Genomic DNA, 53,355 nt, shown 5'->3' on the forward strand with positions numbered 1-53,355 from the left:
GATCAGCCGAACGGCTGCACCGGATCGTTTTCTGCCTTTGGCCAACGGCCGCTTTGGGTCGATTTGTCCTTTCAGGGATAACCTACTGGTAGCGACCCATCGCGCCCCATAGTTATTTTGTTGGTCGCACAATTTCACCAACACGGCGATAAACCTTTTTCGTCATCTCCTGCGTTGAGTGGCCAAGCAGGCGGCTAGCATGACTAATGTCGTCAATTTCGCTGGCAGCTTTTGGTCGGATGTCGCGGAATTGGAACTGGCGGATCGCGGCGGCAAGCGTTGCATCACCTTCGGCTGCGGCCTTCGCGGCTGCTTTTTCTCGGGTTTCATCCCACCGATTTCTCAGCATTGCGTAACTCATTCGCAGGCCAGCCTGGTTGGTGATCAGGCTTGAACTTCTGATGCCGGCTATGGTTTTGCGCTCGAGCAGGGCATCGAGGAAGGTGCTGAGCCCTGATGCGTCTGTGCCGTCGTGTAGGCGGATGCGCAGGCGTTTCTCAGTCTTGCCCTGGCCTACCATCAGGAACCCGTTGTTCAAGTCGGCAGTTGATGCTTTGAGCACATCGGCGGGGCGCTGGCCGGTCAGGTAGGCTAGGTCCATTGCGTCTTTCAGCTCGGGCGGTGCCTCTGTGTAAACCGCATCCCAAACGATTTTGCCTGCGTAGAAGTCGCGGGGTGTTTCTTTGTTCCTGCGTAAGCGGGCGCAAGGGTTTGCCTTTTCAGTGAGCCCCCATTCGCGGGCAAAGGTGAATATGGTCGAGAGGAGGGCGATCTCGCGGTTGGCGCGCACCTTTGCTGTTCTAGCGTCGCGATACTGGGCGATCACTTGCGGGGTGACCGCGTCTACAGGGGCTGATTCGAACGCATTGCGTAGTTGTTTGAGGCCTTTCAAGTAGTCCTTTTGAGTGCCGGGCTTCAGCCCAGGGATGACCTTTCTTTCGTAGTCGTCGAAAAACCTGCCCATCAGGTGAGCAGGCTTGGGTGTGGCTTTGCGATCCAGACGTGCCCATTCGACTTTGGCTTCATCGAGGTCGCCACCGAGCGGAATTTCGACTCGGTTCCCTTCGGCGTCCCGCCCGTTGTAGTAGTAGCCCACCCATGTACTGCCATTCTTTCTTTTGCGGCTGCGGCGGATCATCCGTGGCGGCAAATCCCGATTTGCGGCTTTCTTCTGGCGCATCGTTAACCTACACGTGAAAGATCAAGGGACCATGTTTCAGCTACAGCATTGGTTGCTGATGGTTTCACCCCGGCTAGCTTCAGGCGGGCGTACACGCGACCTACAACGGGGCGTTGTGCGGCTGTGAGCACATGTTCCCAAGCATTGCGTTGCAGCCACTGACGTTGGCAGGACGGAATCTTGTAGCCTGTAATAGCGGCCAACTCGTCTTCTGTAAGCGTCTCACTCGGCAGCTGAAATGAGTTCTCTATGTTCATGCTGCCTCCTGAGCGATGGTGACAGCTTGAGCCTGCGTATACCCCACAACAGGCTGCGCGGGCGGGCGTTCCTGAGCGTTTAGCGTTGCATTAGCGAGCGCTGCCCCGCGCAGCTTTTCGTGGGGTATAAGTGCCTCGGCAGTGGCGCTGAGGGGGGCAATAATGCCTGCTGCTGCGCAGCAGAGGCTGTTTGTTTCTAGCGTGTTGACACCATTGGCAGTGCGGAGCAAAGCGGTCGATGCTTGGGTGGTGTGCTGGTCCTTCTTCATGCCGCTTTCCTCCGGTGTTCGATAGCGAGTTGGTCCATCAGGCGCTGGTGAAACGTGAGCCGTGCTTCGGTGGCGGTCCATGGGCGGATCGTTTCGGCCGTGGGTTCGATGCCGATCAGGCAATCCCAGATGGTCGGATCGGCGGGCATTAGGTCGCGGCGTTCGGTAGCCAGTGCAACAAGGTCGGCAAGGCGGACGGATGCCGGTAGTTCGGGGGCGAGGTTAAAACGGGTGCAGATGCGGTCCCAAATCCATTGCTCGACGTCTTGATAGGCATGCATCCATTGCTTCAGCGGTTGCACCATGTCGCCGATGTAGGCTTCGGGTGCGTCGTGAAGGAGTGCCGCCAACTTGTCTTCTTCTGGCACCAGGTCGGCGACCATGCACGAGTGTTGCGCCACGCTGTAGAACTCACGGGTGTGGCCGTTGAAGCGGCATAAATGCGCCAGCGCGTGGGTGATGTCGCGTGGGTCGATGAGGTCGGCGTCTGGTTCATGCAGATCAAAGCGCTTGCCGGTCACGGTCAGAATTTGGCTCATGCAGCCTCCTTGGCCAGGTCCGCCAGTAGCAGCGCGTTCTTGGTGTCCTTGTGAAGTTTGCGCAGGGCTTCGTTGCCGACCAGTGGGGCCAGTTGCCGGTCGAACTCTTTGCGAAAGCGCGTCAGGTCCATCAATTCGGTGGTGGCTTTGGTGTATTGATGTTGCAGAGCGCCGGCCGCTTCGGGTGTCAGGCGCAGCATCGGGGTAGGGCGATTCATGCTGCATCCTCCTGTGCTGTTTGCTCCAGGAGGATGGCCATGGCGAGCGCTTGATCGCGGAGGGCGAGTGAATCGCGTTCGAGTTTTTTCCCGGTTCGGAATGCGCTGAACGTCTCAGCCGCGATTCGCAGTTTTTCTGCAATTTCCAGAAGGGTTTGGCGCGCTGGTTCCCCCAGCTTCGAGGCGGCCAACGCGCGCTCGTAGTGGGAGTAAAGTTGCTTGTGATTATTACGTGCCTGGTCAAGCGAGAGCCGCAGGTTGTGGATCGCCTCCGAGTTGTCAGACTGCTGAATGTCTTTGCCTTCGTCGATCCCGTCGAGGCGGCCGTCGATAAGGCCGCCGCGATAGCCTGCCCAATAGGTAAGGCCGACGAGTAAGATCAGAACGATCAGTGTGTAGATTTGTATTGCGGTCATGTGGTGTGCTCCTGGTGGTTTCGCTTGGCTGGTGGTGGCAGCCGTTAGGTGGTTGTTATTCGTCGTCTGGATCGGGTGGGTCAATCAGTCCGCACATCAGCTTGGCCTGGTATTGCATGTAGCCTTCATCGCGCAATGCGTCGTAACGCCGGTAATCGACCGCAAAAAAACAGCACTCGCCGCAAAGGCGGTCGGGTGTTTCCTCGGCCGACAGAGCCGCTCGGCAATGCCTGCATTCGTTGAGAAGTGACATGTCACGCCTCCGGCTTGTCGTTTGACGGTCGCGGCATGTCTTCGTCTGCCTTGTAGGCGCGGATGTCGATCAACGCGGCAACGTGCCTGATATGCGCATACCTCAATGCCTTCACGCTTTCGTCAATGGTGGTCACCGGGAGTTGAATCCGCCCGCTGTTGATCGCTTCCGTGAACGTCTTTTCATTGAGGTTCTTGAAGTAGTGCACGCGCAGCTTTTCGAGGGGGATGAGCACGTCGCCGAAGAGGCGGTGCAGCATCTCGACGGTGGAGCTATCCGGCGCGGGAAGTAGTCGTAGCGGTGTTTGGTTTGCGTTATTCATGCGGCTGCTCAGCCTCCTTGCGTTTAAGTCGTGACGGGTGATTCCAGGCGTTCAGGCAGTGACGTTTGGTCAACTCCCGCAGATGGTCAGGCACTTCAAGGAGCGCGGCATTGCGTTCCTCGCGTGTTTGCATGGCGACGATCTGGCGGGCGTACTCTCTAGGCCACGTCACGGTTGTTTACCGGGATTTCTGGTAGGTTCAGCCCCAGTTGCTCGGCGAGCCAACGAATGCCGGTTTGCTTCACCCGGGTTGACTGGCTGTATTGCATGCCGAGCTTCTCGTGATACCAGTTACCGTTTTTGACTCCCAGATACTCACGATCCCGATTCGGATAAGCTGGAAGGTTCTGCAAGTTGAGCAGCGCCTTTTCTCTCATGAGGCTGATCAGCTTGGGACGGGTGATTCCCAGGTGTTTGGCGGTTTGGGCGAGAGTGCGATCCATAGTTCCTCCTTAGGCTGCATGCGCGGCGGGAGTCGCCACAGCAGCTAGGTGGTTGATGGATTCGGCAACCTTTTCGTAGATCTCTGCATCGGTACCGCACACGGTGAAGCACTTAGTGCGCGGGCGTTTCACGCCGATGCTCATGATGGTGGTGACGCCGGTGCGTGTTTGGGTTCGATGGATCGCGACATGAATCGGCAGTTCAAAACCCATGTCGAGGCTCACCACGCCACCGGTACGCACCAACTCGAACACGCGCTGTTTGTGCTCAGTATCGAACCGAGCATATTGGCGGCTTGCGTGCGGAGTGTTCTGCAGATCGGCTGTGCTGGTGGCGTCGAGCGGACCGTTGATGATCTCTTCAATGAAGTCTGCCAGCTTCAGGTGCATCTTTTTTTCATTGCGTAAGGTCAGCGTGTGGCGCTCGCTGCCTGGCTCGATGACGAAGAGAGTGTCCGATGCGTTGCGTTCAACCTTTAGGCGAAACGACACGGCTTCGCGCTTGGGGGCCGACCTGAGTACGTGGTTGAAGGTGCCACTTAGATTGACCTGGGCATTGAGCAATTGCAGGGTGCGATTGTCGAGCTTGAACTTGTTCATGCTGCCCGGCCTCCGTCGTTCGGGTTGAACGGAGCAGGCGTGGTACGAGCCTGGGTCTTTGATTTACTAGGGATAAACATGCAGCCGCAATTACGCGCGATGCGGCGAACTTCGAGGATGCGGAAGGGTTCATCAGCAGTTGGATGGACATGCAGAGTTGCTGTGGTGTGCACGGTATTGCCTCGCTCTGTGGTGGAAGAGTGAGGCGAATATCAACCATAGGTTAAATCATGTCAACAACTGCTAGGTGAATTTTGGTGTCTTTCTGTACAGCCTAGGGAAAAGGAAAAGGCTCATTCAGGGGTGAAAGTGCCGATGACTTTCCCGCAAATCTGCATTTCTTCAGTGAGTTCCATGATCGGATACTGTGGGTTTATAGGCTTCAGGTAGTGCTTCCCGGCGTCATGAACTAAGACTTTGAAGGTCGCCTCGTTGGTACTTGGTAATGTTGCTATGACCCGATCACCGTTGTTTACAGCAAGCTCCGGGTCTACAAAGATTACGGAGCCTGCCGGATAACTTCTGCCTGGGCCGTTGTTGGTCATGGAGTCACCAACAACGCGTAATGCATACCCGGATTTGCTGATATTGACCGGGCAGGGGAGCCAAAGCTCCGCATCGAAGGACTGGACACTAGCACCCATTTCGCACCATGAACCGGCTTGAACCCACGAGATCAGCGGAACCTTACCCATTTTGGTATCGGTGGTCTGCACATTGTCTATATTGCTGGCCACGCTTCTAGGTGGCGCTTCATCAGGGAAAACAGGCATTACGCCATGTTCAAGCCACTCTCTGCGTACACCTAACCAATCAGATATCGCAGTGAGGCTATCGACTTCCGGCATAGCTGCGCCATTGAGCCATTTGCTGACCGCTTGGGGCGTCTTGATGACGCCTTTTGATTTCAGTTGCTTGAGGACGTCAGCACCTCGCCCATGCTTGCGGACCTTATTAGCGTCTAGGGCGGCGTGGAGCCTTTCGGCGAACATGTGTCGTAAATTTTCTTTATCAATCATGGGTTGATGATCACATAGAAGTTGCTAATCCGTCAGTTGACCTTTACTATCAACCAACAGTTGAATAGAGGGCCAAAAAATTGAACCCGTCAGACTTTCCAAATGCCATCGCGTTTGCTTTTGAAGCCGTAGGGGGCATCGGTGCTGCCGCAAAGGTATGCAACCGGAGCTATCAGGCACTGAATAAATGGCGTCTGGCAGCCAGCCTGCCGCGAACCGATTACACCGGTGAAACTCAGTACGCCACGCTTTTGGCAATTGCTGCGGAGCAAAAGGGCAATGCTTTTGATGCGGCTTGGTTGCTTCATGCGTCGACCCCACAAAAAGCTGCAGCTTAGATAGAAAAAAGGCGACCCAAGGGCCGCCCAGTTCCTCCCGATACACACCACCACAGTGCTGTCGGGTCGCGATAAAGAAAGGCGGGCACACCACATGCAAACCGTCGATCTTTAGCGCGCAACACCAAGGCATGGATGCCTTGGTGTTGCTGCCTTTTCCACCACAGATTGGGCAGCTGTTGCGCCGGAGGTGAACGACGGATCGTTCGCCTCGGCACGGTGCCGGTGTCGATCCTGAGATCTCGCCGGCGTTTGGGCCTCTTCAAGCCACACGACAAATGTATCACCACTACATGTCGTGAGGCACTGGCAACTTTCAAGGATTAATGCCATGAGCCGAATCGCTCTGAGTTGTGTAGAACGGGCGCAGCGGGAAATCCTGCCGCTCGATCTAGCGCTTTACCATGCTGCTCGGGACTATCCCGGCGGCGCCGCTGCAATTGCCGCCACCACCGGCAGAAACGCCACCACGCTGCAGCATAAGTTGTCTCCCACCCATCCGAGCCACACGGTGAACATTCAGGAGTTCGGCGAGATCCTGGAGCTGACCAAGGACCGCCGCATTTTGGATGCGGTACACGCCATGGTAGGAGACACCACCTGGCAGGAGCTGGCTGAGGCATACACCAACGATATGCCCGAGACTTTGACAACCGGCATTGCCGCCTATTTCCGGCAAGTCGCGGACCTGGCTGATACCTGGGCCAAGAGCATTGGCGATGGCAAGGTCGATGACGGCGAACTGGCCGAGATCCGCTTTCAAGTGTTTCGCGGTATTCAAGGGCTGCTGGGAATGTTCAACCGCGCTACCTACGTCAATCAGACGACGCGGGGTATTGATCGTGGCTGACATTGCTGATTTTGCTAATGACCTGGTGCAGGAGCGTCTAGATCAGGCGCTGGCTGCACGGAACGCCGCCAAGCCTGCCTTGGCGGCGCATTCATTTTTGTTCTGTGAAGGCTGCGACGGACCTATTCCAGAGCCGCGTCGGTTGGCTCTGCCAGGTTGCACCCAGTGCGTCATCTGCCAGTCCATCGACGAAGCTCGGGAGGCCCGGCATGCTCGATGAGGTATTGAATCAATTCGCAGACTACGGCCTTGAGCCTGAACAGCCGCTGATCTATGGCAAGCTCACCAGGTGCAAGACCGCCCAGGACAAGGGCAAGGAGAAAAACGGCTGGTACGTCGTCCACGAGCATCACACTGAGAAGAACGAAACGCTGATCTTCGGTAGCTTCGGTGACTGGCGCTCGGGCGAGTCGCAAAAGATCAAGGTGAAGGCCGGGCGCATGAGTCCGGAAGAGCGCGAAGTCATGCGTGCTCGGCAGGAAGACGCCAAACGTAAGGCCGCAGAGGTATCTGCCAACGCGGCACGGCGAGCAGCCAACCGTGCAGCCGGCTTGTTCAAGCGCATGCCGGAAAAGGGCAAGAGCGCCTACCTGGATCGAAAGCATATCGTTGGGTTCAAGGTTCGTTATGCGCCACGTACCGGCGCATTTTTGGTGCCTATGTGCAACGTGCGGGATCAGATCGTCGGCCTGCAGGTGGTCTTCCCGGCAAAACAAGAAGACACCGGTCGCGACAAAGCCTACTGGCCCTACGGCATGTCGAAAGAGGGCGCTTTCCATTTGATCGGTCCGCACCCTGAACCGGGGGAGCCAGTACTCGTGTGTGAGGGGTACGCCACAGGCGCCAGTCTGCACATGGCGACCTCGCTGACGGTCGCCATTGCTTTCGATGCGGGCAACTTGCTACCTGTCTCTAAGGCCATGCGGGAGCGTTTTCCCGGTTGCCCGCTGATCCTCTGCCGGGATGATGACTGGAAGACGAAGCGTCCGAATGGCGAGCCATGGAACCCTGGTGAGGAAAAGGCCAACAACGCCGCGTTGATCGTCGGCGGCCAAGTGGTCGCGCCAGTCTTCTCTGGTGAGCGCGAAATCAAGTGGACTGACTTCAACGACCTGCATATTGCGGAAGGATTGGAGGCTGTACGCCGCCAGGTGTTGGCGGTGGTGAAGCCTCCTGCAGCTGGTGGTTGGAAGGATCAACTGGCTCGTACCGAAAACGGCTCTCTGATTGCGCACATGCAAAACGTCGAGCTGATCTTGGGCAATGACGAACGCTGGGCAGGTGTCATTGGTTACAGCGTGTTCAGCTCCAAGATCGTCAAGCTCCGCTCGGCGCCCTTTGGCGGCGGTGCCGGTGATTGGGCCGATATCGATGACATGCGGGTGATGAAGTGGCTCGCGCAGCAATACAACCTACGGGTCAAAGCGTCCCATGTGATCGAGGCAGTCAGTGTGGTTGCCCACGACCATTCTTTTCACCCGGTACGTGAGTATCTGGAGAAGCTTGAGTGGGACCGCGTCCCTCGGCTGGAAACCTGGCTGACGGACGTGCTTGGGGTCCATGCCAACGAATACTCAGCCAAAGTCGGTAAGCGCTGGCCGATCTCGGCGGTGGCTCGGGTGATGCGCCCTGGCTGCAAGGCCGACTCGGTGATGATCCTTGAAGGCGGGCAGGGTGAAGGTAAGTCCACAGCCATGGGCATTCTAGGTGGCGAGTGGTTCATGGATACCCCTTTTGCACTCGGCGACAAGGACAGCTTCCAGGCGATTCGCGGCAAGTGGATCGTCGAACTGGGGGAGCTGGACAGCTTCAACAAGGCTGAAAGCACCAAGGCCAAGCAGTTCTTCTCTGCATCTACTGATACCTACCGCGAAAGCTACGGCCGCAGAACGAACGATGTGCCACGACAGTGTGTGTTCGTGGGTACTACCAACCAAGAGGAATACCTCAAGGACGCCACCGGCAACCGACGTTACTGGCCGGTGTTCTGCAACAAGGTCGATCTGGAAACGCTACGTGAGATCCGCGACCAGTTGTGGGCTGAAGCGGTGTTCTGCTTCGAGGCTGGCGATATCTGGTGGGTGACGAAGGACGAGTCTTGGATGTTCGCTGAAGCCCAAGACGAGCGCTTTGTTGTCGACGAGTGGGAAGGGCCGATCCTGAGCTGGCTGGAGGAGTCGCAGATAGGCGAAACCGCCACCGGCAACGAGATCCTGACTCAGGCTCTCAAGTTGGACTATGGCCATTGGGGCAAGCCGGAGCAGATGCGGGTCGGTGCGATCATGCATCGCCTGGGTTGGCGAAAGAAGCGCATGCCGGCGTTGGCAAAGAGCGGCGTCCGGCAATGGGCCTATCAGAAGCCAGAGACCTGGGGGCGTGTGTCTGCGTTGCAGGCGCCCCTGGTAGAGGAGCCTTGCTTTGATTAAGCGAATTGATGAGATGCTGAAGCTCTGGGCGCAGGATCTGCATTCGCCGATGAACCCCGACTTTGCCGGATCTGGTGGCGGCAACATGATTGCGATGTTGATGGAGTGCAAGGGCGAGCTGATACGCGGAACTCGAGGCAGTCGGGTGCTGCTGGATGAATCGGCGGATATCGAGCTGATTGTTCACAAGCACTTGCCGCCCCGGCTAGCCTTGGTTGTGTTGGAGCACTATTGCAACCAGGAAAGCTTCCTTTCGCAGAAGCTACTGCACTGTGCATGCAGCTCTCGAACCTACTACATGCGGTTGCACGAAGCCCATGAGTTTATTCAGGGCATGCTGATGGGTAAGGCTGCATGAACCCTGGCATCACTCCGCGTGCCGCTGTCCTACTGTCCGGCCTTGTCCGACTGCCATTTAGTGCAGTCGGACAGGTGCAGGCCGCGTCGTTGCTGGGCTGTCCTACTGTCCAACCTCTGCCCGCCCCATGCACACGTAAGCATAGCGGACACGTAGTCTCGCCCATGGCGCGCACGCGTGCTTTTAGTTTTCTCTCTATACACAAGAAAAGAGTAAATAAAGTAGGACAGTAGGGCAGAGCCCCGAATTTAGGCGCCTGTAGCTGTCCTACTTCGACTCTGCATAGTGGGACAGGTAGGACAGGGAACCCAGAAGCGATAGCCGATTGAGTGCGTTGTACCCCTGTTGTACCTGCGTCACACCCACGTTGCACCCGTATTGCTCCATGGCATTAAAACTAGCTTGCTGCCAGTAAAATCCACCTGTAAAAAGTACCCATCTTCGATAGGTGCGACCGCAGAGAGCGGCAGGCACCACACACCAAACCCGGCCATTGCGCCGGGTTTTTGCGTTTATGGAGTAGGGCGATGACGAACGAGCAACAAGCGCTGGCAGAGATGCCGATTTGGTTAGTGATCGCCCTGGCTCTGGTTGGTGGCGTGTCGGGGGAGATGTGGCGAGCCGATAAGGACGGGGCGCGGGGCTGGGCATTGTTGCGGCGCTTGGCGTTGCGGTCCGGTGCCTGCGTTGGTTGCGGGCTGTCCACCATGATGTTGTTGCACGCCGCTGGGGTTTCGATCTGGACCGCATCAGCGATGGGCTGCCTGACCGCGATGGCGGGGGCCGATGTTGCCATCGGGTTGTACGAGCGCTGGGCTGCCAAGCGACTGGGCGTCTGCGAAGTGCCACCCGCAGGTGGCGAGCAGGGGTGACGCACCGTTTCGGGGCGCCGAAAACTGCCGGGGACCCTGGGGGCATTCCGGGGGTACGGGGTCGGAAACCCGCGGGAAGTTGTTAGCGGCAGGGTTGCCAGCTTACTGAAATTCAATCCATTGAAATCGAAAGGTTCCATTGAAAAGCCGTTGAAAAGGAGGGCTTATGACAGAACCAACGTACCTGTCAAAGAGCGCCTTCGCGGCTCGGATCGGCAGGGCGCCCAGCTACATCACCTGGTTGAAAAACAACAACCGCCTAGTGCTGAGCGCCGATGGTAAACAGGTCGATGTCACGGCCAGCGAAGCGTTGATTCGCGACACCGCTGACCCCAGTAAAACCGCCGTCGCTGACCGCCACCACCAGGATCGGCTTCAGCGTGACGTTTACAGCCAGCTATCCAGTCAGGCCGAGCCGACTTCAATGGCTGCGCCGCCGCTCGTGATCACCCCTGCGGGGCAGCTGCCTGACTTCCAGAAGGCCCGCGCATTGCGCGAGCACAACCTGGCACAGCTCGCCGAGATCGAGTTGCACAAGGCCAAGGGCTCTCTAGTGGCCATGGCGGCGGTTCGGACCGGCGCCTACAACGCCGGTCGCATGCTGCGCGATCAACTGTTAGGTATGCCTCCGCAACTGGCGCCCGAACTGGCGTCGATGACGGACCCTTGGGAAATCGAAAAGCACCTCACGGCGGCGATTCGCCGCTCGCTGGAAGACGCAGAGCGCATGTCTTCAGCAGACCTTGAACACGCACTGACCACGAGTTAAGCCGATGCCCATGGAAATTCCTGACGGTGCAGAGGTGTACCGCGAGGCGTATTTCCGTGGGCTACGGCCCGACCCGGACGTTTGGATCGATCAGTGGGCCGATGAGTACATGCGGATCCCGCGTGACACCGGCGCCGCTGAGCCGGGCCAGTACCGCACCTCGCGTACACCGTATGCCCGCGAGCCGATGCGTTGTTTGTCGCCGGCTCACCCCTGCAAGCGCGTGATCACCATGGTCGCCTCGCAGCTGATGAAAACCCAGATCGGGCTGAACTGGATCGGCGGCCTGATGCACATGGCGCCGTCGAATATCCTGGCGCTGCTACCAAGCCTGGGTTTGGCCAAACGGGTGTCCTCGCGGATCGGCAAAACGATCAAAGCGACACCGGTGCTGCGCGAACGTGTAGCCGCCAACCGCTCGCGGGATTCGCGCAACACCATGGACACCAAGGAGTTCGAGGGTGGCACGTTGTACGTCACCACCGCTGGCTCAGCCGCCAACTTATCGGAGCTGTCGGCGCGCTACGTTTACGGCGACGAGATTGACCGCTGGGAAGTCGACATCGGCGAGGAGGGCGACCCCATCGAGCTGGCGGAAACCCGGGGCAGTACCTTTGGCCGCAACGCCAAGTTCTACTTCTCCAGCTCGCCGACGATCAAGGGCGCCTCGCGGATCTCCGACCTGTTCGATGGCAGCGACCAGCGTCACTACTACGTGCCATGCCCGACGTGTGGGCACATGCAAATCCTTGAGTGGGAACGGCTGCACTACTCGATGGACTTCAGCGTGGTGCACTACCAGTGCGCCGGGCCTGAGTGTGACGTGCTGATCGACGAATACCACAAGGGCGAAATGCTCGCCAACGGCGAGTGGCGTGCCCATGCCGAAGGCGACGGCGAGACCGTTGGCTTCCACCTCAACGCGTTGTATTCGCCGCTTGGTTGGATGGACTGGAAGTCGCTGGCCAAGCAATTCGAGAAGGCCAAAAAGGCCCAGGCCAAAGGCGATCTGGAACCGATGCAGGTGTTCTACAACACCCGCCTGGCGAAAGTCTGGGACGCAGCCCAAGAGCAAACCAAAGCCGATGTACTGAGAAAACGGGCGCGGCTGGAAGGCTTCACCCTCGGCTCACTGCCGGCGGCGGTGCTGATGATTACCGGCTCCGTCGACGTCCAGGCGAACCGCTTGGAGTTCATGGCGATGGGTTGGGGCGCCGGCATGGAGCGCTGGGTCGTCGACTACCAGGTGGTCTCGGGTGATCCCGCAGACGAACGCACCTGGGCTGCCTTGGACGAATTGCTCAAGGCCAAATATCGCCATCCGTGCGGTGTCGGCCTCGGCATTCTCGCGGTGGCCGTCGACTCCGGCGGTCACCACACCGATGAGGTCTATCAGTTCTGCCGCGTACGCCGCTGGCGCAACGTGTTCGCCATCAAGGGGGCGAGCAAGCCCGGCAAGCCGGTCATTGCTCAACGCCCGTCGATGGTTGACGTGACCTGGAAAGGTCAGACCGAACGCAACGGCGCCGAGCTGTGGTTCGTCGGTACCGACACGGCCAAGGACTGGATCTACAACCGCTACCCGTTCGAATCCGGGCCGGGTGCGCTGCACTTTGCCAATGACCTGCCGGACGATTTCTTCGACCAGTGCGTCGCGGAGCGCAAGGTTGCGCGCTACATACGCGGCCACAAGCGCATTGAGTGGGTCAAGGGTAAGGCTGAGCGTAACGAAGCACTCGACTTGATGGTGTATTGCCTGGCCATGGCGCATTACTTGGGCCTCAACCGTTACAAGGAACACGACTGGGAGCGCGTGCGTCAGTCCCTGGCGCAGTCTGGTCTGTTCGACGACGCATTGGGCATCAAGCCTGTTCAAGGCGAACGTGTCACCGGACCAGCAACACCGGTTGCTGCACTGCAATCGGCTCCACAACCTACTGCTCCGATCGTGCCATTGCGATCGGCAGCACCGCCACCTCAACGCCGCAGCTCCACCAGCGGTTATCTGAAGAGACGCTGATATGTCCTTTACCCAAAAGCACCTCGACGCGGTTGAGGCGGCCATCGCACGCGGTGAAAAAGTCGTGCGCTACACCGACCGTACCGTGGAATACCGCACCATCGACGAACTGCTCAAGGCGCGCAATCAGATCCGCACTTCGCTGGTCAACTCAGCTGGCCCGCGCTCGCGCGTGGTCAGGCTGTACCACGGAGGCAAAGGACTCTAATGGCCCGTCACTATCCGACGCTGACCCGTAATGGATTCTTGCTGCCGTCGAACATCAAGGCCAGTTACGAAGGCGCCGGAGAGGGTCGCCGATCCACTGGCTGGGATGCTCCCGACAACGGGGTCAACAGCATCAACACTCCGGCACTGCGTAACTTGCGTTCGCGCTCCCGGGCTGCGGTTCGCAATGACCCGTATGCCTTCAACGTGATCGACAAACGCGTCAGTAATTTGATCGGTACCGGCATCACGCCGAGGCCGAAAACCGACGACGAAGTCCTGCGCAAATTGCTGCAGGAACTCTGGGAAGACTGGGTCGATGAGTCGGACGCCGATGAGCGTACCGACTTCTATGGACAGCAAGCGCTGGCGGCGCGCACGGTCGAAACCTCGGGCGAGTGTTTCATCCGGTTGCGGCCGCGGGGCCTGGACGAAGGTCTCGCGGTACCGTTACAGCTGCAGATACTGGCACCGGAGTTCGTGCCGCACGACAAATTCGAAACCACCAAAACCGGCAACATCATCCGCGCAGGGATCGAGTTCACGCCAGATGGCAAGCGGGTGGCGTATTGGATGTACCTGTCGCATCCGCGCGATGCCTCGTCGCTGAACGCGGGTTATAACCAGTTGGTGCGAGTACCGGCCGCCCAGGTGCTGCACATCTTTGAACCGGTCGAGCCTGGCCAGTTGCGTGGCGTACCGCGATTGTCACCGGTGCTGAAGCGCCTGCGCAGTCTCGACAACTACGACGACGCGGTGCTGTTTCGCCAAGAGGTGGCCAACCTGTTTGCCGGCTTCATTAGTCGACCTGCACCGGACTCAGGCCCCGTGCCAAGGGATCCAGTCACCGGCCAACCGCTGAGTTTGGATCGCGACGGCTTCACCCCGATGGTCGCTCTGGAGCCCGGCACCATGCAGGAGCTGGGGCCAGGTGAAGAGGTCGAGTTCTCCAAACCGCCCGACGCGGGCAACAACTACCCGGACTTCATGCGGCAGCAGCTGATGGCTGCCGCTGCCGGTACCGGGACACCGTACGAGATCCTCACCGGGGACATGCGCGAGGTCAATGACCGGGCGCTGCGCGTGGTGCTTAACGAGTTTCGGCGCCGGCTGGAACAACTGCAGTTCGGTGTCTACGTGCACCAACTTTGCCGCCCGGTGCGGGCGGCCTGGATGGACATGGCCGTGTTGTCAGGTGTCCTGGTGCTGAAGGATTACGCACAGCGTCGACGTGAATACCTGCGCACTCGTTGGGTGCCGCAAGGTTGGGCCTACATCCAGCCGGTTCAGGACGTACAGGCGCGGCGGATGGAAGTGCAAGCGGGCTTTGCCTCGCGTAGCGAGATGGTCCTGCGCACCGGCTACGACGCCGAAACGGTCGACGCGGAAAACGCCGCCGATCTGACCCGGGCCAAGCGTCTGGGCCTCAACTACACCACTCTCGAAACTGTCGTTTCCGTCGACGACAAGGAGCAACCATGAGCAAGAAAGCGCGACCGCGCATTTACAACCGCGCTGGTCAGCGGGTGCAGGTCAAAGACAAAACCTGGTACGCCGTGCATGCCAGCGGCGAAGCCACCGAGCGGGTGATTGAGGTCTTCGTCTACGGCGAAATCGGTGCCTGGGGTGTGACCGCCAATCAGTTCGTGCAGGATCTGCGCGCCATGGACGACGGCGTCTCGGAAGTAGTCGCAGCGTTTAACAGCGTCGGCGGTGATCTGTTCGACGGCTTGGCTATGCACAACGCTTTGAGGCGTTTGGGCGCGCGGTGTACCGGGCGGATTGATGCCTTGGCCGCCAGTGCCGCCAGCGTGGCGGTATGTGGCGCACACAAAGTCGTCATCGCCGAAAGCGCGATATTGATGATCCATAACCCCTGGACCTACGCGGCCGGCGATGCCGAAGACTTCCGCAAGGTGGCCGATGTCCTCGACCAGACGATGGAAGCCATCATCGCGGCCTACAAAGCGAAGGCGCCGAACATTGATGAGGTTGAATTGCGGCGGCTGGTCGCTGCTGAAACCTGGCTCACCGCGAATGAAGCCCTGGCCCTGGGCCTTGCCGATGAAATCGGCGATGGGATCAAGGTTAAGGCCTGTCTCGGTCAGGGTGGCGTGTTGCAGCGTTACCAGCATGCACCGGCTGAGCTGCTGGCCCAGCTCGACGAGCCACCCGAAGCGGACCCGGAACCGGAGGTTGAGAAACCACCGCTGGAACCGCCGGTGGTCGACTCGACCAAGTTGGCTCTGATGATCACTCAGCGTTGCACCGAGGCGGGGATCAGCAACCTGGTCGAGCCGCTGCTCAGTTCGACCAAGCTCGAAAGCGAAGAGATCGTCCTGGCCGGCCTGGCCCGTGCCAAGACGGTGAACGATCTTTGCGTGGCGGCCCGTTTGCCGGAGTTCAGTGCCGAGTACGTCGCGGCTGGATTGGACGCAGCGGCAGTGCGGGCGCGTCTGTTCGACAAGATTGTCACCAGCGGCAAAGGCTTCGAAATCGACAACAGCTTGCCGCTGGACAACGACCCGGCGCCGAAGGTGCTGGCCAAACAAACTGATCCCACATCGATCTGGGCCGCTCGACAAGCGGCTCACTCTGGCACTGCGCACGGCGCGAAAGGAACAAGACCATGACCATCAAAAAAGAACCGATCCATGCCGGGGAATTTCTACTGTCCGAAGGGGCAGGGAACATTTCGCGTGAGTCCATCAACGTCGCAGCCGGGCCGGCACTGTACCCGGGCCAGCTCCTCGGCCTGATCACGGCCACCAGCGAATTCGCACCGTACGCTCCGGCTGCCGAAGATGGCAGCGAGACGGCGGTGGCGATTCTCTTCGGTCCGCTGGGTGAGTCGGATGTGGTGCGCCGTGGTCGCGCCGTCGTGCGGCTGGCTGAAGTCAGCGAAGCGCACCTGACCGGACTCGACGCCGACGCCGAAAAAGACTTGGCCGCCCATTTCCTGATTGTCCGATAAGCCGATCAGCCAACTTTATGCACCCCGCCTTGAGCGGGGTTTTTCATTTTTGGAGAGTACCCATGGCCGATATCGCCATTTTTGACGACGAAGCGTTCACCGTTACCGCGCTCACCGCTGCACTCAATGAGCAACCGTACCTGCCGGGCCGCATCAGTGCGCTGGGTCTGTTTCGCGAGGAAGGGGTCACGACCCTGACCGTGCAGATTGAAAAGGACGGCGACACCCTGGCGCTGGTCCCTGCAGGTGAGCGAGGGAGTTCTGGCCTGGTGGTAGCGGCCAGCAAGCGTAACCTGATCCCGTTCAACACCGTGCACCTGCCGGAGCGTTTCACCATCAAGGCCGACGAGATCCAGGGCATTCGCGCCTTCGGAACTCGCACCGAGTTGCAGGCGGTGCAAGACGTGGTCAATGCCCGCTTGGCCAAAGCGCGTCGTCAGCTGGATGCGACGCACGAGTTCCAGCGCATGGGTGCCCTCAACGGCCTGATCCTCGATGCCGATGGCTCGACCGTCTTGCTGGACCTTTATGATCGCTTCGGTGTGCAGCGTCAGAAGCTGTCCATGGGCTTGGCGGATCCAAGCACCGAGCTGCGGGTTAAGTGCGGCGAAGCACTGGATATGCAGGAAGACGCGCTGGGCAGCGTGACCAGTACCGGCTCTCGCGCCTTCTGCGGTAAGAACTTCTGGAACAAGTTAATCGTTCACAAGGCGGTCAAGGAAACCTACCTCAACAGCCAGCAGGCGGCAGCGTTGCGCGGTGATGCCCGGGAGAGCTTCGAGTTCGGCGGCATTGTCTGGGAGCGTTACCGGGGCAAGGTGGCCGGTGTCTCGTTCGTCCACGACGACAAGGCGTTGCTGGTCCCTGAGGGGGTACCGGATCTGTACATCTCGGTGTTTGCCCCGGCGGACTACATGGAAACGGTCAACACTCAGGGCATTCCGTACTACAGCATGATCGAGCCGCTGCCGTTCAACAAAGGCATGGCCGGTGAAGCACAGTCCAACCCGTTGCACCTGTGCACTCGACCGCGTGCACAGATCCTCCTGGAACTCTGACCGTGGGCTTTCGCGATCTGATCGCCGAGGTTGACGCAGTGGTGTTCGAAACGCTGGGCGACACCGCGAGAATCGAGGGCCGTGATGAGCCAGTCCTCGGCATGTTCGCGGCGCCCTGGTTGCAGCCGAAGTTCGGCAAGCTCAACACCGGATTGCGTGAGCCTCGGTTCGAGATCCGGGTCAGCGACTCGCACAGTCTGGAGCAGGGGATGTTGGTCACCGTCGAACTGCCGGAGCTGGACGGCGGCGGCGACTACGATCTGCTGCAACTGGAACCCAGCGGTGACGGATTGGTCGCCCTTATCCTGAGGATGCGCGTATGAGCGTCGGTAGCTACTTCAAGCCGTCAGCCGGCGGTGGGATGCTCTCCATTCAATCCTCGGCTGCGGATCTAAAAGCCTTCGAGGAATTCGCCAAGGTAGTACCGAAAGCGGCAGCCGCGGCTCAGCGTCGAGCGATCAACAAAACGTTAGGTTGGCTGCGCACCCACATTGCCCGGGCCGTCAGCCGGCAAGAACGCATTGCCGTTGCGGCGGTTCGTCAGCGCTTGCGCAGCTACCCGGTCTCCGGCGGGGCCACCAGTGGCAAGTTGTGGTTCGGTCTCAACGCGATCGAGTCCAGCCGGATCGGCCGCGCACGACAGTCTGGCAGCGGTGTATCGGTTGCTGGGCGACGTTACCAGGGCGCCTTTCTGAAAAAGGTCTATGGCAACAAGCCTGATATCTGGATCCGTACGGCGAGTAAGCATTTCAACGCGGACGATTATCCCGATAGCACGGTGTCGGCCGGTGGCGGTGCCAGTTCGGGATGGGTCGCAGAAAACGGCGATCGCTTTCCGCTGGCCAAAGCCAAGGTGTCACTGGAGCAGGCGCGTCCGCACTTCGACAGTTGGGTCAAGCGTGCCGATGCGCGTTTGCTGGAAATCCTGCAGCAGGAGTTCAACTTTGAGCTGCAGAAGTATTTGAAGGGAACAGCCAATGTCTGACGAGCCTTTTAGTCTTGATCAGCTCTACCAGGCGATTGAACAGCACCTGCTGAGCAGTCTGTCGGGGATTAAAGCGGTGACGGTCTGGCCGAACATCAAGGATCGCATTGCACTGCCGGTGGTGTTTATTGAAATGGCCGAGATCGAACCGGGTATGGACATCGGTACTGGCGAGACCACCCTGATTTGCAAGTTCGAGGCACGGATCATTGTTGATCCAATTCGTCCAAAGCACTGCCAACAGGCCGCGCACCTGGCGGCGCAATTGGCCGTGTTGCTGCGCATGCAAACCTGGGGCGTTGCGGTCGAGCCTGCTGAGTTTGTCCAGGCCATGCAGGATTGGACCAAGCCGGAACTGGATGGTTACGTGGTCTGGTTGGTGGAATGGACGCACCAAATTTACCTGGGCGTTGAGGAATGGCCATGGCCGGACGAACCGCCGGGCTCGCTGGTGCTTGATGTTGAACCGGGGGACGGGCCTGTTTCACCGGAGGATCTGCCGTGAGCTACGCCAGTGCCGAGCATGACCGCATGATTGCAGCCATGTTGATGCCGTGCGTGGTGGTCGGGGTGGATCTGGAGGCACCGGCAGTGCGAGTGTCAAATGGCGAATGGACGAGCGCCTGGGTGCGCTGGCACAGCCTCGCGGCCGGTAAGGCGCGGCACTGGCGGGCACCAAGCCTGGGCGAGCAGGGCGTGTTGTTCAACCCCAGCGGGCAAGCCGGCATGGGCACCTTTATCCCGGGGTTGTACGGGGATGCCGGTGGCCAGCCGGATAACCGCGATCATGTGGAAGTCTGGCGTTTCGACGACGGCGGTTCGCTGGTCTATGACTGGCAGGCCAAGAGCTACACCATCACCCTGCCCACCGGTACGGTGACGATCAAGGTCGGCAGTGCTGAGGTGGTCGTTACGGATAACGCCGTGACGACCAAGGTCGGCGGCACTGAGGTGGCGCTGACGCCGGATTCGGCGACGATCAAATCAGCAGCCATCATCAAGCTGGTCGGGGTGGTGGTGATTGACGGCACGTTACACGTTACAAAAGACATCACGGGCGCCGCCTCGATCCTCGCTGCAGGATCCAGCGACAACCATCACACCCATTAATACGCCACTTATCGAGCCCGCCGCGTGCGGGTTTTTTCATGCCTGGAGAAAAACATGGCCAAGCCGAATGAAGTCCTCAGTACTGAGCAACCGCAACCGCAACCGCAACGGTCGACGGATCTGAAGCTGAAGTTTCGCGACAAGGTTTACACCTCGCGCACCCTGATTATTCCTGAGTCGGATCGCACGCTGCCGGTGGTCAAGGGCTGCGTCGAGGTGTCGGCATCCGACGAGCAAGCCGTTAGCTACCTGAAGGCCCACGCAGAATTCGAGCCGCAGGGGTGATTTAGATGATCGGAATGGACCGCCACACCGGCCAACCCATCTCCGGCATCGAGCATCTGCGGCAGTCTATCGCGGACATCTTGGGCACGCGCCTGGGTAGTCGCCGGCAGCGGCCGGAGTACGGCAGCAAAATCCCCTTGTACGTCGACATGCCGATTAACGAAGGCTGGAAAAGTTCGGTGCAAGCCGAGGCGGTCCGCGCGATCGGGCGGTGGGAGCCGCGCGTCAAGCTGGAGCGCGTCCGCGCTCTCTCGGTGCTGGGCGGGCAAATCAATCTGAGCATTGCCGGCGAGTACCTCGGCGACCGTTTTCTGTTTGAGGTGAGCGTATGAGCATCGTGGATCTGTCGGCGTTGCCGGCGCCGGACGTGCTGGAACCGTTGGACTTCGAAGTCACCTATGACGAAGCCTTGGGCACGTTTCGCGGCTACATGGGCGACAACTGGAGCGCGGCAATTGAGAGCGAGCCGGTGGTTAAGGTGCTGGAGGTTGGGGCCTATCAGAAGGTCGGTAACCGTGCCCGGGTCAATGACGCGGCCAAGGCGCTGTTACTGGCTCACGCGATCGGCCCGGACCTCGATCAGTTGGGTGCGAACTACAACCTGAAGCGCCTGGTGATCCAGGCGGCGGACCTGGCGGCGGTGCCACCGGTGCCTGAGGTCAAGGAGCTGGACGATCCGTTTCGCGAGCGCATCCAGTTGGCGTTTGAGGGGCTGACCACGGCGGGGCCACGTGCCAGCTACATTCTGCACGCCCGTAACGCCTCGGGGGTGGTGATGGACGCCACGGCGGAAAGCCCGGCGCCTTGCTGCGTTACGGTAACGGTGTTGAGTTCTGAGGGGCGCGGCGAAGCCAGTCCCGCGCTGCTGGCTGCCGTCAAGGCGGGCCTGAATGATGAAGACGTGCGCCCGCTGGGCGATCGGGTGACGGTGCAGGGCGCGCAGATTATCGACTATCGCATTAACGCCATTTTGCACATGAACGGTGCCGGGCCTGAGGGGGACGCCAGTTTGGCCGAAGCCATCAACCGCTTGGCGAAGTGGATCAATCCGCGCAAGCGCTTGGGCGTCGAAGTCGCCCGCTCGGCGGTGGATGCGCAATTGCACGTCGCCGGTGTGTCCCGGGTTGAGCTGATCGGCTGGGTGGACTTGGCGCCGAGCAAGGCTCAGGCGGCATGGTGTACCGGCTATGAGGTGAAGCTGGCGGGGGCGACATGAAAAGCCTGCTGCCGAGCAATAGCACGCAACTGGAGCGCGCTCTGGAGGCGGCTTTCTACGAGCGAACCATTGTCCCGCTGCGCACCCTGTACAACCCCGACACCTGTCCGGTCCATCTGCTGCCGCATTTGGCGTGGGCGTGGTCGGTCGATCGCTGGGACTATCGGTGGTCGGAGGCGACCAAGCGCGCGGCGATCAAGGCGTCGTATTACATCCATGCCCGCAAGGGCACCATCGGCGCGTTGCGCCGGGTGGTCGAGCCCCTGGGCTATCTGGTCGAAATCATCGAGTGGTTCAACACCGTCCCCGAAGGTCCGCCGGGCACCTTTGCACTGAAGGTCGGTGTGCAGGACACCGGGATCACCGAGGGCATGTATCAGGAGCTGGAGCGCCTGATCGACGACGCCAAGCCCGTGACCCGGCATTTGACCGGTCTCGATATCACGCTGGAAACCCGTTTGAACGCCTATGTCGGTATCGCTGTGTATGACGGCGACGAGATCGATGTTTACCCCTGGAACAATCCCGATATTGACGTGGTGATTCAGGGCTATCACGGCGTTAGCGAATACACCCTCGACGAATTGGACGTGTACCCCCATGGTTGATAAAAACTCTATATTCGGCGGCATGCTCACCATTCAAGGGGCCGCCAAGAAAACCAACTGCGATGCGCTGGGAATCCCTTGGGAGCCGCGTTACATGCTGATTGGCGATGCCAACGGCACCGACCCAGTGCCAAACCCTTCCCAGATAAAGCTGATCAACCAAGTCTATCGGGCTCAAATCAATCAACTGTACGTGTCTCCAACTGATGCCAATGTACTGATTGCCGAGCTGGTGTTGCCGCCCGACGTGGGCGGCTGGTGGGTTCGTGAACTGGCGCTAGAGGACAAGGACGGCGTGTTTTCCGCGGTCGCCAATGCTGCCCCGAGCTATAAGCCTCAGTTGGAACAAAATTCCGGGCGTAACCAGGTGGTGCGGATGCACATCATCACCAGCGGCACCGCAAACATTCAGTTGAAGATTGATCCAAGTGTGGTGCTGGCCACCCGAGCCTACGTCGATCAAAAGGTGTTGGAGGAGCTGGGCAAGCAGGACTTTAAGCACTCGGTACGGGCGGCGACCACCGCCCCTGTGGTGCTGAGCGGCCTTCAGACCATTGACGGGGTCGCCCTGGTTGCCGGTGATCGCGTGCTGGTGAAAAACCAGGCCGTAGCCAAAGACAACGGTCTTTACGTGGTGGCTGCGGCGGTTTGGGCGCGTAGCGCGGATGCCGATAGCAGTCTGGAAGTGACGCCCGGGCTGTTTGTGCATGTCGAGCGCGGCACCACCAACGGCGACAGCATTTGGCAGCTGGTGACGGATGCGCCGATTGTCCTGGGCGTGACGGATCTGTTGTTTGAAATGGCGGCCGGGCGCACCGGTGTCAATGCCGGCACATACCGCAGTGTGACCGTGGACAAATACGGTCGGGTGGTAGGCGGGACCAACCCGACCACGCTGGCCGGTTATGCGATCACCGACGCCTTCACCAAGACCGAAACAATCGACTTGATTAACGGCACGAGCCAAATCCCTTTGGTGGAGGTCAACACCTCAAGGCCCTTGGTGGCGAACGAGTTGGGGCTTGTCCTGATTGATGCCAGCGCGGGGGCGTTGACGGTTGAGCTGCCCGATGCCAACTCGGCGCTGGGTGTTCGTAGTGTGGTGGTGCGACGGGTCGATAACACCAGCAACCGGCTGACAATCAGGGCGGCCGGCAGCAACAAAATCAAGTTTCATACCCATCTGAATGCGGCCGGCTATCCATTCTTATACCTGATGGGGGCCGGGGATTATTGGCATTTTCGCAGTGATACCAAGGGCAGCTGGATACCGATTGCGCGCCTAGACGGTACGGCACTCGGGCGGCCCGTGTTTGAAACGACGACTGTATTGAATCCAGGGGGGCACGTCCCGTTGGGCAATGCCCCCTTTGTTCGTGCCGATTGGCCATGGTTGTGGGACCACGCTCAGCAGTCGGGAATGCTGACTACGGAAGCCGCTCGCGCGGGTATGGAGGGCGGCTGGACCTCGGGCTATGGCGCGACCACGTTCCGTAGTCCAGATCCGCGCGGTAAATTCTTACGACCCCTTGACGAGTCCGCCGGAGTCGACCCTGGTCGCGTAGCCGGTAGCTATAAACTCGATGAGTTAAAGACTCACGCCCACTATTCAGCTTCCACAGGCTACGGCACGCAGGCGATGGGCGGCGGGAGCATCACCTATGCCACCCCGACTGGTGGCAGCACTGGCGCTACGGGCGGCGCTGAGACGGTCCCGAAAAACATCGCCTATCCGGGCCGAATTAAAGTGATCTGAGGTTCTAATGAATATCTATTTATTTGACCCGCTCGGCATTCTGTCCGGGCCGTTTGAGTTGTCAGCGTTTCCGGAGGTCCCGGGGTTTGGCCAATATCTGCCGGGCAATACCGTCCAGCTGGAAAATCCTTTGGCCCAGCCCGAGGCTGGCCACGTATGGGCGCTGGTCGAGGGGAAGCCGCAACAATTGGCCGACTATCGCGGCATGGTTTACCACACGGATACCGGTGCCGAGGATGAGCATGTCGAGCTTGGCGATCTGCCCGAAGGACTGACCGCCAAACCCTGGCCGGGTCAGTTCTACGTGTGGGCTGGTGGTGACTGGGTTCTGGATGCGGTGGCGCAGATTGCAGCGGCGCAAGCGGGAGAGCGAGCGTGGCGCAATGCGCAAATTGCGAGCACCGATTATCTGGTCATGCCTGATTACCCGCTAAGCGCCGATCAACGCGCGGAGCTGTATGCCTATCGACAGGCTCTGCGCAACTGGCCGGAAGCCGGGCAGTTCCCGGATCAAAAAGACCGACCGGTGTCGCCGAGTTGGATCGCCGACCAACCCAAATAAACGCCCCGCACTGACGGGGCGTTTTCTTTTCCATTACGCGTAACACGAATATCCCTGACAGCCTCGCTTATGTGGGGCTTTTTCGTTTCTGGAGATTGAGCCTTATGAGTTTCTTTCACGGCGTCACCACTTCGTTGATCGACAACGGCGCACGGACTATTTCGCTGCCGTCGTCGTCGATCATCGGCCTGTGCGACACCTTCACCCCGGGCCTGCTCGGCGGCGGTACGGCCAAGGCCGGCGAGCTGGTGTTACTCACGTCCGAGCGCGAAGCCATTGCCGCGTTCGGCCCTGACTCGGCGATCACCAAGGCCGCCCAGGCGATCTACGTGCGCGCCAAAGCGGTGATCGTCGCGATCGGCGTGCCCAAGCTGGAAGACGCGGCGCTGCAAACGTCCGCCATTATTGGTGGGGTGCTGGCTGGTGGTCAGCGTACCGGCCTGCATGCGCTGCTGGACGGCAAGAGCAAGCACAACGCCCAGCCCAAGCTGTTGATCGCCCCGGGGCATTCGTCGACCCAGGCCGTGGCCACTGCCATGGATGCCCTGGCCGCCAAGTTGCGCGCGATGGCCATCCTCGACGGCCCGAACACCACCGATGAAGCGGCCCTGGCCTACGCCCTGGAGTTCGGCAGCAAGCGTCTGTACATGGTCGATCCCGGCGTCAAGTACTGGGACTCGGTATTGAGCGCAACCATCGACGCGCCGGGTTCGGCCTGGGTGGCGGGCCTGTTTGCCTGGACCGACGCCACATACGGCTACTGGGCATCGCCGTCGAACAAAGAATTTGTCGGCATCACCGGCACCACGCGTCCGATCGAGTACCTGGACGGCGACGAAACTTGCCGGGCCAACCTGCTGAATAACGCGAACATCGCGACGATCATTCGGGACGGCGGCTATCGCCTGTGGGGCAACCGCACGCTGTCCAGCGATCCGAAATGGGCGTTCGTCACCCGGGTGCGGACCTGCGACATCCTCATGGATGCGATCCAGGCCGGACACAAGTGGGCGGTCGATCGCTCGATCACCAAGACCTACGTACAGGACGTGACGACTGGGCTTCAGGCGTTTATGGCGGACCAGAAGAACGCCGGCGCGGTGATCAACTTCGAAGTCTACGCCGACACGGAGCGGAACACGGCCAGCCAAATCGAGCAGGGCAAAGTGTTCTGGCGCATCCGCTTCACCGACGTGCCGCCAGCCGAAAACCCGAATTTCCTCATTGAAGTCACCAACGAATGGTTGACCGAAGTTCTTGAAACCGCCTAAGGGGGCCGCTCAATGATTCCTCAAGTTCTCTCCAACATGAACGCGTTTGTCGACGGTGTGAGTTTCGCCGGCGACGTGCCCACCCTGTCGCTGCCCAAGCTGACGCAAAAGACCGACGACTATCAGGGCGGCGGCATGTCCGCACCGATCGAAATGGGCATGGGCCTGGAAAAACTGGAAGCGGCATTTACCACCAACGGCGTGCGCCGTGAGTCGCTGAAGTACTTCGGTCTGGCCGATCAGACCGCTTGCACCATCGTGTTTCGGGGCGCTTTCAAGGGCCTGAAAGGCGCGATCACGCCGGTGGTGGTCACCCTGCGCGGCGGCATCAAAGAGGTCGACATGGGCGACTGGAAACCGGGCGACAAGGCGGAAATCAAGCATGCGATCAAGGGCATTTATTACAAGCTCGAAATCGACGGGCGCGTGATGTACGAGATCGACCCGCTCAACATGATTCAGGTGGTCGACGGTGTCGATCAACTGGCGGCAGAACGCTCGGCCATCGGCCTCTAAGGACTACAGAACATGACTCAAGTAAGCCAAGACAGCACCGTCCCAGCTTTGCCGAAGTGGCTGAAGCTGGCCGATGAGGGCGTTACCGTAACGCTCAAATACAGCACCGTGATCAGCGGCGTCATGACCGATGCCCTGACCATTCGCGCGCCCAGCATGAAGGACTGGCGCGCCTCCAAGATCGCCAGCAACGGCGACTATGAAAAACAGGAACTGTCGTTGTTCAGCAGCCTGACCGGGCTGTCTGAGGAGGAGCTGCTGACCTTGAAATATAAGGACTACCAGCGCCTTTCGGCGGGCTATTTTCGCCTGGTCGACGAAGACGACGTTTAACGCCGTCACGCTCAGGGACACGGCCCAGCGCTTGGCAAAAGAGACGGGGTTCTCTGCTGCCGAGATCGAGGCTATGCCCTTTGATCAGATGCTGTGGTGGCTCACGGATTGAGCCGCCTTTGAACTCCCCGACGTATAGGGCACGCACATGGCGAATAAACTCGCGCTCGGCCTGGTCATTGGCGGGGCGGTCAGCTCCACGGTGGGCTCGGCGTTCAAGGATGTCACCAGCCGCATCAAGCGGCTGGAGGCGGAAGGCAAAAAAGCCCGGGTGCTGGAAAAGACCATTGGCGACACCATGCGGTTGCGCGATGAGTGGCGCAAGGCGCACATGGCGGGCGAGAAGGGTGCCAGCGCCCTGCTGAAACAGCTTGAGGGCAATATCAGCAGCCTGAAAAAGCAAGGTGTGGAAGTTCACAATCTGACCAAGGCTTACACGGCCATGGGGCAGGCGGCGAACAAGGCCGAGCGGAAGGCCAAGGGTCACCAGCAGCTCGACGAGGGCAAGCAGAAACTCAAAGGCAGCGTTGGCCAGGCGGTGGCCGCTACGGCGGCGATGGCGATTCCGACCAAGGTCAGCGCGGACTATGGCGCGATCATTCGTGACATTGCGATCAAGTCGAACATTGCCAACAAGCCCGAAGAGGCGCAGCTGTCGAGGAAGATTGTCGACACCTCGCGTGACACCGGCATGGCGCGCAATCAGGTGGCCGAGGTGGTCAACGCCCTGGTAGGGGCGGGCATGGAGCTGGACAAGGCCCTGCAATACGCCCCGACTGCCGCCAAGTTCGTCGTCGGGCAGGGCTCGGACGGTGGCGAAACGGCGCGCATGATCAACGCCCTGGGCCAGAACGCCAAAATCACCGATCCGGCGATCATGCAAAAGGCTCTGGAAGCGATCGCGTATCAGGGGCAGGCAGGCAGTTTTGAAGCGGCCGACATGGCCCGTTGGTTTCCCGAGCTATTGGCGAACATGGGCGCTCTGAAAATCACCGGGATGGATTCGGTCACACAACTGGGTTCGATGCTTCAGGTGCAGATGAAGACCGCTGGCGGCGCAGATGAAGCAGCCAACAACCTGAAAAACTGGATGGGCAAGATCGGTTCCGGCGACACGGTCGAGGCCTACAAAAAGGCCGGTATCGACTATCAGGCGTCGATGAATACCGGCCTGCAGAATGGCAAGTCCACGTTGGAATCCAGCTTTGAGCTGGCGCAAAAATACATCGCGGCGACCGACCCGAAGAAGGCCGCCGCGATGGCCGAGGCCACGGCCAACATCAGCCAGGAGACTGACCCGGAAAAGGCTAAGGCCATGATCACGGCGTTAGAGGAAGCCTTGCGCACCGGCGACTTGTTTGCCGACATGCAGGTCAAGGCGGCGTTGACTGCTTACATGCAGAACAAGGAGCTGTACGCCAATCTCAAAAAGGACTCGGCGAATGCCACCGGGATCTTGGATAAGAACCTGGAGGAGCGCCGGCAGTCGTCGGCGCAGAAATGGTCGGAAATGGCGCAAGGCACGGACGACGCCATGCGCGCGATCGGAGACGCGTTCCGCCCGGTTACGGACAAGGTGGCCGACGGGCTGACCTATGTCGCCAAAGGGCTGAGCAAGCTGTCGGACGAATCGCCTAGAGTGGTGACCGGCATCGGCGCGGCCGTGGCGGCGGTGATCGCCTTTCAGGGCGCCATGAGTACCTTCAAGATCGCCAAGGGCTTGCTGAACATCGGGCGCGGCTCGCTGATGGGTAATCCGAACATCCCGCAGAAGGTCATTGTGGTAGGTGGCGGTGGCGGTGGGCTGGATGCTGGCGACTTCGATGCCGAAGGCAGGAATGGCAAGCAAGGCAAGAAGGGTGGGCGGGGTGGTGGTCGAAGTGGCGGCGGTGGTCGAGGTCGCGGTGTCGGCTCGGCTGTCAAAGGCGCAGCGGTGGTCGCGGTGGTGGATGCCGGTTTTAAGGCCTACGACACTTATCAGAACGCCGAAACGCGAGACGAGAAGGCCGAAGGTTATGGCGCGGCCGCCGGTGGTTTGGCGGGAACGTTGTCCGGGGCTGCGGCTGGGGCCGCGCTCGGCACGATGCTTCTGCCGGTCATTGGTACCGCTGTTGGCGGCCTGATCGGCGGTGTTCTCGGCAATATGGGCGGTGACGCCTTGGGTGGCTACCTCGGTAAGTCGGCATTTGGTACGCCTGACGCGCTGAAGCGGATGCCGGCGGCCGGGCCGCTGATGATGGCTGCGGCCGGCAAGGACATCCCGCCGGTATTGGGCGGAATTTCCCGGTCATTCGCACCCTCGACCACCGGGCCGTTGATGCTGACCCATCCCGGCAAAGGCGCTGGGCCCGGGGCGAGCGTCGCGGCTACGGCGGCAGCGGCGGCGCCCGTCATGCCAGCGCCGCCGGTGTCGTATGACCCGCGCGACCTGGAGTCGAAAGACGCCATGTTGCTGCCGCACTTTGCCAACAAGGTGCGCTTTCCGGGTTCTGAGCTGCGTCGACCCAAGGTCATTAAGTCGGGTTTGGAAGATCCCGCCCCGCAACCGGGTGACGCCGCGAAAGCCATGATGTTGCCCCCGGCCAGTGCGGACGCGGCGGCCGGGGCACTGGTCAAGCCGATGGCGGCGAAAGCGGAGGCGGCCAAGGTCGAGTCGAACGTAGCGATTCAGGCGCCGTTCTCGCTGACGGTCAACGGCGACGTGAAGGATGGCAATCAGCTTTTTGCGCAGATCAAGCCGCAGCTCGATCAGTACTATCGCGACATGGCCAAGCAGGTGGGGAGCGCTCAACTGTTTGACGCGCCGCACGTTTAATCGGGAGGGCATATGTCTGATCAAAACAAGACCGCATTGCAGCGATTACAGTCGGGGCTGGGTTTCCTGGCCTCGGCCGGGGAAACCGGGCGGCGCAGCCTGGACGGCATGTTGGGGCCAGTGAATGGTGCGATCGGGGAAATCACCGGCGCCGCGTCCGAGCTGGAGGGGCTGCCCTTTGTCGGGCCGGCGGTCGGCGCCCAGCTTCAGCGCGTCATGCGTGGGGTGAATGCCGCTCAGGCCCAGGTCGGGAAAGTGGTGGCCATGTACGGCACGGCCACCCGGGCGCTGTCGCAAATTGATGAGCGCATGGGCGTGCTGAAGGAGCAGGCGGGCAAGGCGGCGACGGCGATCGGCAAGATCGCCGGCAAGGTCAGCCCGGCGCTGGCCAACATTGTGCCCACGGGGGCGTTTGCCACGGACCAGACGCCGGCACCGGAGGCGGTGAAACCGTTCCCGCACCTGCTGATCATCCAGCCGCAAGATCCCAAGGCGCAGCCGTACTTCTTCAACCTCGACACGGCGGCCTTTGACGAACTGCGGCGCTCGACCGAATTCCGCTGGGCCTCCCAGGAACGTCTGTCGCGGCGACCGGCGCAGCAAGGTGTAGGCATGGGGGACGAAAAGATCACGCTCAAGGGCGCGATTTTCCCCGGCTTCAAGGGCGGTCTGAAGCAGCTCGACACCCTGCGCGCACTCGGCGCCCAGCTCAAGCCGCTGACCCTGACCACGGGTTATGGCGACGTGCTGGGCACCTGGTGCCTGAAAAGCATCGAGGAAGAACAAAGCTCGCTGATGCAAGGCGGGATCCCGCGTAAACAAGGGTTCACTCTGGAGTTTGGGCACTATGGCGACGACATGCAGAACGTCTGATGGGGATCTGCTGGACACCATCTGCCATAACTTCTATGGCCACCTCAACGGCAGCGTGGAAGCGGTACTCGATGCCAATCAGGGGCTGGCCGAAGAGGCGCAGCCCTATCGCGACGGTGTGGTTATCGTGCTGCCGGATCTGGCGCCGCCGGCTCAGGAGCAGGTGACCTTGTGGGACTGATGCCGTCCGGAGTATTCGCCGGCGAATGATCGCGTTACGCGTAACGAACCGTGACTACCTTGAGCCCGCCTTGTGCGGGTTTTCTTTTGGAAGCAATCCATGACCCCTATGTTTCGTATCGTGGCCGATGGTGCCGATATAACCGGCCTGATCAACGATCGGCTGATACAGCTCAGCACCACCGACAAGCCGGGCATGGATTCGGACACGTTCGAATTGCGCATTGATGACCGTGATGGGCTGGTGACGTTACCCCGGCGCGGGATCGGCATTGAGATCTATCTGGGCTATGTCGAGACGGGACTGGCTCGCCTGGGCCGCTACGTGGTCGATGCGGTCACGGTGTCCGGTCCGCCGGATACGATCGTGATCAAGGGCAAGGCCAGCGACATGCGCGGCAGTGGCAAGACCGTGCGCAGCGGGAGCTGGGAGGACGTGCCGCTGTCGAAAATTGTCGGTGATATCGCCGCGCGCAACGAGTGGCAGGCGGTGTGCCCGGTGTCGACGAAGGTCGCCCGGGCGGACCAGCTCAGCGAATCGGATTTTAATTTCATCACGCGCCTGGCTAAACAGTACGACTGCACCGCCAAGGTCGCCGATGGCAAATTGTTGGTGATGCCGCGTCAGGGTGGGCAGACCGCCAGCGGCAAGGCCTTCGGTGCGATCACCCTGACGCGCCGCGACGTGAGCCGCTGGCAATTCAACCTTGAAGATCGCAACACGCACAAGTCGGTGGGGACCAAGCACCAAGACCCTAAAACCGGGAAGCTGGTGGTCGTGTCCCTGGAGAATGACGACCTGCCGGCCGGCCTGCCTTCGGTGCATACCGATCGGCATATCTACCACAACAAGACCGCCGCCGAGGCTGCTGCCAAGGCGCGCTTGGCCGCGTTTAACCGCTCGAGCGCCGGCGTGCGTTTCGAAATGGCCGGCCGCACGGATCTGTTCGCCGAACGCTCGATCATTGCCCAGGGCTTCAAGGTCGGCCTCGATGGCGAGTACCTGACCGACTCCGTTGAGCAGGTGTATACCCAGGCCGGCTGGTCGACCACGGTGGAGTGCAACGGCGGCAAGGCCGGCAAGGCGAAGGCCAAAGGTAAGAAACCGAAGAAGGTCGCGAAGCCGCTCAAGGTCGTGACCCTGTAAACGCGCCATTGCGCAATCCCTGACCGCCGCGAGCGGTTTTTTTATCCCTGGAGTTTGTATGTCCATCACGGAACAGCAATTGCTGCGAATCCTCCCGAACGCCCGCCGCCAAGCGGGCGTTTTTGTATCCGCCCTGAACACGGCGATGGCCCATCGGCAGATCAACACACCGACGCGGCAGGCTGCGTTCCTGGCCCAAGTCGGGCACGAATCTGGTCAACTGCAGTACGTCCGGGAGCTGGGTGGCGATCAGTACCTGAGCAAATACGACACCGGCAACCTGGCTGAAAAACTGGGCAATAGCCCGGAACCGGACGGAGATGGCCAGCGCTATCGCGGTCGCGGCCTGATCCAGGTGACCGGCCGCAACAATTACCTGCGCTGCAGCTTGGCACTGTTCGGTGACGAGCGATTGTTGCGCACCCCTGAGCTGCTCGAGCAGCCGCAATGGGCGGCCGAGTCGGCGGCGTGGTTCTGGTGGGTACGTGAGCTGAACACCCTGGCGGATCGGGATGAGTTCGAAGCGATCACCCGCAAGATCAACGGGGGGCTCAATGGCCTGGCCGATCGGCTGCAACTGTGGACCCGGGCGAGGGCAGTGTTATGTGTGTCGTCGACCTGATCCCCGCATCGTACCGGCTGTTAGCCATTGGCGTGCTGCTGACCGCATTGGCCGGCGGATCTGCCGCGTCGGCCTGGAAGGTTCAGGACTGGCGTTACGGCCAGCAACTCGCCGAACAGGCCGGCCTGCACAAGGACGATCTGATCGCCATCAGCAACGCCACCGCTGATCAACTGCGCACGGCACAGGACCATCGTCTGGCCCTGGAGCAGCGGCTGTCGGCCAGTGAACAAACCCACTACAAGGAACTGAGCGATGCTCAACACAACCAGGCTCGCCTGCGCGATCGCCTTGCCACTGCTGATCTGCGGTTGTCGGTCCTACTCGACGCCACCGCTGCAGCCAGTGGTGACACAGTGTCAGCCGCCACCCCAACCGGCGGCGTGGTTCATGGAGGAGCGCGTGCCCAACTTGACCCAGCGAATGCTCAACGAATTATCGGCATCACCGATGCCGGCGACCAAGGATTGATTGCCTTGGCGGCCTGTCAGGCCTACGCCAAAGAAGTCTCAACAGCGAAGTGAAAAAGAGCGACCGGAGTGGATGCGTCAACATCCAACCCGGTCGCCGTCCCTGCAGATTGCCCCTGCAAGTCCAGCCAAGGCTCTTACTCCGTGCACGAAGCGCGGCGAGCCTAGCACCTGTTTATCCATACAGTAAAGGCCTTGCTATCAATGTCTACACCCATCATCCCTTGGATGGGCGGCAAACGCCGCCTAGCCGACCGTCTCATCCCGCTCTTCCCGCCACACGAATGCTACGTCGAAGTCTTTGCCGGCGGTGCCGCACTCTACTTCATGCGACCCCAGGCAGCGCCGGTCGAAGTTCTCAACGACATCAACGGCGACCTGGTCACGCTGTACCGCGTCGTGCAAAACCACCTTGAAGAGTTTGTGCGCCAGTTCAAATGGGCGCTCAGCTCGCGCCAGGTGTTCGAGTGGCAGAAGATGACCCGTCCCGAAACCCTCACCGACATCCAGCGTGCCGCCCGATTCTTCTACCTGCAGCACCATGCCTTTGCCGGCAAGGTCACTGGGCAGACGTTCGGTACCGCTACAACCGGCCCGGCTATCAACCTGCTGCGGATCGAGGAAAACCTCTCGGCCGCCTGGCAGCGCCTGTCCGGCACTTACGTCGAAAACCTCCCTTGGCTTGAATGTGCTGAACGCTATGATCGTGCCCACACCTTCCACTACATGGACCCGCCTTACTGGCAGACCGCCGGCTATGGCGTCGAATTTCCGTTTGAGAACTACGAGCGCATGGCTGACTTCATGCGGCGCTGCAAGGGCAAGGTGATGGTCAGCATCAATGACCACCCTGATATCCGCCGGGTGTTTGAGGGCTTCCACTTCGAGACCTTGGACATCCGCTATTGCAACACCAATCAACGGCAGGGCAAGGCCGAGGTGAGTGGTGAACTGGTGATCATGAACTGGGAGCCGGCAGAGTTGGGAGGATTGTTCTGATCACCATGGAGCGTATCCCGGGCAACCGACACCCCAGAGCTGCAACAGCTCAGTAAGTTTTATCAAAAACTCAACGGTCGCCATAAGAAGAGTCAGCACATTCATTTTTTATTCTCGCAAAGAAATATGCCGCGCTTAATGGCGCGGTAGCTGAGAGGGAGGAAGTGAATCTGTTTTTAAACTAGTTGTTTAAAGCAGCGTTCGTCAATGGTTTATCGCAATTAATTGAACTTTAGGCGGCGAGCACGTCGGATACATTGCCCTAGGGCTATGGGTGTATATGGCGAGCGGGGATTAGGGGTATGGGTGTATATGACGAGCGAGGATTAGGGCTTTGGGTGTATATGGGGTGTTGGTTTTTCTCCGGCTGTTTATTACACGAAAAGTGGAAGTTACGTACGTACTTAAGTAAGTAACTGTCCCGCCATTTTCTGTAAGTATGGACGGAAGTAGTCGTTATTGCTGGGCTTGGCTAGTTGAAAGGGCTTACACATTAACGCTGTTAATTACACAAAAAGTGTAAATCATGTCGTAAACACTTCAACCGCATCGAGCTGATCAAAGCAGTAATGGGTCGGCCGGTGCAATAAGTGCTGCACCCTGATTGCGGACATTGCCTACTGCGCGATCAACCTTGAACCACTCGAATGCCTCGGTCGGCTCTCCCTGAAGCAGCACTATCTGTTCGGCGCGCTCCTTGGGCGTGCCCGGGTCCAGCCATTCGCGAGCGAGTTCCGGTGATAACGTCACTGGCCGCCGGTCGTGTATGTCCACCATGCCGCCGGCGCTGTCGGCGGTGATGATGACGAAGCCATCATGCTCGCCTGGTTCGTGCTCGCCGATGGGATATTGGCCAATCGCCGCGCAGAGGATTGGTGTCCGGTCGCGGTGGCGAATTAGGTAGGGCTGTTTCTTCGGCCCGCCTTCATCAACCCACTCAAACCAGTTGTCGATCGCGATGATCGCCCGGTGTGGCCAGATCGCTCTGAAGAATGGGCCATGGGCGACTTTCTCGACCCTAGCATTGATCGGTGCGGCGCGGTCTTTGGCCCAGTGCGGGCGCCAACCCCAGCGAACCATGTCTGCGCGCAGGTATTCTCCATCCCGGTGAAAGAGGGCGAGCTGCGTGGTCGGCGCGGCGTTATAGCGCTCGAAAGGCTGGTCGCCGGCATAGTTGATTAGGGCGTTTGGGATGCTGAGTGCCGCGACGAAGTCGTGAATGCCCCGGTACTGGGAAAGGCGTCCGCACATGATTGCACCCTCCGGCTGTGTATTCAGGGTAGACCAGCGGCCAAAGGCTTCGTTACAAACCCTCTGCCAGCGCATCTCGGGCAATCTTCACGCCGGTCAAAACGATCAAGGCAAGCGGGGCAGGTGCGGAACCTGGCTAGATCGAGACGCGGCCGCACTCTTTCGAAAGCACCTAGATCACAGCCCTCTTTGGCAACTTGGGCAGCATCCACCAATGCGCGGTAGAGGTCGGGATCCTCGATCGGCTCGTAGGTGACGCCCTCGACTGTTCTTCCCGTTTCTATGAGATCGTACTGCTGCCCATCCGGTAGGGTTAAGGTAAGCCCGGTAATTCTCGCAATTACCCCGGACGGGTTGAATACAAGGTTCGCTCCAGTGGCATCGCGGTAAATTTTCCCGTCATAGGAGGATCGCGCACCGTCGGCCAGCGTGCTCGTGGCATAGAAAATTGAACGCCCAATCTTGCCAAACAGCTCGGTGCTTCCGTGCCGCATGACGTCGTAGGCAGAGGCGCCGCAGTAGCGGCTCGGCGTGGTCTGCAATTCTTCCACGGCGTGCCAGTAGGCGGCGTTCGCCATCTCGTTCAGGTCGAACTGCTGGAGTTTATCGATCAACCCCTCGACGACCAGGGTCGCGCTCATTGAATGAAGGGTCTGTCGGTGGGCTTCAGGGTTCTGCATTCGAAAGTCGTGGTCGTCGAGGGTCGAGCGCCACTGCTGAAGCCTCAGCGCTTTAGCCTGGTCGAAATTCATGGGAACGAGCTCGTTGTACAAATACTGGTTGCATGTACAGTACTCGAGGCGTAACTATCGTGGCGAGGGTGAGGCGACGAGCAGCAGGATTTAAGCTAGATGAGAGGACCGCTATCGACCCATAGCGGACTGTGCTCATGGTTCACATCTGAATTTGCAGTCGACGGCGCAGCAAATTGTCCAACCACTCCTCTGCGCGGCGCGACTGGTTCTGCACGTGGTAAGGGAAGTGCTGCCGCATTCGACGGAGCTTGGGATCTAACGGTGCCTCGCTAGCACAGTACTTGCCCCCTAGGCAGATCCTCGGCAAATTGATGACCGCGCTACGTAGGCGGGGCGCTTCTCCCGACGTCGCCGAGTACCATTCTGGTTATAAATGGGGTGGCATCTGAGCGGCCATTGTACGCTCAGATGCTACTGCTTTTCTAATTATTGAACCCTGCTATGAAGTTCTCATAGGAACCCTGTGCTCCAGAAAGGTGAGCATTGAGGGTCTGCAATGGTCTCCCCAACTTAAAGCGTCGCTGTTGACCAGCCCCTCGGTTCTCGATTTCTTCGACGACTTTGGTGGAAATCAAATCAGGTAAGGTATAATCAATAAAGGTTTGACCCCGATCACCCAACTTAATCTTAATCACAGACTCGCTGATATGGGTGCTGCGCATAAAATAGCGAAATAACTTCTCAACACTTACGAGTCTTTCATCCATCGACAATGACTCAACATCCACTGCCTCCGCTACTTCTCCGCCATTCAAAAAAGTATTGTGCTTAGCTAGATAAGCCTTGATAGCATTTGGCTCCCAAATTTCCAGACTCGTTTCGTCGAACCGAATGGAATCAATAGTGCACGAGGTGAAAGTATTACGACCAATATTTGTCGAAGGAAAAAGCCTCAACTGCCCAAAAGTACACTCTACAAATTCACACGAAGCAATCTCCGTGGCTTCATAACTGCTATGCGAAAAATAACACTTGAAAAACAAGATTCCGCTTAACTTACAATCACGCATAGAATCTACGCCGAAGACCATACCTTCTAATTCAAGCCCATTAGAATCTATGTCGCTGATAATTTTTAGTACTAGGTTGCCACAATTCTCTTTTGTATAAGAGGCCTGCCCATCGAGCTTGCTAATTGAAGCAAGAAATTTAGCCACCTCAAGTTTTTTATCGTCGCTCTCTCTCCTTACAGCCCGAATAAATTCGAGCTGAGAATTTTCAGGCAGAATACCTCGACGCAGCACGCTCAGCGCTTCAGAAGCCGCGCTTTTGGTTAGCGGAAGAACGATGCGTGCTAGGCCGTCGCCTAAGAAGTACTGACGAAATTCATCATGATCAAACTCCACCGCAAGATTAATGTCAGGAGACGCAATAAGTAACGCATGCCCTCTAATCCGGTCGCGCACCTGCTGGGATTGCAATGAAGACTTACGCTTCAACTCACAGAAATACTCAGCTACAACGTCCAAATGATCTTGCTTCAAGTACTCAATACGACTTTCCCACATATTGATGGCAATTAAAGATAAAAGCTCACAATGTTCCTCCACCGTGATTAAGGTTGCCCCCATTTCGCCGGATCTATCAATCCACTTTTCGTTGGCTTCGCGCTCAATAATGCTACGAACAAAGACAGAAAAGAAATCCGAACCGGACGCATGAATTTTCTCAATGAATTCCTCGAGCGACACACTTTCTTGTGCGATGTCAACTAATCGTCGTACCAATACGGGTCGTGTTAATAGAGAATGATCCGAGCCTAAACGTTCCGCGACCCTCTGATAAATCTCTCTTGAATTTTTCAGCTTGCGATTATTGCAATACTGTAGGAATTGAGCTTCTTCCCATCTATTCAGTTCTAGCTTAGAGAAGCCCACTGAAAAACTGCTGATAGTATCGTAAAGTTTTTCTTGCGACTTAAGATTTTCAAATTCAAAATAAGCTTTACGGGCAGCAATAACAACTGCTCCCGTAGAATTCAATGCACCGACCAGAATACCCATCGCAGATAGAGCTTCTCCGGAGCTGTTCTCTACGAACATTTCCTCAAAGCCATCGAATGCTGGGATAATCACACCCATCCTGACGAGAGCCAAAAAAGAATTGTAATACAGAAACGGAAATCTATATTTATTCTGCAACGCCCCAACGGTGATATCATCAAAACGTAAAAAATGTCTGCCCCCCAGAATAATGGGAACTAAAAGCCAATCCGAACTGCCTTCCGAAAACTTAGCCGCTTGTTTTCTAGCAGCCGCATTGATTAGTGAGGTCTTACCCTCACCCGCATCGCTTGTGACATAAAGCACAGTTGTTTCGAGCGGGCTATCTGTATCCAACGTCTTTAGTGTTTCGCTGAGCGCATCTGCGATGTGAAAAACTTTCCCATCTGGACTTGCTTCCAAGGTCGGTAAAAGGTCAGCTGCTGGGGAGACAAAATTTGGATGATTGGGAATCTGCTCAAGAATTCGCGAGCTTAATAGCTGCAATTTCGCCAACCTTTCGACTATCCACCTGCTCGCAGAGATCTCTCCAGCCCCTTCATTAATGAAAATATCTCCAAACTTCGAGGAAATCACAGCTTCAACGACATCGCCATTAATAGGAAACATCATTCGCTGACTATCAAAGATGATCTCCGACCCAGGATCGGCAAATGTTGCCACAATAGATTTAAAAGTATCGATCTGCATTATTGTATCCCTAACTCGATTAGCGTCGAAGATCCCACTTTTATCGGCAACAACGCATTACTCATTTGCGGATGCACCCGAACAACATTAGCGCCCCTCAACAGCAACGTTCTAATTGGAGGTAAGAAATCATCGTCCGCACTTAATATGAAGATAAAATCGTATGCTTGATTGGCGAGATACATCAGGTCGCAAGTGAGCATAGTATCGACAAGCTTTTGCTCGTGCCTATAAACCAGCGAGTTTCCACCTGTAACACAGCCCTGCGTCGGACAACTTCCTTTTTGCAGAAGCTTTTTCGCTAAAGGTAGAGGGCAGGTCAAGGTGCTACAGCCGACAGATGCAGGAGTTTCCACACGTATATTGCTTGGGCGCCCCTTTCTGCGATAAGTATTGAATAACTGATGGCCCGGCTCTTCCAACAGCGAAACAGCGAGCTCCGCTGTCGTTCTTAAAACGATTATCCCACCGCGATCATTCGGAACGCGCAATAAAGCGGGAAACTCGCTATGAATATTTACGGAGAGTTGCTGCGACAATACGCTTAGATTATCGCCCTCATACCACCCGCCGTATAATCGAACTTCACAGGCTCCCATGCTCTTGAGAAACATCTCCGAAGCTTGAGTAAGTGTTTTTTGCACGACATCTAAAACCCCTGCAGACTTCTGAAGGGGGCTAAGATTATCGTAATCAATACATATAGCTATCTTCATTCTTAAACCGCACCATAAGGCAAAAAGAGAATAGGTTTAAGATAATGGGTCTCAAACGGACCATTTATGCGATTCATCTCCACCATAGTGATACTCGCGCTGGAGAAGGCAACCAAACTGTGAATACAACTAGGGAAGCCAATAATAGGGTAGAGCCTATGCATGGGATCCTTCCAAGCAAGGTTGAAGTGGGTTTTCCAGTACAGCTGACAGGAGCTTAGCACGGGTTGAGCAGGTCATTACCACTACCGACCTGCGAAGTAGAGTGGTTTTGTAGTGGACGAATCTCGTCCCCCCGTTGCTTCAGCTCCTGTGCATTGGGCAGCTCTTGAGGCCGGTCCGCCCCGCCTCGCTGCTTTCATATTTTCGCGGCGGTGATCGTGTGCCTCGCAGAGCAAGAGACCGTGGAGCCGGTGGCGACTAAAAGTGGGGGTGTAGCTAGGGTTCGGGCTTGCCAGCACCCGTACAACACACATCTTGTCGTCTCTCGCTACGTGTAAAACTGCACCGCTATGCGTCTAGGTTTTGCTCAGTGATTTCAAATTGCACTGAATTCGGGGTTTTCCGCAGTCCTTAACACGCAGTAGAAGGAAGCTAAGCCGGCATTCTGAAGATGGCGCGGGAAGGCTCAGGGATGAAATGACTACAACGGGTCATAAGCAGCTTCTGGTGAACGTCCGCTATTGGCCGATAACTGTCATTCAGGCGTCATCAGGACTGCGAGCGTAAGCTTGATGAACTCTTCGTTCTTATCGATGGTGTCCAACGCGCCGCGCACATTGTCGGCGACATCGGCCGATCCGCGCTGCTCAACCCAGTTCGAGAGTTCCAGGATGGCGGCTTCGAGGGCGAGCTGATTTTCGTTGATCTTGAATAGCAGGGAAGGGAGCAGGTCTGAATTTGGCAAGGCGATTCCTCCGTGGAAGATTCAGCGTAGCAGGCGGCAACGGCGGTGACACATACGGGGGCGCAGATCCAGAGCGCCAATGGGGGTACATTCGGGCTGATGCCGGGCTGGAGGCAGGGGAGAAAGAGGAAAAATCCGTTCCGCAACCCAAAACTGGCTCCTTGAATGCCGGAGGATACAGGCCTTTAAAAATCAGTAGCTTGCGGAATGGTAAAGCTGCTAACCTATTGAAATAGCTTGTTTTGTGGATGGATTGCAAATCCACCTACGCCGGTTCGATTCCGACCTCGGCCTCCACTTTAAACGAGCTCCGTAGATCTATGATTTACGGAGCTTTTTTATTTGCACCGTCCTGCAAGATTTAGTCTTGAAAAGGCCGGTCGCAAACTTGCTTCACCGGAGCGGGATGTATATATTTCCCCCTCTGCTGCACAGGCGTCAGAACTGCCAGATCGTTATTTGACAGCCTTCAGACTGCTTCACCGCGCTACCGCCCGAATGGCGAAACTGGTAGACGCATGGGACTTAAAATCCCCCGCTCGTAAGGGCGTGCCGGTTCGATTCCGGCTTCGGGCACCATCTAAAATCAAGGGTTTGCGGGCGAAAGCTGATGCAAACCCTTGTTTGTTTCTGGTCCGCTATTTTAGAGTTGGTCCGCAATTCACTTAGTTGGTGAGACTTTCTTGCCCTTGCGGTTGCGGATGTACTGTTCCGTCATAACAACGGTGGTATGCCCAAGTTGATCCTTGGCCTGCATGATGTCGCCACTCGATTCAGCCTTGTCCGTACCGGCTTTAGCGCGTAAATCACGCATTTGAAACTCGGACTTCGCGACACCTGCTGCCTCCCTGGCCAGGTCAAACCTTCCCCGCAACATTGCCACCGTCATTGGTGTGCCATCCTCCGAAACGATCAGCCGCGTCGAGCGGACCCTATGTTCTTTTTTTCGGGACATGATTCGATCGATTGCCAGGCCGTAGTCGCTGCCCAGCGCGATTTCTTTACGGTCCTCGACCGTCCCCGGGGTTAATCTCTGGCGCCAGGTACGACAGGTCTTCTTCCAACTGACCGAAGTAGTAGAGGTGTTCACCATCGCTGCCCCATTCAGGCTGGGCGGTGGCCCAAGTGCGGGCAGGAAGGCAATCGGGACATGTCTTGAAACTGGCCATGTCGCCATCCCAGCAGCCGGTAATGAGCTGATACTGCTGACCTGGCTGAATCGGCCCGCAGCACTCACAGCATTTATGCTGCTTGCGAGCGGTGGGCGTGGATTCCGTTTGAAAATCGGACATAGCGATTCCTCGCCCGCCGTTCACCGGCAGGCTGTATGTGGATTAATGGGATACGCTGGAAAGCAGGCGGCGTGAGAATGCAAACGATCTCTCATCACGGATGAATCAAATGAAACTGATTTGGTTAGTGCTTGTTGTTGGTCTGTTGGCTTGGAAGTTTTCCCCTGACGTACAGTCATGGACTGAGGCGAGGCTATCGAATCAACAGGTAACCTCCAAAGTCATGACTGCGCAGAAGCCCGTTGCGGCTCGATTCAAATGTGATGGCCGCAAGCGCTGTTCGCAGATGACCTCGTGCGCAGAGGCCAAAAACTTTCTGCAGAATTGCCCGGGAATGGAAATGGACGGAGACGACGACGGGATACCGTGTGAGACGCAGTGGTGTCGATGACCGTTCACCGGCAGGCTGGTAGGTGGAGGAGGGGTTAGGCTGTGGCTTTGGAGGCCAGCTCGCAGTCAGCGGCCAGTTTCAAAAGGTTGAGGGTTGTCGGCCTGAAGCTTCCGGTGTCGGGATAGCATTCAAACTCATGACCTTCCGGGAAAGATTCGAACGGGCCATGCCAGGGCCAATTCGTCTTCCAGTCTGCCCATGCGGTATATGCGTTCTGTCCTTCACCCCGGTAGTCGGTACCGCCGCCGATACTCCATACGTGGCTAACGCGGGTGCGCTGCTTGTAAGCAAGCTCGCTCGGCTCGTCTTTGTCGATCCAGACGCCAACGAATATCGACGGGGCAATTTCGACCAGGCGCCTGCTGAGCTTCTTCTCGATACGGGCCTTCATCGCCGTGGCCCCGAGTAGATGAGCCAGGCCATGTAAGCGAGGGCTGGGAGGATCATGGCGTCACCTCGCGCCGAGCCTACTGCACATATGGGCCGTCTTCGGTGTCGAAAATACCGAGTAGAAACCAGTCATACGCCGGCGGCGTTTCGGGCTGCCATCCGAGGCAGTGACAGGCGTCATCATCCCAATAGGGATGGGCTTCTAAGTCCGACTCCATGTGCCAGCCGACCATTTTGAGACTCTGGCCATCGAGCCACGCTTTGTAGGCTTCGTGGTCTTCGTCGAATTCTGGGATGCCCGGGTGATACCAATACCCGTCCTCGTCGCGCACAACATCAACGGGGCCAATCAACTTTTCTTCAGGCATGACTGTTCCTTTGCCGCTATACCGGCTGACTTTGAAGGGGGAGGGAGTTACGGGTAGTTGGTGCTGATGCGCTTGGCGATGGCTTCGAGCTGCTCGGCCATTCCCCACATGTCGTTGTTGTCGCGGCGGGAGACGACGGCGGCGCGCTGGACGTTGCGGTCAATCAGAATTTTCGCTGCCAGCAGGATCAGCCAGGCTTCGAACTTGCGGCGAATGAATGGCTTCATGGTCTACACCCCCGGACGGCCTTTGAAGGCGAGCCAGATGTAGTGACGGCCCTTGACGGTGACCTTGATCTTGCTGGTCTGCCTGTTCCAGTTGATCAGGCGAAGCTCTTCAAGGATGGTGGTCAGCGTGTGACCCTGGTGCCAGGCGGCCAGCGCCTTGATGCAGCCTTGGGCGAGCAGACCCCGGTAATCGGTGTGACCGAAGTTGGTGCCTTGGAACACGCTCTGCATCTGCTCGTCTGTCACCAGGTCGGTGACGGCGTTCACGTCCGGGTCGCGCCGGTAGCACTTATGGGTCATGGTCATTCGCCTTGGTTGGCCAGTGTGTTGAGGCGCATGCCCGATGTGCCGGGGATCTGATGGTCGCGCTCAGTTTGCGATTTGGCAGTGGCATCCATCGCGGCGCGCAAGGCAACTTCCAGCAGATCCGCCCGCTCATCCGCTGCGTTCAGGCGCAGCTGCAGAGCTTGTTCCCGAGCTTTGACGTCCTCGAAATGCTGCGCCAGCGTGCACGCGAAGTCGCCGGCCAGTCGCTCATTGATGTACTGGCGGTAGTCGTGACGCTTGAGCACGGTCTTGAACAGGTTGGCGATGTAACCGCGGCCACCCAGGTCGAAGCCAGGATCGGCCGGTTTGTTTTTCTGTGGGCATGGGGATACCTCGTGGGCAGCTATAATTCACGATTCATAGGGAGGAAATGGCTATGGCTACTTTCATTGTTACTGCGGCTAGACATACCGAGGGCGGAAAGCTGATCGCGCTTCAGGGGCAAGAAACCCATGGCCACGTGGCCAACACTTTGCCCGGCGAATCATCAGAGCATCGCGACTTTTCCGTACCTGAAGTGCTGGGCTTGATCGAGAGGGGAGATGCGTTCTACTTGGCATTTGGCCCGTTCGATTCCCGGGTCAATGGCGGTCTGATCATTCCTGATGGTAAGGGGTCGTTGTCAGAAGGTGAGGGTAGGCAAGGCAGGTGCATTGCCGATCTTCCTTCGTTCTGAAGGCGGGCTTATCCTTATGCAGCTTTCAGCAAGGCTTCGATGACTAGTTGACCGGCCAGCGGCTGCACTGCATTGCCGGCCATGTGCATGGTCAGGCGGTGGTTATCGGGGCGCAGGGTGCTGGTGGGGAAAGATTGGGCGGCCAACGCTTCGTTGGCGCTGAGCATCCGCATCTCGTTGCCACGTACCAGCGCCCATCGATCCAAAGTAGTGATGGTGCCGATTGGTCGACCCATGTCCCTACCTGTGAGCCCTGAGCCTTTACCGTAGTAGGGCATGATGAACTGGTCACCGAAGCGAGCCCGCCCATTTGCCACACGCGCAAGGGTTGCTGCGGCCCGGCCCGGCTTGTCGATGGGTGACCACTTACCGGCATTGAAATCTAGGAAGCTGGTGGTTGGTACATGCTGGCGCCGGTGCAGCTCGAGCATCAGCGGAGCTTTGCTGCGGGTCAGAACCAGAAACAGGCGAACACGGTGCTGAGGAACACCATGGTCAGCGCAATCGACGATGTGCGGCGCGACCTGGTATCCGAGAGCCTGAACGGCTGCAAGCCAAGCTGGATAAAGTGTCCACTCCATGAATTCAGTTACGTTTTCCAGCAGTCCGCCTTCGGGCCGGTGAAACTCCAGTGCCGACACAACAGCCCAGGCAGTTGAGCGACTGGCGTCGTGCTTTGGATTTCCCGATTTCTTGCCGCGTGCCTTCGAATGGCCTTGGCAGCATGGGGAGGCCAGAAGCAGATCATGCCCCGGGACCTTCTCCCACTCCGCCTAGCGCAGGTCCTGACAGACATGCTGCGTGCGAGGGTGGTTGGCACTATGCCATTTCACCGCTTCGGGCCAATGGTTGGCGGCCCATACAACCTCGACGCCGGCATTGCGCGCACCAGTACTCCATCCGCCGAGTCCGGCGAACAAATCGATTGCTGTGGTCATAGAATGTCCTGATGTTTAGGATTCTGGTTTTCAGGTGATGTAGGTCGGTTTTATGAAAGACTTCGTTCTATACGTTTCGTTGGTAACTGGCATGCTTTCAGCCGTGTTCTGGACAATCTCGGCCTATGTGAAAGTAAAACCTAGTCCGGAAGTTCCAGATGAGAACGGCATGTTTGACGCTAGGCTGATTATCGATGGTGCTGACATAGAGCCTACGATGCGTAAGCAGTCGATCTGGAACAGTCGGGCTGCACTTGCTGCAGCTTTAACAGCCGTGTTGCAGGTTGCTTACAACGCTTGGCCGTCAGCGATGTGATGAGCGGTGTCACCGTCATAGCACTACATGGCATGTCGGTCTGCTGGCGTGATTCGTTGAAGTGGGGTATTTGTGTTCGGCCCGGCATGGAGCCGGATCAAGGAGATCGAAATGGTGTTAGCGGATAGGCCGTACCCAGTTGTCTATGAGCATCGAGGCGTTAAAGCGAAAATTGATTTCGAATGGGATAGCGACAGTGATTCTGTGCCAACAGGACTTAGAATCGCTGTAGAGAACAAAGAAAGCCGGGTTGAAGCAATCCGTGAAAATGCCAAGTACAACAGCTTCAATGAGGCGTTAGCCCGCGGTAAAGCATTGGCGAGGCTAGACATCGATTTGACTCTTGGGCCTGATCTTTCGGCTTGAAAACAGTACTCAACGCAATAGGTGAGGGTGGGTCAGGCGGTGATCCGCTCGCCGATCACCGTGGTGGTGAAGCTCACCGAGTACTCGGTCACCAGTTCGAAACTGCCGTCGCAGGTATCGCACTCCATTTTTTTATCGCCGTAGTCCTCCGATTCAATGTGGATGACTGTGGCGCAGTGCGGGCACTTACACTCGTCTTGGCAGCGATAATCCCACTCGTTGTATTTGCCCTCGGCGACCTTTGCCAGTGCCGCGGCTTTGGCCTGGGCATCTTCCGCATCTTGGCAGGGCTTGCAGGTCCAGCCATCAGGGTGACTCCATGGCGTTTCTGCCAGCTTTGACCGGTGAATGCTGCACAGCCGGCAAACGTCGTGCTTATCGCAAACGCTGTAGTTCCACTGTTCGCCTGTGCCGTTGCACTTCGCGCAGCCAGAAACCCAGTACCAGACGCCGTCGATACGCTCGGCGTACAGACCTACCTCGGGCGGGGCCAGGCGCACTTCAGGAAGACCATTGCGATGTGGCTTGCCGTGCAACGCGTGATTCTAGATGTTGGTGCTGCCGGAGCGCAGGCGCTCCGTCCATTCGCCGGAGATTTCCGGAATCAGGATCTTCGTGTTCTTGTCCATGGCGTATCTCCAGTCAGGCGCCGCCCTCCGTGACCGGATGCGACAGTGGTGGGGGTATCTATAGTGGCTGATTGCTATAAGATTCTCGGCCATCACATGGCCATGGCCGCTAATCAAAAAGGATTTATATGAAGCTGAAAATTACCGCGCTTAGCCTTCTGGCTGTCTTGGCTGGCTGTACCACCGCAGGACCCTACGTCACCAACATTTCCAGCGATGGTCGCAACGGCCTGAACATCGAGAAGTGTGCGGTGAAGATGAACGCATTCATGGGTACTGTTAGCACCGCAGAGTGCACTACTCAAAATTTGCAGCTAAGTCGCAGTAACTGAAGTCGGATCGACGATTTCGTCTTCGGGCTCGCCAGGGTCTTTTGCCAGCGTGCACAGGCTCTGGGTGCGGAGCGAGCGCGACACCTTTTCGGTAACTACATAAGGTGTCGTGACACACTCAAGCATCCCCGCGGCGGTATCGAAGTCGGCGGCGACAGATTTCGCAGCAACCGCTGATGGATGTCCTGTTGATTGTTGATGCCGTGCTCTTTCATTACTCGCTTGAGGTCGGACTTGAATACCCCGGCGACTTCAACCGAGAACTTCTCGATGCCCAGCTCGGCATTCTTGGCCACTTCCTTCTCGCGCTTCTTACGCTGCTTGATGGCTTCCGCCGTCGGCTCCTGCTCTTCCTCGGTCATGGCCTGCCTCTCCAATTCAGTGGGCCGGTAGATCCAGCCATGTTTGTCGTCGGCGCTGGCGCACCTGGTGGTTGATGCGTCTCACGCTGCTACCTTCACTTGATGCCAGGCGCCGGCGGCGTAGAACAGCTTCGCAACGTGAACAAGATGAAAGTCGGCGGTTACACCGCGCAAATCGAGTACAGCGAAGAAGATGGGCTGTTCATCGGACATATCGCGGGCATCAAGGACATCGTTGGCTTCCAGGGCGAGTCAGTCGATGCATTGCAAGACGCGTTTGCTGAGGCGGTCACGGATTACCTGGAGACATGTGCCACGCTCGGGCGCACCCGATGACTGGAACAAAAAGAAGGACAGCGCCCACAGCCTATGAATCAAACCCTCGTCCACCCACTGCGCCGCGATGTGCCAGCAGTGTCCGAAGCGCAACGCACATGATCAAGACCCAAACGACAGGCGAAAAAAAACCGCCTTTGCGGGGCGGTTCTTTTGTAAGCCTCAGCTTGCGGCTGAGACTTGGTGCATCTCACGGACGACACTAGCGTGGGGGCATAATATTGAGCTTTGCTTATCCTTGCAACGTTATTTTGCTTTGGTTGATTTACATCATCTGAAGGTATCAGTAGCGAATTGTGGTGCTCAAAGCGTTAGCTTGAACCTGACAGAAATAACGTTTTACAAAAACACGTCATCCCTTTGCATTGGAACGTCAAAGATCATCCGTTGCGCTTGAGTTTCTAGGTTAATATGCCGGCGCTCACATGCTGGTGCGCGGTGAGGTTTGGCCGGTGGCATAACAGTTTCACGCCCTCTGACACGGTTTTGCACCCGTGCCGGAATGATGGTTCGGGGGGAGCTCAACCGGCCGCCTCACGGACGTCACTAGCATAAATGTCCGAAGGCACGCGTGATCCGGTAAGTGCGCTGGAGGTTTGGCCCCCAACCTGGAGGCCAAAACGTATGAAGCTTTTGTTGCGTACGCTGAGCCTCGTATGGAGATTGTTTAAAGCGTTTCGCTTTTACGAGTTCCTGCGAGACCACTTTAACGACATGAAGTAACGGTTGTTGATGTGGGGAAACGCCCGTTTCAGTTTCGGCTGAGGCGGGTTTTTTTTGTCTTGAATAAGCTGTCAAAAGTAGGATTTATATCCGGGTCATTCTCTAATGCCTGTAAGTCATTTCGTCGGCATCTGTAGGCGCTGAAGTGGGCATGCCACTAGAGCCGGATCCGTTACCGCATCTTCTAGACGCAACACTCGCAGAGATGGCGGTTACCGGCTTCGTTCTGAGCACAATGCTCTGGCAACTCTCAAGTACAAGCACGGATATCCCACGCATCCTGATCATCAACGCTTACAGGGTGGCACGAGATTGAATCAGTGCCCTAAGTCTCGGAGCGCTGGTGACGTGCTGAAGCTGATCTCCCGTTACCTTTCTCATCTCCGCCGGTAATTTCTCCAATGGGCTCGATCAGTTCGGGGCCTTGATTTCGAACATTGCCCACAGCTCGGTCCACCGGGTACCACTCAAACGCCTCGGTGGGCTCGCCCTGGTACAGCACAATTTCCTCGGCGCGCTCCTTCGGCATGGCTGGGACCAGCCATTCGCGAGCGAGCTCGGGTGACAGCGTCACCGGGCGGCGGTCATGAATGTCCACCATACCGCCGGCGCTGTCTGCGGTGATGATAACGAAGCCGTCATGCTCGCTCGGTTCATGCTCGGCGACGGGGTACTGACCGATTGCGGCACACAGGATTGGCGTCCGGTCACGGTGGCGAATCAGGTAGGGCTGTTTCTTCGGTCCGCCTTCATAAACCCACTCAAACCAGTTGTCGATGGCGATGATCGCCCGGTGGGGCCAGATCGCTTTAAAGAATGGGCCATGGGCTACTTTCTCAACTCGAGAATTGATCGGTGCGACGCGATCTTTGGCCCAGTGTGGGCGCCAGCCCCAGCGAACCATGTCGGCCCGCAGAAACTGACCCTCTTGGTGAAAGAGGGCAAGTTGCGTGGTCGGCGCGGCGTTGTAGTGCTCGAAAGGCTGATCGCCGGCATAGTTGATCAATGCGTTGGGGATGCTGAGCGCCGCGACGAAGTCGTGAATGCCCCGGTACTGTGAAAGGCGTCCGCACATGGTTGAACCCTCCGGCTGTACATTCAGGGTAGACCAGTGGCTGCCGCCTTCGTTACAAACCCTCTGCCAGCGCAAGCCGGGCAATCTTCACGCCTCACGCCTCACGGATCAGGCGCACAGCGCCAACCGCCAGCTGGAATGAATGTGCCGAGTGAAGACATGACAGCTTCATTAGCGAAAATATCTGGGGCAAACGGGTCCACCGATGATGGCAGCAGGGCTTGGCCAGTTTTGGCGGGGAGCGTTGAGCACTCGATTTTCCATGGGGTTTCTCCGGCGTGATGCCGGCCAAAAGACAGTTCGCAGGCGAACAGGGAAGCAGGGGTTATTGAGCTTTCGGGTTGGCTGAACGTTTCGCGCAAATGAACGCCCGGTTTCAGCGGTGTGGGACGGCTGGCGGCGAACAGAAAATAGTCCCCGACCAACAGCAGACAACCCTGGCGCGATGGCTCATCCATCGCTTGCAACCATTGGCCACGACAAGCGCCGAGGGAGTCGGGCAAGCGTTCCCATATTTCGTAGTAACTTTCGTCCAGAGCGGTTTCGATCAGGCGCTCACTGGTTTCAAAGTGCATGCGGCCAATGTCTTCAGCGCCGCTAGCCGGCTGATAATCCATTTTGCGATGCCATTGGCAAATGTCGGCGTCTATCTGGGTTACCCCGGCAAAACCTTTCTGTTCACACAACGCCCGATGTTGAGAGTGGCTGAGTTCTTCGAGCGCCAGACTTGGGAGCGGGTAGGGGGGGATTCGCAGGTCGGCAAACAGTCGCGGTGTCTGTAGCCAATGCACGACCGTTTCGCTGTCCGAAAGCCCCGAGCGGTGCTGGATCAAACGCCGCTTCCATACGCCAAGATAACATTGTGCAACCTGATGCATTGATACTCCCTGTGTTACGCGTCGCGTTTGGGCAGATCACTGCATGCATGCCTTCCTCGGCCATGCGCGCAGTGATCTGCCCATGCGGTCAGACGCCTTTAAAAAGCTCCTGAGAGCGACAATGTTTTCATCGACTCAGTGGTGTCTCCCTCACTTCGACCATGACGTCGACCAACGATCGAGTAATCCGAAGAACCACTGATGCATACGGGCGTAACAGGCTTCATCCGAAATTGAGGGCATAGGCAGTGGCGACTCGGCAGCAAAGCGGAGGTTGAGTGCTTTCACAATCTGCGGCGTCCATTCCGGGTGAAACTGCAGTCCAATCATCCCATCGCCGACAGAGTAAGCCTGGTTCTCCCAGTCTGATCCCCTGGCCAGATGCCTGGCCCCAACCGGCAGCGCAAAACCGCGTTCGTGCCACTGCAGCACCTGCATGTTTTGCCCGTCATCCTCACCATCCCCAATGAACTCTACCTCGCACCATCCCCCCTCAGGGTGGTCGATGGGGGCAACCTGCGCGCCAAGCCGATCAGCGAGCAGTTGCCCGCCCAGGCAGATACCGAGCACCGGCTTGGCCTTGCGCAGCAAGTTGCCAAGCCAGACCTTTTCCTGCTCCAGCCACGGCGGGCAATCCGCCCCTACCACATTGAAGGGTCCTCCCAACAACACGTAGGCATCGTAGTCTTCGTGCGTCGGCAACTGCCCTAGGTCACCGCGAAACAGTTCGATGGCGACATCACGACGCAGAGCCCATTCGGCCAGGGCACCTGGGCCTTCTTCTGCCAGATGCTGAATGCAAGCGATCTTCTTCATGCGGCGTCCCCGAAAATAGCCAATACGAACTCCAAAGCGTGCATGGAAAACTCCTTACCGCAGGTCGGGACAAAGTGGATTATGCGTATCAAACCCAGCATCGCCTCTCCTTGCCGAGGCGAAAAACGTTCGCTATTCTCCGCGATCAAACTTGCTTTTCAATCCACGAATATTCATCAATCATTGAGCAAATGGAAACATTCGATCTAGCGACCCTGCGCCAATTCCTGGCCCTTGCGCGCCACCAAAACCTGTCCGATGCCGCTTTGGAACTGCACTTGAGCCCGAGTGCTCTGTCCAAGGGGCTGAAGAGACTGGAGCAAGCCTTGCAGACCACGCTGTTCGACCGCCAAGGGCGCAATCTGCGCTTGAATACCGACGGCGCGCGCTTGCTTGATCGGGCTGCGGCGCTGATGGCCAGTGCCGACCAGATGCGCAGTGAGTTTCTAGGGACTCGCGGTAGTTTCCACTGCCGGATCTCCGGGCCGGCGCTGTTGCAGCTGAATTGGGGGCGGCGGATAGCCAGTTTGATCGGCGAACGTTTTCCCGGCGCTCAAGTGGCTTTCGGCAACGAGAAGGAAGACGAGGCACTCAGTGCCTTGGCCCGCGGTGAGGCGGATCTGGCACTGGTGACCACGGCAGCCCTAGGGGCGCTCGACCCGCGCCATCGTGCACTGAACATCGGACTAACCCGCTTTGAAGTGGCTGTCGGCGCAAACCATCCGCTCGCCCTCTCAGCCAGCGGCCCACGCGCCACGGTGACCGAGGTTCTGAAATACCCCTTCGTGGTACCTGCACAGCCGCCGTTTCGCGGGCTGCAAGGTGGGCCGGCCACCGACGGTTGGCGTGACGATCAGCAGCCGCGCATCATCCGCTACCGCAGCGATGACCTTCTTTTGGTTGATGGCCTTGTGCGTGCGGGTCTGGCTCTGGCTTACCTACCGGACTATGCCCTGGCCGAACTTCAGCTGTTGCGACTCGATCTGACTGACAACCCGTTCTCCTGCACCCAACAGGTGGTGCTGGTTTATCGCCCCGGCACCGCCAGCGGTTGGCTCAATTATGTGGTTGAAGCGATGAAGTCCGAGGCGGTTACCTAGTCTCGTACGAATCGCTGCGCCATCACCCGCAACAAACGATCATCCTCTCCCGCAGCGCCAATCACCTGCAGCCCCACCGGCATTCCCCTCAACAGTCCCACCGGCAGGCTGATCGCAGGCAGCCCGGTGAGATTCCAGGCACTGGTATGGCTGAGCAACGCGGCGCGCACATCGATGTCCTGCTCACCAACCCGGACTTCGCGGGCATCGACCGCTGTCGCGGTAATCGGCACGCTGGGCGAGACCAGGAAGTCATAGTGCTCGAACAAGCGCGCCATCGCCGCCTTGAGCCGTACTTGGCTCGATTGTGCGCGGATGTATTGCCAGCCCCTGACTTCACGCGACAATTCGAGGCGCTCGCGCACCTCCTGCTCGAACGTGTGCGGTGCATCCTGCATGCGTTCGGCATGCACATCGAAGGCCTCGGCGCGTTGCAGCACCAGCAAGGTGTCTTTCATTTCGGCCGCCAGCGGCACCAGCTCGGCAGCATCCTGCAGCGCTTCGCCAAACAGCTGCTGCGCCGCCTGGTAGACCTGTCGATCCAGCTCGGCGTCGACCGGGCCGAAGCTGCCGGTGGTGATCCAGCCAACCCGTAACGGTCGAGGGTTGGCCATCGGTGCACACACTCGCCCAGCCACCACTTCGAACAGTAGGCGCGCATCCTCGACGTGGTTGGCGATCGGGCCTACGTGGTCGAGGCTCGACGACAGCGGGAACACCCCCTCCAGCGGCACGCTGGCAAACGATGGCTTGAAGCCGACCACTCCGCACAACCCCGCCGGAATACGGATCGATCCGCCGGTGTCGGTGCCCAGCGCCAGCGGCACCATGCCGCTCGCCACCGCAGCGGCGCTGCCGGCGCTGGAGCCGCCAGTGATGCAGCGGGCATCCCATGGGTTACGTGCCGCGCCCTGCAGCGAGCGGTCACCGGTCGGGCCGTAGGCGAATTCGTGGGTCAAGGTCTTGCCGACAATGACCGCACCCGCCTCGCGCAGCCGCTGCACGCACAGCGCATCGCGGCTCGGCTTGAAGCCTGCGAAATGCGCCGAACCGTAGGTGGTGACGTGGTCGAACGTGTCGATATTGTCTTTGACCGCCACCGGTATGCCGTGCAGCGGGCCCAGGTCCAGGCCCTGGGCAAACAGCTCGTCGGCCTTGCGCGCTTGGGCCAGCGCCACGGGTGCATCGACATGAACGAAGGCGTTCAAGGTCGGATTCAGGCGCTCGATACTGTCCAGGGCTGCTTGCGTCAGCTCGACGCTCGTCAGGCTGCCCGCGCGCAGGCGCTCGGCCAGCGCGATGACTGATTGACCAAAAAAAGATCCAACGTGAGGAGGCTTCGCCAGGCTCATACAAACAACTCCATCAAACTGCGGCGGGTAAAGGGGAAGGGCTGATTTGCCGACTGCCGGGACGCACCATCAGCATCGCGCTCATGCCCAGTGCAGTGGCCACTGCCGCTGCCACGAACATCGACGAGTAGCCGTAGTGCACGGTCAGGTAGCCGGTCAGCATTGGCGCGATGAACGAAGCGGTGTTGGCGATGAAATGGGTCATGCCGCTGTAGGCACCGACCCGGTTGGATGGCGCGGTGTCGATCACCACGGCCCAGTAAACTGAATTGGGCAGTGCGTTGAGGGCGTTGGCCAGGGTCATCAGGGCAATCACGCCCCAGACGGTCTGGGCCTGCGATACCAGTATGAAACAGAGCGTGGTCAACAGCAGGCAGGTCGCGGCTAGCCAGCTGCGTGCCACCTTCAGGTTGCCGGTGCGACGCAACAGCAGGTCGGAGATCTTGCCGCCCAGTAGCACGGTGAAGCAGGCGCCGGTCCAGGGAATCATGCCCATGTACCACAGCGATGACAGGTTGTAGTGGAACTCGTCCTGCAGGTATTTGGGGGTCCAGGTCAGCAGCAGGAACGTCACGTACACGAACGAGAAGTAACCGACCGCATTGAGTAACAGGTCCTTGTTCTTGAAGAAATGCCATACCGGCGCAACGCTGGTGGTCGGGGTTGAAGCATTGGCTGCCGAGGCGCGTTCCCGTCGCAGGAAATCGAGCTCGGCCTTGGACACACGCGGGTTCTCATCGGGGGTGTTGGTGAAGCGCGTCATGAAGAAAATCAGCAGCGCCAGGCTGACCACGCCCAGCACCACGAACATGCTGCGCCAGCCGCCAGTCAGGGTTTGCAGACCTACCGCTACCGGGGCGGTGAGCAGCGCGCCCAATGGTGTGCTGAGCAGTCCAACCGAGACCACGAAGCCGCGCTCCTTGGGCGTGGCCCAGTTGGCCACGCTTTTGTTGATCACCGAGTAGGCCGGGCCTTCGGCAAAGCCGAACAGCACGCGGATAGT

69 protein-coding genes, 1 tRNA gene and 3 pseudogenes (1 of these 73 only partly in view) are annotated in these 53,355 nt (G+C 58.4%); 41 read left to right on the forward strand and 32 right to left on the reverse strand.

Annotated features, from left to right (window positions below; all coding sequences use genetic code 11):
* Nucleotides 1-112 precede the first annotated feature (112 nt).
* The 12 genes from PMI27_RS23810 to PMI27_RS23765 form a co-directional block, all read right to left on the reverse strand.
* Entirely contained in the window at nt 113-1,180 is a 1,068-nt protein-coding gene (locus PMI27_RS23810) for a tyrosine-type recombinase/integrase (protein WP_008153611.1), read from the reverse strand.
* 2 nt (nt 1,181-1,182) lie between these two features.
* On the reverse strand, nt 1,183-1,437 hold the full coding sequence (locus tag PMI27_RS23805; protein ID WP_008153613.1) for a DUF4224 domain-containing protein: 255 nt from the start codon (nt 1,435-1,437) through the stop codon (nt 1,183-1,185).
* On the reverse strand, nt 1,434-1,706 hold the full coding sequence (locus tag PMI27_RS0229140) for a hypothetical protein (RefSeq protein WP_008153615.1): 273 nt from the start codon (nt 1,704-1,706) through the stop codon (nt 1,434-1,436). Before PMI27_RS0229140 ends, PMI27_RS23805 begins: the two co-directional genes overlap by 4 nt.
* On the reverse strand, nt 1,703-2,245 hold the full coding sequence (locus PMI27_RS23800) for a hypothetical protein (RefSeq protein WP_008153616.1): 543 nt from the start codon (nt 2,243-2,245) through the stop codon (nt 1,703-1,705). The genes PMI27_RS0229140 and PMI27_RS23800 overlap by 4 nt, the downstream gene beginning before the upstream one ends.
* Nucleotides 2,242-2,463: a hypothetical protein gene (locus PMI27_RS23795; protein ID WP_008153617.1), complete on the reverse strand. Its 222-nt coding sequence runs from the start codon at nt 2,461-2,463 to the stop codon at nt 2,242-2,244. Before PMI27_RS23795 ends, PMI27_RS23800 begins: the two co-directional genes overlap by 4 nt.
* Nucleotides 2,460-2,879, reverse strand: a complete 420-nt coding sequence (locus PMI27_RS23790; protein ID WP_008153618.1) for a hypothetical protein — start codon at nt 2,877-2,879, stop codon at nt 2,460-2,462. The genes PMI27_RS23795 and PMI27_RS23790 overlap by 4 nt, the downstream gene beginning before the upstream one ends.
* A gap of 55 nt (nt 2,880-2,934) precedes the next feature.
* Nucleotides 2,935-3,132 carry a hypothetical protein gene (locus PMI27_RS23785; RefSeq protein WP_008153619.1) on the reverse strand — a complete coding sequence of 66 codons (198 nt, stop codon included), beginning with the start codon at nt 3,130-3,132 and terminating at the stop codon, nt 2,935-2,937.
* Between the two features lies 1 nt (nt 3,133).
* Nucleotides 3,134-3,454 (reverse strand): pyocin activator PrtN family protein, encoded by a 321-nt coding sequence (locus tag PMI27_RS23780; protein WP_008153620.1) that lies wholly within the window; start codon nt 3,452-3,454, stop codon nt 3,134-3,136.
* On the reverse strand, nt 3,447-3,587 hold the full coding sequence (locus PMI27_RS31840) for a hypothetical protein (protein ID WP_177327850.1): 141 nt from the start codon (nt 3,585-3,587) through the stop codon (nt 3,447-3,449). The genes PMI27_RS23780 and PMI27_RS31840 overlap by 8 nt, the downstream gene beginning before the upstream one ends.
* Before the next feature lie 25 nt (nt 3,588-3,612).
* The gene (locus PMI27_RS23775; RefSeq protein ID WP_008153621.1) at nt 3,613-3,897 is read right to left on the reverse strand and encodes a phage antirepressor KilAC domain-containing protein; all 285 of its coding nucleotides are present in this window, start codon (nt 3,895-3,897) and stop codon (nt 3,613-3,615) included.
* A gap of 9 nt (nt 3,898-3,906) precedes the next feature.
* Complete coding sequence (locus PMI27_RS23770) at nt 3,907-4,497, reverse strand: hypothetical protein (protein ID WP_008153623.1); 591 nt, start codon at nt 4,495-4,497, stop codon at nt 3,907-3,909.
* A gap of 293 nt (nt 4,498-4,790) precedes the next feature.
* On the reverse strand, nt 4,791-5,516 hold the full coding sequence (locus PMI27_RS23765) for a S24 family peptidase (protein WP_008153624.1): 726 nt from the start codon (nt 5,514-5,516) through the stop codon (nt 4,791-4,793).
* Between the two features lie 80 nt (nt 5,517-5,596).
* Between PMI27_RS23765 and PMI27_RS30240 the strand changes: the two genes are divergently transcribed.
* The 33 genes from PMI27_RS30240 to PMI27_RS23610 all read left to right on the forward strand — a co-directional run bounded on the left by PMI27_RS30240 (nt 5,597) and on the right by PMI27_RS23610 (nt 33,136).
* Complete coding sequence (locus PMI27_RS30240; protein ID WP_008153625.1) at nt 5,597-5,854, forward strand: hypothetical protein; 258 nt, start codon at nt 5,597-5,599, stop codon at nt 5,852-5,854.
* Between the two features lie 331 nt (nt 5,855-6,185).
* Nucleotides 6,186-6,704, forward strand: a complete 519-nt coding sequence (locus PMI27_RS23760) for a phage regulatory CII family protein (protein ID WP_008153626.1) — start codon at nt 6,186-6,188, stop codon at nt 6,702-6,704.
* Entirely contained in the window at nt 6,697-6,924 is a 228-nt protein-coding gene (locus PMI27_RS30245) for a TraR/DksA family transcriptional regulator (RefSeq protein WP_030128525.1), read from the forward strand. The genes PMI27_RS23760 and PMI27_RS30245 overlap by 8 nt, the downstream gene beginning before the upstream one ends.
* Nucleotides 6,914-9,130 carry a VapE domain-containing protein gene (locus PMI27_RS23755; RefSeq protein ID WP_008153627.1) on the forward strand — a complete coding sequence of 739 codons (2,217 nt, stop codon included), beginning with the start codon at nt 6,914-6,916 and terminating at the stop codon, nt 9,128-9,130. The genes PMI27_RS30245 and PMI27_RS23755 overlap by 11 nt, the downstream gene beginning before the upstream one ends.
* Nucleotides 9,123-9,488, forward strand: a complete 366-nt coding sequence (locus PMI27_RS23750) for a PA0613 family protein (protein ID WP_008153628.1) — start codon at nt 9,123-9,125, stop codon at nt 9,486-9,488. The genes PMI27_RS23755 and PMI27_RS23750 overlap by 8 nt, the downstream gene beginning before the upstream one ends.
* A gap of 527 nt (nt 9,489-10,015) precedes the next feature.
* Nucleotides 10,016-10,360 carry a phage holin family protein gene (locus PMI27_RS23745; protein ID WP_008153629.1) on the forward strand — a complete coding sequence of 115 codons (345 nt, stop codon included), beginning with the start codon at nt 10,016-10,018 and terminating at the stop codon, nt 10,358-10,360.
* A 166-nt stretch (nt 10,361-10,526) separates the two neighbouring features.
* Nucleotides 10,527-11,129, forward strand: a complete 603-nt coding sequence (locus PMI27_RS23740; RefSeq protein ID WP_008153630.1) for a hypothetical protein — start codon at nt 10,527-10,529, stop codon at nt 11,127-11,129.
* Between the two features lie 4 nt (nt 11,130-11,133).
* Nucleotides 11,134-13,149 (forward strand): phage terminase large subunit family protein, encoded by a 2,016-nt coding sequence (locus PMI27_RS23735; protein WP_008153632.1) that lies wholly within the window; start codon nt 11,134-11,136, stop codon nt 13,147-13,149.
* A gap of 1 nt (nt 13,150) precedes the next feature.
* The gene (locus tag PMI27_RS23730) at nt 13,151-13,357 is read left to right on the forward strand and encodes a phage head-tail joining protein (protein ID WP_008153633.1); all 207 of its coding nucleotides are present in this window, start codon (nt 13,151-13,153) and stop codon (nt 13,355-13,357) included.
* Nucleotides 13,357-14,838 carry a phage portal protein gene (locus tag PMI27_RS23725; RefSeq protein ID WP_008153634.1) on the forward strand — a complete coding sequence of 494 codons (1,482 nt, stop codon included), beginning with the start codon at nt 13,357-13,359 and terminating at the stop codon, nt 14,836-14,838. Before PMI27_RS23730 ends, PMI27_RS23725 begins: the two co-directional genes overlap by 1 nt.
* The gene (locus PMI27_RS23720) at nt 14,835-15,989 is read left to right on the forward strand and encodes a head maturation protease, ClpP-related (RefSeq protein ID WP_008153635.1); all 1,155 of its coding nucleotides are present in this window, start codon (nt 14,835-14,837) and stop codon (nt 15,987-15,989) included. The genes PMI27_RS23725 and PMI27_RS23720 overlap by 4 nt, the downstream gene beginning before the upstream one ends.
* Nucleotides 15,986-16,330 carry a head decoration protein gene (locus PMI27_RS23715; RefSeq protein ID WP_008153636.1) on the forward strand — a complete coding sequence of 115 codons (345 nt, stop codon included), beginning with the start codon at nt 15,986-15,988 and terminating at the stop codon, nt 16,328-16,330. Before PMI27_RS23720 ends, PMI27_RS23715 begins: the two co-directional genes overlap by 4 nt.
* A gap of 62 nt (nt 16,331-16,392) precedes the next feature.
* A complete protein-coding gene (locus PMI27_RS23710) occupies nt 16,393-17,388 on the forward strand; it encodes a major capsid protein (protein ID WP_008153637.1) in 996 nt (331 codons plus the stop codon).
* A 2-nt stretch (nt 17,389-17,390) separates the two neighbouring features.
* Complete coding sequence (locus PMI27_RS23705) at nt 17,391-17,711, forward strand: head-tail joining protein (protein WP_008153638.1); 321 nt, start codon at nt 17,391-17,393, stop codon at nt 17,709-17,711.
* Nucleotides 17,708-18,373, forward strand: a complete 666-nt coding sequence (locus PMI27_RS23700) for a hypothetical protein (RefSeq protein ID WP_008153641.1) — start codon at nt 17,708-17,710, stop codon at nt 18,371-18,373. Before PMI27_RS23705 ends, PMI27_RS23700 begins: the two co-directional genes overlap by 4 nt.
* Nucleotides 18,366-18,878 (forward strand): hypothetical protein, encoded by a 513-nt coding sequence (locus tag PMI27_RS23695; protein WP_008153642.1) that lies wholly within the window; start codon nt 18,366-18,368, stop codon nt 18,876-18,878. The genes PMI27_RS23700 and PMI27_RS23695 overlap by 8 nt, the downstream gene beginning before the upstream one ends.
* Nucleotides 18,875-19,483, forward strand: a complete 609-nt coding sequence (locus PMI27_RS23690; RefSeq protein WP_008153643.1) for a phage baseplate assembly protein V — start codon at nt 18,875-18,877, stop codon at nt 19,481-19,483. Before PMI27_RS23695 ends, PMI27_RS23690 begins: the two co-directional genes overlap by 4 nt.
* Nucleotides 19,484-19,537: 54 nt before the next feature.
* Complete coding sequence (locus PMI27_RS23685; RefSeq protein ID WP_008153644.1) at nt 19,538-19,768, forward strand: hypothetical protein; 231 nt, start codon at nt 19,538-19,540, stop codon at nt 19,766-19,768.
* A 5-nt stretch (nt 19,769-19,773) separates the two neighbouring features.
* Nucleotides 19,774-20,100: a GPW/gp25 family protein gene (locus tag PMI27_RS23680; protein WP_008153645.1), complete on the forward strand. Its 327-nt coding sequence runs from the start codon at nt 19,774-19,776 to the stop codon at nt 20,098-20,100.
* A complete protein-coding gene (locus PMI27_RS23675; protein ID WP_008153646.1) occupies nt 20,097-20,984 on the forward strand; it encodes a baseplate J/gp47 family protein in 888 nt (295 codons plus the stop codon). Before PMI27_RS23680 ends, PMI27_RS23675 begins: the two co-directional genes overlap by 4 nt.
* Nucleotides 20,981-21,592 (forward strand): phage tail protein I, encoded by a 612-nt coding sequence (locus tag PMI27_RS23670; protein ID WP_008153647.1) that lies wholly within the window; start codon nt 20,981-20,983, stop codon nt 21,590-21,592. Before PMI27_RS23675 ends, PMI27_RS23670 begins: the two co-directional genes overlap by 4 nt.
* On the forward strand, nt 21,585-23,348 hold the full coding sequence (locus PMI27_RS32035; RefSeq protein WP_008153649.1) for a phage tail protein: 1,764 nt from the start codon (nt 21,585-21,587) through the stop codon (nt 23,346-23,348). Before PMI27_RS23670 ends, PMI27_RS32035 begins: the two co-directional genes overlap by 8 nt.
* A gap of 7 nt (nt 23,349-23,355) precedes the next feature.
* Entirely contained in the window at nt 23,356-23,910 is a 555-nt protein-coding gene (locus tag PMI27_RS23660) for a phage tail assembly chaperone (RefSeq protein ID WP_008153650.1), read from the forward strand.
* Nucleotides 23,911-24,014: 104 nt separating this feature from the next.
* The gene (locus tag PMI27_RS23655; protein ID WP_008153651.1) at nt 24,015-25,181 is read left to right on the forward strand and encodes a phage tail sheath subtilisin-like domain-containing protein; all 1,167 of its coding nucleotides are present in this window, start codon (nt 24,015-24,017) and stop codon (nt 25,179-25,181) included.
* Nucleotides 25,182-25,193: 12 nt separating this feature from the next.
* Nucleotides 25,194-25,697, forward strand: a complete 504-nt coding sequence (locus PMI27_RS23650; protein WP_008153652.1) for a phage major tail tube protein — start codon at nt 25,194-25,196, stop codon at nt 25,695-25,697.
* A gap of 12 nt (nt 25,698-25,709) precedes the next feature.
* Entirely contained in the window at nt 25,710-26,030 is a 321-nt protein-coding gene (locus PMI27_RS23645) for a phage tail assembly protein (protein WP_008153653.1), read from the forward strand.
* A 148-nt stretch (nt 26,031-26,178) separates the two neighbouring features.
* Nucleotides 26,179-28,845: a phage tail tape measure protein gene (locus PMI27_RS23640; RefSeq protein WP_008153655.1), complete on the forward strand. Its 2,667-nt coding sequence runs from the start codon at nt 26,179-26,181 to the stop codon at nt 28,843-28,845.
* A gap of 12 nt (nt 28,846-28,857) precedes the next feature.
* Nucleotides 28,858-29,718: a phage tail protein gene (locus PMI27_RS23635; protein WP_008153656.1), complete on the forward strand. Its 861-nt coding sequence runs from the start codon at nt 28,858-28,860 to the stop codon at nt 29,716-29,718.
* A complete protein-coding gene (locus tag PMI27_RS23630) occupies nt 29,693-29,899 on the forward strand; it encodes a tail protein X (protein WP_008153657.1) in 207 nt (68 codons plus the stop codon). Before PMI27_RS23635 ends, PMI27_RS23630 begins: the two co-directional genes overlap by 26 nt.
* A gap of 99 nt (nt 29,900-29,998) precedes the next feature.
* Nucleotides 29,999-31,045 (forward strand): phage late control D family protein, encoded by a 1,047-nt coding sequence (locus tag PMI27_RS23625; RefSeq protein WP_008153658.1) that lies wholly within the window; start codon nt 29,999-30,001, stop codon nt 31,043-31,045.
* Nucleotides 31,046-31,103: 58 nt separating this feature from the next.
* On the forward strand, nt 31,104-31,667 hold the full coding sequence (locus PMI27_RS23620; protein ID WP_008153659.1) for a glycoside hydrolase family 19 protein: 564 nt from the start codon (nt 31,104-31,106) through the stop codon (nt 31,665-31,667).
* Nucleotides 31,649-32,191, forward strand: a complete 543-nt coding sequence (locus PMI27_RS23615) for a lysis system i-spanin subunit Rz (protein ID WP_008153661.1) — start codon at nt 31,649-31,651, stop codon at nt 32,189-32,191. The genes PMI27_RS23620 and PMI27_RS23615 overlap by 19 nt, the downstream gene beginning before the upstream one ends.
* Before the next feature lie 150 nt (nt 32,192-32,341).
* Nucleotides 32,342-33,136 (forward strand): DNA adenine methylase, encoded by a 795-nt coding sequence (locus PMI27_RS23610; protein WP_008153662.1) that lies wholly within the window; start codon nt 32,342-32,344, stop codon nt 33,134-33,136.
* Between the two features lie 558 nt (nt 33,137-33,694).
* Here the strand turns inward: PMI27_RS23610 and PMI27_RS23605 are convergent.
* The 5 genes from PMI27_RS23605 to PMI27_RS23585 form a co-directional block, all read right to left on the reverse strand.
* Nucleotides 33,695-34,387, reverse strand: coding sequence for an SOS response-associated peptidase family protein (locus PMI27_RS23605; protein WP_008153663.1), 693 nt, complete (start codon nt 34,385-34,387; stop codon nt 33,695-33,697).
* A gap of 23 nt (nt 34,388-34,410) precedes the next feature.
* Nucleotides 34,411-35,139, reverse strand: a complete 729-nt coding sequence (locus tag PMI27_RS23600) for a hypothetical protein (protein WP_008153664.1) — start codon at nt 35,137-35,139, stop codon at nt 34,411-34,413.
* 425 nt (nt 35,140-35,564) lie between these two features.
* Entirely contained in the window at nt 35,565-37,835 is a 2,271-nt protein-coding gene (locus PMI27_RS23595) for a hypothetical protein (RefSeq protein ID WP_008153665.1), read from the reverse strand.
* Nucleotides 37,835-38,551 (reverse strand): NYN domain-containing protein, encoded by a 717-nt coding sequence (locus PMI27_RS23590; protein WP_008153666.1) that lies wholly within the window; start codon nt 38,549-38,551, stop codon nt 37,835-37,837. Before PMI27_RS23590 ends, PMI27_RS23595 begins: the two co-directional genes overlap by 1 nt.
* Before the next feature lie 697 nt (nt 38,552-39,248).
* Nucleotides 39,249-39,458 (reverse strand): hypothetical protein, encoded by a 210-nt coding sequence (locus tag PMI27_RS23585; RefSeq protein ID WP_008153670.1) that lies wholly within the window; start codon nt 39,456-39,458, stop codon nt 39,249-39,251.
* 492 nt (nt 39,459-39,950) lie between these two features.
* Between PMI27_RS23585 and PMI27_RS0229160 the strand changes: the two genes are divergently transcribed.
* Nucleotides 39,951-40,037, forward strand: a tRNA-Leu gene (locus PMI27_RS0229160).
* 82 nt (nt 40,038-40,119) lie between these two features.
* Here PMI27_RS0229160 and PMI27_RS0229165 read toward each other — a convergent pair.
* Both PMI27_RS0229165 and PMI27_RS23580 read right to left on the reverse strand, forming a co-directional pair.
* Nucleotides 40,120-40,428, reverse strand: a pseudogene (locus tag PMI27_RS0229165) (tyrosine-type recombinase/integrase); the annotation flags it as partial.
* Nucleotides 40,429-40,459: 31 nt separating this feature from the next.
* Nucleotides 40,460-40,750 (reverse strand): hypothetical protein, encoded by a 291-nt coding sequence (locus tag PMI27_RS23580; protein ID WP_008153672.1) that lies wholly within the window; start codon nt 40,748-40,750, stop codon nt 40,460-40,462.
* A 109-nt stretch (nt 40,751-40,859) separates the two neighbouring features.
* Here PMI27_RS23580 and PMI27_RS32410 point away from each other — a divergent pair, with 109 nt between their 5' ends.
* Nucleotides 40,860-41,141: an excalibur calcium-binding domain-containing protein gene (locus tag PMI27_RS32410; RefSeq protein ID WP_033053075.1), complete on the forward strand. Its 282-nt coding sequence runs from the start codon at nt 40,860-40,862 to the stop codon at nt 41,139-41,141.
* A 34-nt stretch (nt 41,142-41,175) separates the two neighbouring features.
* Here PMI27_RS32410 and PMI27_RS23575 read toward each other — a convergent pair whose 3' ends face one another.
* The 5 genes from PMI27_RS23575 to PMI27_RS23555 form a co-directional block, all read right to left on the reverse strand.
* Nucleotides 41,176-41,532 carry a hypothetical protein gene (locus PMI27_RS23575; protein WP_008153673.1) on the reverse strand — a complete coding sequence of 119 codons (357 nt, stop codon included), beginning with the start codon at nt 41,530-41,532 and terminating at the stop codon, nt 41,176-41,178.
* Nucleotides 41,533-41,608: 76 nt separating this feature from the next.
* Nucleotides 41,609-41,899 carry a hypothetical protein gene (locus PMI27_RS23570; RefSeq protein ID WP_008153674.1) on the reverse strand — a complete coding sequence of 97 codons (291 nt, stop codon included), beginning with the start codon at nt 41,897-41,899 and terminating at the stop codon, nt 41,609-41,611.
* A 47-nt stretch (nt 41,900-41,946) separates the two neighbouring features.
* Nucleotides 41,947-42,126: a hypothetical protein gene (locus tag PMI27_RS23565; RefSeq protein WP_008153675.1), complete on the reverse strand. Its 180-nt coding sequence runs from the start codon at nt 42,124-42,126 to the stop codon at nt 41,947-41,949.
* 3 nt (nt 42,127-42,129) lie between these two features.
* The gene (locus PMI27_RS23560; protein WP_008153677.1) at nt 42,130-42,426 is read right to left on the reverse strand and encodes a hypothetical protein; all 297 of its coding nucleotides are present in this window, start codon (nt 42,424-42,426) and stop codon (nt 42,130-42,132) included.
* Between the two features lie 2 nt (nt 42,427-42,428).
* Nucleotides 42,429-42,698 (reverse strand): hypothetical protein, encoded by a 270-nt coding sequence (locus PMI27_RS23555; RefSeq protein WP_008153678.1) that lies wholly within the window; start codon nt 42,696-42,698, stop codon nt 42,429-42,431.
* Nucleotides 42,699-42,829: 131 nt separating this feature from the next.
* Between PMI27_RS23555 and PMI27_RS23550 the strand changes: the two genes are divergently transcribed.
* A complete protein-coding gene (locus tag PMI27_RS23550; RefSeq protein WP_008153679.1) occupies nt 42,830-43,129 on the forward strand; it encodes a hypothetical protein in 300 nt (99 codons plus the stop codon).
* A 14-nt stretch (nt 43,130-43,143) separates the two neighbouring features.
* On the opposite strand, the pseudogene PMI27_RS0229175 reads toward PMI27_RS23550, so the two are convergent.
* A pseudogene (locus PMI27_RS0229175) lies at nt 43,144-44,067 on the reverse strand (DNA cytosine methyltransferase).
* Nucleotides 44,068-44,119: 52 nt separating this feature from the next.
* On the opposite strand from PMI27_RS0229175, the gene PMI27_RS0229180 reads away from it, so the two are divergent.
* Entirely contained in the window at nt 44,120-44,383 is a 264-nt protein-coding gene (locus PMI27_RS0229180; protein WP_033053076.1) for a hypothetical protein, read from the forward strand.
* Between the two features lie 111 nt (nt 44,384-44,494).
* The gene (locus tag PMI27_RS23545) at nt 44,495-44,749 is read left to right on the forward strand and encodes a hypothetical protein (RefSeq protein ID WP_008153683.1); all 255 of its coding nucleotides are present in this window, start codon (nt 44,495-44,497) and stop codon (nt 44,747-44,749) included.
* Between the two features lie 32 nt (nt 44,750-44,781).
* On the opposite strand, the gene PMI27_RS0229185 is transcribed toward PMI27_RS23545, so the two are convergent.
* Nucleotides 44,782-45,285 carry a hypothetical protein gene (locus PMI27_RS0229185; protein ID WP_238545884.1) on the reverse strand — a complete coding sequence of 168 codons (504 nt, stop codon included), beginning with the start codon at nt 45,283-45,285 and terminating at the stop codon, nt 44,782-44,784.
* 221 nt (nt 45,286-45,506) lie between these two features.
* Between PMI27_RS0229185 and PMI27_RS23540 the strand changes: the two genes are divergently transcribed.
* Nucleotides 45,507-45,710 (forward strand): hypothetical protein, encoded by a 204-nt coding sequence (locus PMI27_RS23540; protein ID WP_008153686.1) that lies wholly within the window; start codon nt 45,507-45,509, stop codon nt 45,708-45,710.
* 95 nt (nt 45,711-45,805) lie between these two features.
* On the opposite strand, the gene PMI27_RS0229190 is transcribed toward PMI27_RS23540, so the two are convergent.
* Nucleotides 45,806-46,072: a hypothetical protein gene (locus PMI27_RS0229190; RefSeq protein ID WP_008153687.1), complete on the reverse strand. Its 267-nt coding sequence runs from the start codon at nt 46,070-46,072 to the stop codon at nt 45,806-45,808.
* A gap of 147 nt (nt 46,073-46,219) precedes the next feature.
* Between PMI27_RS0229190 and PMI27_RS0229195 the strand changes: the two are divergent.
* A pseudogene (locus PMI27_RS0229195) lies at nt 46,220-46,399 on the forward strand (type II toxin-antitoxin system HicB family antitoxin); the annotation flags it as partial.
* 1,057 nt (nt 46,400-47,456) lie between these two features.
* Here PMI27_RS0229195 and PMI27_RS23535 read toward each other — a convergent pair.
* The 3 genes from PMI27_RS23535 to PMI27_RS23525 form a co-directional block, all read right to left on the reverse strand.
* The gene (locus PMI27_RS23535; protein ID WP_008153690.1) at nt 47,457-48,206 is read right to left on the reverse strand and encodes an SOS response-associated peptidase family protein; all 750 of its coding nucleotides are present in this window, start codon (nt 48,204-48,206) and stop codon (nt 47,457-47,459) included.
* Between the two features lie 101 nt (nt 48,207-48,307).
* Nucleotides 48,308-49,084 (reverse strand): hypothetical protein, encoded by a 777-nt coding sequence (locus PMI27_RS23530; protein ID WP_008153691.1) that lies wholly within the window; start codon nt 49,082-49,084, stop codon nt 48,308-48,310.
* A 150-nt stretch (nt 49,085-49,234) separates the two neighbouring features.
* Entirely contained in the window at nt 49,235-49,900 is a 666-nt protein-coding gene (locus PMI27_RS23525) for a type 1 glutamine amidotransferase (protein WP_008153692.1), read from the reverse strand.
* Between the two features lie 191 nt (nt 49,901-50,091).
* On the opposite strand from PMI27_RS23525, the gene PMI27_RS23520 reads away from it, so the two are divergent.
* Nucleotides 50,092-51,000 carry a LysR family transcriptional regulator gene (locus tag PMI27_RS23520; protein ID WP_008153694.1) on the forward strand — a complete coding sequence of 303 codons (909 nt, stop codon included), beginning with the start codon at nt 50,092-50,094 and terminating at the stop codon, nt 50,998-51,000.
* Here the strand turns inward: PMI27_RS23520 and PMI27_RS23515 are convergent.
* Entirely contained in the window at nt 50,997-52,352 is a 1,356-nt protein-coding gene (locus PMI27_RS23515; RefSeq protein WP_008153696.1) for an amidase, read from the reverse strand. The two genes, PMI27_RS23520 and PMI27_RS23515, sit on opposite strands and share 4 nt — an antisense overlap.
* Nucleotides 52,353-52,365: 13 nt before the next feature.
* Nucleotides 52,366-53,355, reverse strand: the 3' portion of a protein-coding gene (locus PMI27_RS23510; RefSeq protein WP_008153697.1) for an MFS transporter. It continues 342 nt past the right edge of the window; the window shows 990 of its 1,332 coding nt (coding positions 343-1,332); its start codon lies beyond the right edge, outside the window; the stop codon is at nt 52,366-52,368.

Source organism: Pseudomonas sp. GM41(2012), from assembly GCF_000282315.2.
Taxonomy (GTDB): Bacteria; Pseudomonadota; Gammaproteobacteria; order Pseudomonadales; family Pseudomonadaceae; genus Aquipseudomonas.

Coding starts and splice junctions, on each gene's coding strand:
- PMI27_RS23810 (WP_008153611.1), bottom strand. CDS start 1,180: ATGCGCCAGAAGAAAGCCGCAAATCGGGATTTGCCGCCACGGATGATC.
- PMI27_RS23805 (WP_008153613.1), bottom strand. CDS start 1,437: ATGAACATAGAGAACTCATTTCAGCTGCCGAGTGAGACGCTTACAGAA.
- PMI27_RS0229140 (WP_008153615.1), bottom strand. CDS start 1,706: ATGAAGAAGGACCAGCACACCACCCAAGCATCGACCGCTTTGCTCCGC.
- PMI27_RS23800 (WP_008153616.1), bottom strand. CDS start 2,245: ATGAGCCAAATTCTGACCGTGACCGGCAAGCGCTTTGATCTGCATGAA.
- PMI27_RS23795 (WP_008153617.1), bottom strand. CDS start 2,463: ATGAATCGCCCTACCCCGATGCTGCGCCTGACACCCGAAGCGGCCGGC.
- PMI27_RS23790 (WP_008153618.1), bottom strand. CDS start 2,879: ATGACCGCAATACAAATCTACACACTGATCGTTCTGATCTTACTCGTC.
- PMI27_RS23785 (WP_008153619.1), bottom strand. CDS start 3,132: ATGTCACTTCTCAACGAATGCAGGCATTGCCGAGCGGCTCTGTCGGCC.
- PMI27_RS23780 (WP_008153620.1), bottom strand. CDS start 3,454: ATGAATAACGCAAACCAAACACCGCTACGACTACTTCCCGCGCCGGAT.
- PMI27_RS31840 (WP_177327850.1), bottom strand. CDS start 3,587: ATGCAAACACGCGAGGAACGCAATGCCGCGCTCCTTGAAGTGCCTGAC.
- PMI27_RS23775 (WP_008153621.1), bottom strand. CDS start 3,897: ATGGATCGCACTCTCGCCCAAACCGCCAAACACCTGGGAATCACCCGT.
- PMI27_RS23770 (WP_008153623.1), bottom strand. CDS start 4,497: ATGAACAAGTTCAAGCTCGACAATCGCACCCTGCAATTGCTCAATGCC.
- PMI27_RS23765 (WP_008153624.1), bottom strand. CDS start 5,516: ATGATTGATAAAGAAAATTTACGACACATGTTCGCCGAAAGGCTCCAC.
- PMI27_RS23760 (WP_008153626.1), top strand. CDS start 6,186: ATGAGCCGAATCGCTCTGAGTTGTGTAGAACGGGCGCAGCGGGAAATC.
- PMI27_RS23755 (WP_008153627.1), top strand. CDS start 6,914: ATGCTCGATGAGGTATTGAATCAATTCGCAGACTACGGCCTTGAGCCT.
- PMI27_RS23745 (WP_008153629.1), top strand. CDS start 10,016: ATGACGAACGAGCAACAAGCGCTGGCAGAGATGCCGATTTGGTTAGTG.
- PMI27_RS23740 (WP_008153630.1), top strand. CDS start 10,527: ATGACAGAACCAACGTACCTGTCAAAGAGCGCCTTCGCGGCTCGGATC.
- PMI27_RS23735 (WP_008153632.1), top strand. CDS start 11,134: ATGCCCATGGAAATTCCTGACGGTGCAGAGGTGTACCGCGAGGCGTAT.
- PMI27_RS23730 (WP_008153633.1), top strand. CDS start 13,151: ATGTCCTTTACCCAAAAGCACCTCGACGCGGTTGAGGCGGCCATCGCA.
- PMI27_RS23725 (WP_008153634.1), top strand. CDS start 13,357: ATGGCCCGTCACTATCCGACGCTGACCCGTAATGGATTCTTGCTGCCG.
- PMI27_RS23720 (WP_008153635.1), top strand. CDS start 14,835: ATGAGCAAGAAAGCGCGACCGCGCATTTACAACCGCGCTGGTCAGCGG.
- PMI27_RS23715 (WP_008153636.1), top strand. CDS start 15,986: ATGACCATCAAAAAAGAACCGATCCATGCCGGGGAATTTCTACTGTCC.
- PMI27_RS23710 (WP_008153637.1), top strand. CDS start 16,393: ATGGCCGATATCGCCATTTTTGACGACGAAGCGTTCACCGTTACCGCG.
- PMI27_RS23700 (WP_008153641.1), top strand. CDS start 17,708: ATGAGCGTCGGTAGCTACTTCAAGCCGTCAGCCGGCGGTGGGATGCTC.
- PMI27_RS23695 (WP_008153642.1), top strand. CDS start 18,366: ATGTCTGACGAGCCTTTTAGTCTTGATCAGCTCTACCAGGCGATTGAA.
- PMI27_RS23685 (WP_008153644.1), top strand. CDS start 19,538: ATGGCCAAGCCGAATGAAGTCCTCAGTACTGAGCAACCGCAACCGCAA.
- PMI27_RS23680 (WP_008153645.1), top strand. CDS start 19,774: ATGATCGGAATGGACCGCCACACCGGCCAACCCATCTCCGGCATCGAG.
- PMI27_RS23675 (WP_008153646.1), top strand. CDS start 20,097: ATGAGCATCGTGGATCTGTCGGCGTTGCCGGCGCCGGACGTGCTGGAA.
- PMI27_RS23670 (WP_008153647.1), top strand. CDS start 20,981: ATGAAAAGCCTGCTGCCGAGCAATAGCACGCAACTGGAGCGCGCTCTG.
- PMI27_RS32035 (WP_008153649.1), top strand. CDS start 21,585: ATGGTTGATAAAAACTCTATATTCGGCGGCATGCTCACCATTCAAGGG.
- PMI27_RS23660 (WP_008153650.1), top strand. CDS start 23,356: ATGAATATCTATTTATTTGACCCGCTCGGCATTCTGTCCGGGCCGTTT.
- PMI27_RS23655 (WP_008153651.1), top strand. CDS start 24,015: ATGAGTTTCTTTCACGGCGTCACCACTTCGTTGATCGACAACGGCGCA.
- PMI27_RS23650 (WP_008153652.1), top strand. CDS start 25,194: ATGATTCCTCAAGTTCTCTCCAACATGAACGCGTTTGTCGACGGTGTG.
- PMI27_RS23645 (WP_008153653.1), top strand. CDS start 25,710: ATGACTCAAGTAAGCCAAGACAGCACCGTCCCAGCTTTGCCGAAGTGG.
- PMI27_RS23640 (WP_008153655.1), top strand. CDS start 26,179: ATGGCGAATAAACTCGCGCTCGGCCTGGTCATTGGCGGGGCGGTCAGC.
- PMI27_RS23635 (WP_008153656.1), top strand. CDS start 28,858: ATGTCTGATCAAAACAAGACCGCATTGCAGCGATTACAGTCGGGGCTG.
- PMI27_RS23630 (WP_008153657.1), top strand. CDS start 29,693: ATGGCGACGACATGCAGAACGTCTGATGGGGATCTGCTGGACACCATC.
- PMI27_RS23625 (WP_008153658.1), top strand. CDS start 29,999: ATGACCCCTATGTTTCGTATCGTGGCCGATGGTGCCGATATAACCGGC.
- PMI27_RS23620 (WP_008153659.1), top strand. CDS start 31,104: ATGTCCATCACGGAACAGCAATTGCTGCGAATCCTCCCGAACGCCCGC.
- PMI27_RS23615 (WP_008153661.1), top strand. CDS start 31,649: ATGTGTGTCGTCGACCTGATCCCCGCATCGTACCGGCTGTTAGCCATT.
- PMI27_RS23610 (WP_008153662.1), top strand. CDS start 32,342: ATGTCTACACCCATCATCCCTTGGATGGGCGGCAAACGCCGCCTAGCC.
- PMI27_RS23605 (WP_008153663.1), bottom strand. CDS start 34,387: ATGTGCGGACGCCTTTCCCAGTACCGGGGCATTCACGACTTCGTCGCG.
- PMI27_RS23600 (WP_008153664.1), bottom strand. CDS start 35,139: ATGAATTTCGACCAGGCTAAAGCGCTGAGGCTTCAGCAGTGGCGCTCG.
- PMI27_RS23595 (WP_008153665.1), bottom strand. CDS start 37,835: ATGCAGATCGATACTTTTAAATCTATTGTGGCAACATTTGCCGATCCT.
- PMI27_RS23590 (WP_008153666.1), bottom strand. CDS start 38,551: ATGAAGATAGCTATATGTATTGATTACGATAATCTTAGCCCCCTTCAG.
- PMI27_RS23580 (WP_008153672.1), bottom strand. CDS start 40,750: ATGTCCGATTTTCAAACGGAATCCACGCCCACCGCTCGCAAGCAGCAT.
- PMI27_RS32410 (WP_033053075.1), top strand. CDS start 40,860: ATGAAACTGATTTGGTTAGTGCTTGTTGTTGGTCTGTTGGCTTGGAAG.
- PMI27_RS23575 (WP_008153673.1), bottom strand. CDS start 41,532: ATGAAGGCCCGTATCGAGAAGAAGCTCAGCAGGCGCCTGGTCGAAATT.
- PMI27_RS23570 (WP_008153674.1), bottom strand. CDS start 41,899: ATGCCTGAAGAAAAGTTGATTGGCCCCGTTGATGTTGTGCGCGACGAG.
- PMI27_RS23565 (WP_008153675.1), bottom strand. CDS start 42,126: ATGAAGCCATTCATTCGCCGCAAGTTCGAAGCCTGGCTGATCCTGCTG.
- PMI27_RS23560 (WP_008153677.1), bottom strand. CDS start 42,426: ATGACCCATAAGTGCTACCGGCGCGACCCGGACGTGAACGCCGTCACC.
- PMI27_RS23550 (WP_008153679.1), top strand. CDS start 42,830: ATGGCTACTTTCATTGTTACTGCGGCTAGACATACCGAGGGCGGAAAG.
- PMI27_RS0229180 (WP_033053076.1), top strand. CDS start 44,120: ATGAAAGACTTCGTTCTATACGTTTCGTTGGTAACTGGCATGCTTTCA.
- PMI27_RS23545 (WP_008153683.1), top strand. CDS start 44,495: ATGGTGTTAGCGGATAGGCCGTACCCAGTTGTCTATGAGCATCGAGGC.
- PMI27_RS23540 (WP_008153686.1), top strand. CDS start 45,507: ATGAAGCTGAAAATTACCGCGCTTAGCCTTCTGGCTGTCTTGGCTGGC.
- PMI27_RS0229190 (WP_008153687.1), bottom strand. CDS start 46,072: ATGACCGAGGAAGAGCAGGAGCCGACGGCGGAAGCCATCAAGCAGCGT.
- PMI27_RS23535 (WP_008153690.1), bottom strand. CDS start 48,206: ATGTGCGGACGCCTTTCACAGTACCGGGGCATTCACGACTTCGTCGCG.
- PMI27_RS23530 (WP_008153691.1), bottom strand. CDS start 49,084: ATGCATCAGGTTGCACAATGTTATCTTGGCGTATGGAAGCGGCGTTTG.
- PMI27_RS23525 (WP_008153692.1), bottom strand. CDS start 49,900: ATGAAGAAGATCGCTTGCATTCAGCATCTGGCAGAAGAAGGCCCAGGT.
- PMI27_RS23520 (WP_008153694.1), top strand. CDS start 50,092: ATGGAAACATTCGATCTAGCGACCCTGCGCCAATTCCTGGCCCTTGCG.
- PMI27_RS23515 (WP_008153696.1), bottom strand. CDS start 52,352: ATGAGCCTGGCGAAGCCTCCTCACGTTGGATCTTTTTTTGGTCAATCA.